The organism is Mycolicibacterium neoaurum ATCC 25795, from assembly GCF_000691525.1.
In the GTDB taxonomy this organism is placed as follows: Bacteria; Actinomycetota; Actinomycetes; order Mycobacteriales; family Mycobacteriaceae; genus Mycobacterium; species Mycobacterium neoaurum.
Genome location: NZ_JMDW01000019.1, coordinates 1 through 55077 on the forward strand (window position 1 = coordinate 1; position 55077 = coordinate 55077).

General features: G+C 67.6%; 62 protein-coding genes (1 of these 62 only partly in view). 39 read left to right on the forward strand and 23 right to left on the reverse strand.

Translation table 11 applies throughout. The features are described 5' to 3' along the window. Positions 1-131 precede the first annotated feature (131 nt). From IC40_RS0123055 to IC40_RS0123070, 4 genes are read right to left on the reverse strand one after another with little or no spacing between them, the layout of a single operon-like run. The gene (locus IC40_RS0123055; RefSeq protein ID WP_030137029.1) at positions 132-872 is read right to left on the reverse strand and encodes an SIMPL domain-containing protein; all 741 of its coding nucleotides are present in this window, start codon (positions 870-872) and stop codon (positions 132-134) included. Between the two features lie 17 nt (positions 873-889). After that, positions 890-1906 carry a zinc-binding dehydrogenase gene (locus IC40_RS0123060; RefSeq protein WP_030137030.1) on the reverse strand — a complete coding sequence of 339 codons (1017 nt, stop codon included), beginning with the start codon at positions 1904-1906 and terminating at the stop codon, positions 890-892. Beyond that, the gene (locus IC40_RS0123065) at positions 1906-3099 is read right to left on the reverse strand and encodes an LLM class flavin-dependent oxidoreductase (RefSeq protein WP_030137031.1); all 1194 of its coding nucleotides are present in this window, start codon (positions 3097-3099) and stop codon (positions 1906-1908) included. The genes IC40_RS0123060 and IC40_RS0123065 overlap by 1 nt, the downstream gene beginning before the upstream one ends. Continuing rightward, a complete protein-coding gene (locus tag IC40_RS0123070) occupies positions 3096-4031 on the reverse strand; it encodes an alpha/beta fold hydrolase (protein WP_030137032.1) in 936 nt (311 codons plus the stop codon). The genes IC40_RS0123065 and IC40_RS0123070 overlap by 4 nt, the downstream gene beginning before the upstream one ends. Positions 4032-4195: 164 nt before the next feature. On the opposite strand from IC40_RS0123070, the gene ftsH reads away from it, so the two are divergent. The 17 genes from ftsH (at position 4196) to IC40_RS0123155 (ending at position 20293) form a co-directional block, all read left to right on the forward strand. Next, a complete protein-coding gene (ftsH, locus tag IC40_RS0123075; RefSeq protein WP_030137033.1) occupies positions 4196-6544 on the forward strand; it encodes an ATP-dependent zinc metalloprotease FtsH in 2349 nt (782 codons plus the stop codon). A 17-nt stretch (positions 6545-6561) separates the two neighbouring features. Beyond that, entirely contained in the window at positions 6562-7179 is a 618-nt protein-coding gene (gene folE / locus IC40_RS0123080) for a GTP cyclohydrolase I FolE (RefSeq protein WP_030137034.1), read from the forward strand. Positions 7180-7199: 20 nt separating this feature from the next. Next, positions 7200-8015 carry a dihydropteroate synthase gene (folP, locus tag IC40_RS0123085; RefSeq protein ID WP_042510089.1) on the forward strand — a complete coding sequence of 272 codons (816 nt, stop codon included), beginning with the start codon at positions 7200-7202 and terminating at the stop codon, positions 8013-8015. Next, positions 8008-8379: a dihydroneopterin aldolase gene (gene folB, locus IC40_RS0123090; protein WP_030137036.1), complete on the forward strand. Its 372-nt coding sequence runs from the start codon at positions 8008-8010 to the stop codon at positions 8377-8379. The genes folP and folB overlap by 8 nt, the downstream gene beginning before the upstream one ends. Beyond that, a complete protein-coding gene (gene folK / locus IC40_RS0123095) occupies positions 8376-8879 on the forward strand; it encodes a 2-amino-4-hydroxy-6-hydroxymethyldihydropteridine diphosphokinase (RefSeq protein ID WP_030137037.1) in 504 nt (167 codons plus the stop codon). The genes folB and folK overlap by 4 nt, the downstream gene beginning before the upstream one ends. Continuing rightward, positions 8879-9364: a DUF3180 domain-containing protein gene (locus tag IC40_RS0123100; protein WP_030137038.1), complete on the forward strand. Its 486-nt coding sequence runs from the start codon at positions 8879-8881 to the stop codon at positions 9362-9364. Before folK ends, IC40_RS0123100 begins: the two co-directional genes overlap by 1 nt. 59 nt (positions 9365-9423) lie before the next feature. Continuing rightward, positions 9424-10620, forward strand: coding sequence for a DUF6779 domain-containing protein (locus tag IC40_RS0123105; RefSeq protein WP_030137039.1), 1197 nt, complete (start codon positions 9424-9426; stop codon positions 10618-10620). A gap of 84 nt (positions 10621-10704) precedes the next feature. Then, positions 10705-11634, forward strand: coding sequence for a Rossmann-like and DUF2520 domain-containing protein (locus IC40_RS0123110; RefSeq protein WP_030137040.1), 930 nt, complete (start codon positions 10705-10707; stop codon positions 11632-11634). Continuing rightward, positions 11631-12566: a pantoate--beta-alanine ligase gene (panC, locus tag IC40_RS0123115; RefSeq protein WP_030137041.1), complete on the forward strand. Its 936-nt coding sequence runs from the start codon at positions 11631-11633 to the stop codon at positions 12564-12566. Before IC40_RS0123110 ends, panC begins: the two co-directional genes overlap by 4 nt. Beyond that, complete coding sequence (panD, locus tag IC40_RS0123120; protein ID WP_030137042.1) at positions 12566-12973, forward strand: aspartate 1-decarboxylase; 408 nt, start codon at positions 12566-12568, stop codon at positions 12971-12973. Before panC ends, panD begins: the two co-directional genes overlap by 1 nt. Positions 12974-12975: 2 nt before the next feature. Then, positions 12976-13779, forward strand: coding sequence for a type III pantothenate kinase (locus IC40_RS0123125; protein ID WP_030137043.1), 804 nt, complete (start codon positions 12976-12978; stop codon positions 13777-13779). A gap of 15 nt (positions 13780-13794) precedes the next feature. After that, positions 13795-15294, forward strand: a complete 1500-nt coding sequence (lysS, locus tag IC40_RS0123130; RefSeq protein ID WP_030137044.1) for a lysine--tRNA ligase — start codon at positions 13795-13797, stop codon at positions 15292-15294. 107 nt (positions 15295-15401) lie between these two features. Continuing rightward, positions 15402-15743 (forward strand): histone-like nucleoid-structuring protein Lsr2, encoded by a 342-nt coding sequence (gene lsr2 / locus IC40_RS0123135; RefSeq protein WP_019512609.1) that lies wholly within the window; start codon positions 15402-15404, stop codon positions 15741-15743. A gap of 231 nt (positions 15744-15974) precedes the next feature. Continuing rightward, a complete protein-coding gene (clpC1, locus tag IC40_RS0123140; protein WP_030137045.1) occupies positions 15975-18500 on the forward strand; it encodes an ATP-dependent protease ATP-binding subunit ClpC in 2526 nt (841 codons plus the stop codon). 207 nt (positions 18501-18707) lie between these two features. After that, positions 18708-18923: a CbtB domain-containing protein gene (locus IC40_RS0123145; RefSeq protein ID WP_030137046.1), complete on the forward strand. Its 216-nt coding sequence runs from the start codon at positions 18708-18710 to the stop codon at positions 18921-18923. Between the two features lie 24 nt (positions 18924-18947). Continuing rightward, a complete protein-coding gene (locus tag IC40_RS0123150) occupies positions 18948-19745 on the forward strand; it encodes a CbtA family protein (protein ID WP_030137047.1) in 798 nt (265 codons plus the stop codon). Then, positions 19742-20293: a histidine phosphatase family protein gene (locus IC40_RS0123155; RefSeq protein ID WP_030137048.1), complete on the forward strand. Its 552-nt coding sequence runs from the start codon at positions 19742-19744 to the stop codon at positions 20291-20293. Before IC40_RS0123150 ends, IC40_RS0123155 begins: the two co-directional genes overlap by 4 nt. A 5-nt stretch (positions 20294-20298) precedes the next feature. Here IC40_RS0123155 and IC40_RS0123160 read toward each other — a convergent pair whose 3' ends face one another. Further along, complete coding sequence (locus tag IC40_RS0123160; RefSeq protein WP_234411713.1) at positions 20299-21645, reverse strand: serine hydrolase; 1347 nt, start codon at positions 21643-21645, stop codon at positions 20299-20301. Continuing rightward, positions 21626-21937, reverse strand: a complete 312-nt coding sequence (mhuD, locus tag IC40_RS0123165; protein ID WP_030137050.1) for a mycobilin-forming heme oxygenase MhuD — start codon at positions 21935-21937, stop codon at positions 21626-21628. Before mhuD ends, IC40_RS0123160 begins: the two co-directional genes overlap by 20 nt. Positions 21938-21978: 41 nt before the next feature. Between mhuD and IC40_RS0123170 the strand changes: the two genes are divergently transcribed. After that, the gene (locus tag IC40_RS0123170; protein ID WP_030137051.1) at positions 21979-22740 is read left to right on the forward strand and encodes an alpha/beta fold hydrolase; all 762 of its coding nucleotides are present in this window, start codon (positions 21979-21981) and stop codon (positions 22738-22740) included. On the opposite strand, the gene IC40_RS0123175 is transcribed toward IC40_RS0123170, so the two are convergent. Continuing rightward, the gene (locus IC40_RS0123175; protein WP_030137052.1) at positions 22723-22977 is read right to left on the reverse strand and encodes a hypothetical protein; all 255 of its coding nucleotides are present in this window, start codon (positions 22975-22977) and stop codon (positions 22723-22725) included. The genes IC40_RS0123170 and IC40_RS0123175 overlap by 18 nt on opposite strands. 71 nt (positions 22978-23048) lie before the next feature. Here IC40_RS0123175 and IC40_RS0123180 point away from each other — a divergent pair, with 71 nt between their 5' ends. Further along, entirely contained in the window at positions 23049-24020 is a 972-nt protein-coding gene (locus IC40_RS0123180) for a GlxA family transcriptional regulator (protein WP_030137053.1), read from the forward strand. 45 nt (positions 24021-24065) lie between these two features. On the opposite strand, the gene IC40_RS0123185 is transcribed toward IC40_RS0123180, so the two are convergent. Further along, positions 24066-24974 carry an iron-sulfur binding domain-containing protein gene (locus IC40_RS0123185; RefSeq protein WP_030137054.1) on the reverse strand — a complete coding sequence of 303 codons (909 nt, stop codon included), beginning with the start codon at positions 24972-24974 and terminating at the stop codon, positions 24066-24068. Between the two features lie 10 nt (positions 24975-24984). On the opposite strand from IC40_RS0123185, the gene IC40_RS0123190 reads away from it, so the two are divergent. Further along, entirely contained in the window at positions 24985-25605 is a 621-nt protein-coding gene (locus tag IC40_RS0123190) for a carbonic anhydrase (protein WP_030137055.1), read from the forward strand. Between the two features lie 112 nt (positions 25606-25717). Continuing rightward, a complete protein-coding gene (locus tag IC40_RS0123195; RefSeq protein WP_030137056.1) occupies positions 25718-26515 on the forward strand; it encodes a hypothetical protein in 798 nt (265 codons plus the stop codon). Position 26516: 1 nt separating this feature from the next. On the opposite strand, the gene disA is transcribed toward IC40_RS0123195, so the two are convergent. From disA to IC40_RS0123210, 3 genes are read right to left on the reverse strand one after another with little or no spacing between them, the layout of a single operon-like run. Then, positions 26517-27629 carry a DNA integrity scanning diadenylate cyclase DisA gene (gene disA, locus IC40_RS0123200; RefSeq protein ID WP_030137057.1) on the reverse strand — a complete coding sequence of 371 codons (1113 nt, stop codon included), beginning with the start codon at positions 27627-27629 and terminating at the stop codon, positions 26517-26519. Beyond that, a complete protein-coding gene (gene radA / locus IC40_RS0123205; RefSeq protein WP_036470683.1) occupies positions 27620-29032 on the reverse strand; it encodes a DNA repair protein RadA in 1413 nt (470 codons plus the stop codon). The genes disA and radA overlap by 10 nt, the downstream gene beginning before the upstream one ends. 39 nt (positions 29033-29071) lie before the next feature. Then, positions 29072-29662 (reverse strand): copper chaperone PCu(A)C domain-containing protein, encoded by a 591-nt coding sequence (locus tag IC40_RS0123210; protein WP_411431674.1) that lies wholly within the window; start codon positions 29660-29662, stop codon positions 29072-29074. 236 nt (positions 29663-29898) lie between these two features. Here IC40_RS0123210 and carD point away from each other — a divergent pair, with 236 nt between their 5' ends. The 4 genes from carD to rlmB are packed head-to-tail and all read left to right on the forward strand — an operon-like array spanning position 29899 to position 33256. After that, positions 29899-30387 carry an RNA polymerase-binding transcription factor CarD gene (gene carD / locus IC40_RS0123215; RefSeq protein ID WP_019512593.1) on the forward strand — a complete coding sequence of 163 codons (489 nt, stop codon included), beginning with the start codon at positions 29899-29901 and terminating at the stop codon, positions 30385-30387. A gap of 2 nt (positions 30388-30389) precedes the next feature. Further along, a complete protein-coding gene (ispF, locus tag IC40_RS0123220) occupies positions 30390-30860 on the forward strand; it encodes a 2-C-methyl-D-erythritol 2,4-cyclodiphosphate synthase (protein WP_030137060.1) in 471 nt (156 codons plus the stop codon). A gap of 55 nt (positions 30861-30915) precedes the next feature. Then, complete coding sequence (cysS, locus tag IC40_RS0123225; RefSeq protein ID WP_030137061.1) at positions 30916-32325, forward strand: cysteine--tRNA ligase; 1410 nt, start codon at positions 30916-30918, stop codon at positions 32323-32325. Further along, on the forward strand, positions 32315-33256 hold the full coding sequence (gene rlmB / locus IC40_RS0123230; protein WP_030137062.1) for a 23S rRNA (guanosine(2251)-2'-O)-methyltransferase RlmB: 942 nt from the start codon (positions 32315-32317) through the stop codon (positions 33254-33256). Before cysS ends, rlmB begins: the two co-directional genes overlap by 11 nt. On the opposite strand, the gene IC40_RS0123235 is transcribed toward rlmB, so the two are convergent. Genes IC40_RS0123235 through mrf form a run of 4 tightly spaced genes read right to left on the reverse strand, consistent with a single transcriptional unit; the run spans position 33253 to position 36853 of the window. Beyond that, positions 33253-34488: an SLC13 family permease gene (locus tag IC40_RS0123235; protein WP_030137063.1), complete on the reverse strand. Its 1236-nt coding sequence runs from the start codon at positions 34486-34488 to the stop codon at positions 33253-33255. The genes rlmB and IC40_RS0123235 overlap by 4 nt on opposite strands. Then, on the reverse strand, positions 34479-35393 hold the full coding sequence (locus IC40_RS0123240) for an MBL fold metallo-hydrolase (protein WP_030137064.1): 915 nt from the start codon (positions 35391-35393) through the stop codon (positions 34479-34481). Before IC40_RS0123240 ends, IC40_RS0123235 begins: the two co-directional genes overlap by 10 nt. A gap of 24 nt (positions 35394-35417) precedes the next feature. Then, positions 35418-35660 carry a type B 50S ribosomal protein L31 gene (locus IC40_RS0123245; RefSeq protein ID WP_019512587.1) on the reverse strand — a complete coding sequence of 81 codons (243 nt, stop codon included), beginning with the start codon at positions 35658-35660 and terminating at the stop codon, positions 35418-35420. After that, positions 35657-36853: a ribosome hibernation factor-recruiting GTPase MRF gene (mrf, locus tag IC40_RS0123250; RefSeq protein ID WP_030137065.1), complete on the reverse strand. Its 1197-nt coding sequence runs from the start codon at positions 36851-36853 to the stop codon at positions 35657-35659. Before mrf ends, IC40_RS0123245 begins: the two co-directional genes overlap by 4 nt. 114 nt (positions 36854-36967) lie before the next feature. On the opposite strand from mrf, the gene rpmB reads away from it, so the two are divergent. From rpmB to rpsR, 4 genes are read left to right on the forward strand one after another with little or no spacing between them, the layout of a single operon-like run. Continuing rightward, positions 36968-37204 (forward strand): 50S ribosomal protein L28, encoded by a 237-nt coding sequence (gene rpmB / locus IC40_RS0123255; RefSeq protein WP_019512585.1) that lies wholly within the window; start codon positions 36968-36970, stop codon positions 37202-37204. Beyond that, positions 37201-37371 (forward strand): 50S ribosomal protein L33, encoded by a 171-nt coding sequence (gene rpmG / locus IC40_RS0123260; RefSeq protein ID WP_187697610.1) that lies wholly within the window; start codon positions 37201-37203, stop codon positions 37369-37371. Before rpmB ends, rpmG begins: the two co-directional genes overlap by 4 nt. Beyond that, the gene (gene rpsN / locus IC40_RS0123265; protein WP_030137066.1) at positions 37371-37676 is read left to right on the forward strand and encodes a 30S ribosomal protein S14; all 306 of its coding nucleotides are present in this window, start codon (positions 37371-37373) and stop codon (positions 37674-37676) included. The genes rpmG and rpsN overlap by 1 nt, the downstream gene beginning before the upstream one ends. Then, positions 37676-37927 (forward strand): 30S ribosomal protein S18, encoded by a 252-nt coding sequence (gene rpsR, locus IC40_RS0123270; protein WP_030137067.1) that lies wholly within the window; start codon positions 37676-37678, stop codon positions 37925-37927. Before rpsN ends, rpsR begins: the two co-directional genes overlap by 1 nt. On the opposite strand, the gene bluB is transcribed toward rpsR, so the two are convergent. Together bluB and IC40_RS0123280 are read right to left on the reverse strand one after the other, a co-directional pair. Then, positions 37924-38589, reverse strand: a complete 666-nt coding sequence (bluB, locus tag IC40_RS0123275) for a 5,6-dimethylbenzimidazole synthase (protein WP_030137068.1) — start codon at positions 38587-38589, stop codon at positions 37924-37926. The genes rpsR and bluB overlap by 4 nt on opposite strands. A gap of 9 nt (positions 38590-38598) precedes the next feature. After that, positions 38599-39804: an MFS transporter gene (locus IC40_RS0123280; protein ID WP_030137069.1), complete on the reverse strand. Its 1206-nt coding sequence runs from the start codon at positions 39802-39804 to the stop codon at positions 38599-38601. 100 nt (positions 39805-39904) lie between these two features. Between IC40_RS0123280 and IC40_RS0123285 the strand changes: the two genes are divergently transcribed. Beyond that, a complete protein-coding gene (locus IC40_RS0123285) occupies positions 39905-40237 on the forward strand; it encodes an ArsR/SmtB family transcription factor (RefSeq protein ID WP_030137070.1) in 333 nt (110 codons plus the stop codon). On the opposite strand, the gene IC40_RS0123290 is transcribed toward IC40_RS0123285, so the two are convergent. Together IC40_RS0123290 and IC40_RS0123295 are read right to left on the reverse strand one after the other, a co-directional pair. Beyond that, complete coding sequence (locus IC40_RS0123290; protein ID WP_030137071.1) at positions 40225-40923, reverse strand: TIGR03943 family putative permease subunit; 699 nt, start codon at positions 40921-40923, stop codon at positions 40225-40227. The genes IC40_RS0123285 and IC40_RS0123290 overlap by 13 nt on opposite strands. Further along, the gene (locus IC40_RS0123295; RefSeq protein WP_030137072.1) at positions 40920-41867 is read right to left on the reverse strand and encodes a permease; all 948 of its coding nucleotides are present in this window, start codon (positions 41865-41867) and stop codon (positions 40920-40922) included. Before IC40_RS0123295 ends, IC40_RS0123290 begins: the two co-directional genes overlap by 4 nt. Positions 41868-41971: 104 nt before the next feature. On the opposite strand from IC40_RS0123295, the gene IC40_RS0123300 reads away from it, so the two are divergent. Together IC40_RS0123300 and IC40_RS0123305 are read left to right on the forward strand one after the other, a co-directional pair. After that, on the forward strand, positions 41972-42256 hold the full coding sequence (locus IC40_RS0123300) for a DUF1490 family protein (RefSeq protein WP_030137073.1): 285 nt from the start codon (positions 41972-41974) through the stop codon (positions 42254-42256). A gap of 19 nt (positions 42257-42275) precedes the next feature. Further along, the gene (locus IC40_RS0123305) at positions 42276-44429 is read left to right on the forward strand and encodes a heavy metal translocating P-type ATPase (protein WP_030137074.1); all 2154 of its coding nucleotides are present in this window, start codon (positions 42276-42278) and stop codon (positions 44427-44429) included. On the opposite strand, the gene IC40_RS0123310 is transcribed toward IC40_RS0123305, so the two are convergent. Then, the gene (locus IC40_RS0123310) at positions 44422-45180 is read right to left on the reverse strand and encodes a LamB/YcsF family protein (RefSeq protein ID WP_030137075.1); all 759 of its coding nucleotides are present in this window, start codon (positions 45178-45180) and stop codon (positions 44422-44424) included. The two genes, IC40_RS0123305 and IC40_RS0123310, sit on opposite strands and share 8 nt — an antisense overlap. Before the next feature lie 11 nt (positions 45181-45191). Then, positions 45192-45854, reverse strand: coding sequence for a zinc ABC transporter ATP-binding protein AztA (gene aztA, locus IC40_RS0123315; RefSeq protein ID WP_030137076.1), 663 nt, complete (start codon positions 45852-45854; stop codon positions 45192-45194). A 20-nt stretch (positions 45855-45874) separates the two neighbouring features. Between aztA and aztB the strand changes: the two genes are divergently transcribed. Genes aztB through aztD form a run of 3 tightly spaced genes read left to right on the forward strand, consistent with a single transcriptional unit; the run spans position 45875 to position 49991 of the window. After that, the gene (gene aztB, locus IC40_RS0123320; RefSeq protein ID WP_030137077.1) at positions 45875-47863 is read left to right on the forward strand and encodes a zinc ABC transporter permease AztB; all 1989 of its coding nucleotides are present in this window, start codon (positions 45875-45877) and stop codon (positions 47861-47863) included. Next, complete coding sequence (aztC, locus tag IC40_RS0123325) at positions 47860-48765, forward strand: zinc ABC transporter substrate-binding protein AztC (protein ID WP_030137078.1); 906 nt, start codon at positions 47860-47862, stop codon at positions 48763-48765. The genes aztB and aztC overlap by 4 nt, the downstream gene beginning before the upstream one ends. 20 nt (positions 48766-48785) lie before the next feature. Then, positions 48786-49991, forward strand: a complete 1206-nt coding sequence (gene aztD, locus IC40_RS0123330) for a zinc metallochaperone AztD (RefSeq protein ID WP_030137079.1) — start codon at positions 48786-48788, stop codon at positions 49989-49991. A gap of 59 nt (positions 49992-50050) precedes the next feature. On the opposite strand, the gene IC40_RS0123335 is transcribed toward aztD, so the two are convergent. Continuing rightward, positions 50051-51187 carry a GTP-binding protein gene (locus tag IC40_RS0123335; protein WP_030137080.1) on the reverse strand — a complete coding sequence of 379 codons (1137 nt, stop codon included), beginning with the start codon at positions 51185-51187 and terminating at the stop codon, positions 50051-50053. 57 nt (positions 51188-51244) lie between these two features. Here IC40_RS0123335 and IC40_RS0123340 point away from each other — a divergent pair, with 57 nt between their 5' ends. The 4 genes from IC40_RS0123340 (at position 51245) to IC40_RS0123355 (ending at position 55035) form a co-directional block, all read left to right on the forward strand. After that, positions 51245-52234 (forward strand): metal ABC transporter solute-binding protein, Zn/Mn family, encoded by a 990-nt coding sequence (locus IC40_RS0123340; protein WP_030137081.1) that lies wholly within the window; start codon positions 51245-51247, stop codon positions 52232-52234. Positions 52235-52248: 14 nt separating this feature from the next. Next, positions 52249-53016, forward strand: coding sequence for a metal ABC transporter ATP-binding protein (locus IC40_RS0123345; protein ID WP_191293596.1), 768 nt, complete (start codon positions 52249-52251; stop codon positions 53014-53016). Continuing rightward, the gene (locus IC40_RS0123350) at positions 53013-53870 is read left to right on the forward strand and encodes a metal ABC transporter permease (protein WP_030137083.1); all 858 of its coding nucleotides are present in this window, start codon (positions 53013-53015) and stop codon (positions 53868-53870) included. Before IC40_RS0123345 ends, IC40_RS0123350 begins: the two co-directional genes overlap by 4 nt. A gap of 64 nt (positions 53871-53934) precedes the next feature. Continuing rightward, positions 53935-55035 (forward strand): Rv3575c family transcriptional regulator, encoded by a 1101-nt coding sequence (locus IC40_RS0123355; RefSeq protein ID WP_030137084.1) that lies wholly within the window; start codon positions 53935-53937, stop codon positions 55033-55035. Here IC40_RS0123355 and IC40_RS0123360 read toward each other — a convergent pair. Beyond that, on the reverse strand, positions 55001-55077 hold the 3' end of the coding sequence (locus tag IC40_RS0123360) for a class I SAM-dependent methyltransferase (protein ID WP_030137085.1). Its footprint extends 580 nt past the window's final position; only the last 77 of its 657 coding nucleotides appear in the window; the start codon falls outside the window, past its right edge; it ends in the stop codon at positions 55001-55003. The genes IC40_RS0123355 and IC40_RS0123360 overlap by 35 nt on opposite strands.

Here is a 55077-nt window from a genome sequence, read left to right on the forward strand (position 1 = left end):
CCCACGCCCGCCGCACCATGACCGACCTACCGGCAGCTGCCTAATACGAAAACCGCAGCGCACCTTGATAACTGAACAGAGAACTAGGCGCCGCCAGGGGTTGAGTTGGCCTCGCCGTCAGACGGCTGGGGTCAGCTCAGTTCCCACACCGCGGTCACGGTGAATCCGACGGTCTGCTGTCCCGGTGACAGCGGGACAGCCTCGGCCATCGCACCGCGCGGCATTGGCATCGGTGGCGGGGGAGTTGACCCGGAGGCCTCCGAGATCGACACCACGTCGCCCAGGTTCAGGCCCGACAATTCGGCGTATTGCTGGGCGCGGGCCTTGGCGTCCTCGAAGGCGCGGGCTCGCGCGTCGCGCACCAACTGGGAGTCGTCGGCAATCGAGTAGCTCACGGAGTTGATCCGTGTCGCATCGCCGCCGGTGTCGACTATCAGCGCCAAAATATCGGAGGCCCGGCCCGCGTCGCGGATCTTCACGTCCACCCCGTTGCTCGCGCGGTAGGAGTCGATACGGCTTCCGTCATTGTTGTACTGCGGCTGCAGCGACACCTGGCTGGTGCTGATATCGCGTTCCTCGATGCCGGCCCCGGTCAACGCGTCGATCACGGCTCGCTGGCGCTGACTGGTCTGGTTCAAGGCGCCGGAGACGTCGGGCGCGATAGCCTCCATCGCCGCCGACACGGTCAACGTGTCCGGGGTGCCCTGCACCTCGCCGGAGCCCACGACGGTGACCTGTCGACCCGTCGCTGCGGCGGGCTGACCCGTCGCGACCGGACCGGAGTTCGAATCGCAGGCGGTCATCCCGATGGCGAGGGCGCCGGCGAGGGCTGCAAGGCTGACACGGACCGGCAATCGTTGCGCGAAGGTCATGTTCGCACCCTAACCGTTCACGGCGTGACGAGGATCTTGCAATGCCGCTCGGGATCGGACAGATCGGCGAAAGCCTCCGCCACACCGTCCAGTCCGACCTCGCCGGTGATCATCGGGGCCACGTCGATCTCCCCCTCGGCGATGGCCCGTAGCGACTCGGCGAACTCTGCCGGGTCATAGCCGAACACGAAATGCAGGCTGAGCTGTTTGGCGCTGGCAAAGAACGGGTGCACCGTATCGGGTTGCATGCACACCCCGGCGATCACCACGCGGGCGCCGGCCGGCGCCCTGCGCATGACATCGTCGAGGATCCCCGGGGCGCCCACCGCTTCGAACACCACTGCCGGTGCGCTGCGGTGAAACGGTGAACCCTGGCTCGGATCGACCGTCACGTGCGCACCCATCCGCGCGGCCAACTCGCGTCGGGTGGGTGAGAAGTCACACGCCACAATGGTTTCCACGCCGCGGTAGCGCAGCGCGGCGATGATCGCGATCCCGATCGGACCGCACCCGATCACCAGCGCGGTCTCCCCGCGCTGGACCTGCGAGGTGTTCACCGCGTGCAGACCGACGGCCATCGGTTCGGTCAGTGCGGCGTGCCGCGGGTCCAGACCGTTGGGAACCGGCAGCAGCAGCGGTGCCGACAGGAGCATCCGTTCGGCGTAACCGCCGACGGTGGAGTTGCTGTAGACGATCATTTCCAGACCGGACGGTGACACCAGTACCGGCACCGATGTGACGATCGTGCCGGCGGCGGGTGCGTCGGTCCCAGGGCCCGCGTCCAGCACCTCGGCGCTGAACTCGTGGCCCATGTAGACATCGGCGGCCAGATCGATGCCTGCCAACGTGTCGGGCATGCCCTCCATCTGCGCGCCGGCCGCCAACATCTCGTCGCCATGGGAGGCGAAATGCAGGTCTGACCCGCAGATCCGGCAGGCCTTGACCGCCACCAGCACCTGACCAGGGCCGGGGATGGGTTCGGGGACGTCGTCGCGGACGACCATCGCGCCATCGCGGAGAACGGCAGCACGCATCAGCTCGTCGCCCTGGCGGCGGAGTCGTCGGTGGCCTCGGTGATCGCGTTGACGATCGCCTGTCCCGCGCGGCCGAGCAACTGATTTCGCATACCCTTCGCCCATTCGTGGGAGGCGTGCGGAGCGGTCAGCTGACCCTTGAAATGCGGGATGACCTCCCTGGCGAACAGCTCGTAGGAGTGGTAGGTCGCCGCCGGCGAGGCCCAGTCGTGTCCCAGCATCAGGAAGGTACCGAATCCGCCCGAGCGATCCAGCAGGTCCTGGATGTAGGTGATGGCCTCCTCGGTGGTGCCGATGCAGCAATTACCCTTGGCCGCATAGTCTTCGACGAATGCGCGGGCATCATCGGCGTCGCCGTCGGTCGCATTGGACAGCGGGACGAAACCCGCCGCACCGAAATAGTTCGCGAAGTCCTGCAGCCCGTAGGTGCAGTCCTCGATGGCCTGTTCCTTGGTGTCGGCGACGTGCACGATGCCCAGCACCCGCCAATCCTTGCGGTCGGGGGCGTCGCGGCCGGACCGCTGGGCCTGGTCGGTGACGATATCCCAGGTGGTCTCGACCGCAGCCGCGCCGCCGGGTACCGACATCGACAGCGACAACAGAGAGGTTCCCAGCTGGCCGGCCAGTCGCGGACCGGACGGGGAAACCATTGCCGCGGTGGATATTTCGGGATATGGCCAGGTGTACGGCCGAACTTGGAGCGCGGCATCGCGCAGCGTGAACCAATCTGTCTGGCGATCGACGCGCTCATCGGGCGCCGCGCGGAAGAGCGCCAGGATCGCCTCGAGGGACTCCTGCATCATCCGGCGCTGGTCGACCGGATCGATGCCCATCATGTAGGCGTCCGAGGGCAGCGCGCCGGGGCCGGTCCCGAACATCACCCGGCCACGGGTCAGATGGTCCAGCAGCACCCAGCGGTCGGCCACCATCAACGGATGGTGATAGGGCAGTGACACCACGCCGGTGCCGAGCCGGATGTGGCGGGTGCGCTCGGCGGCGGCCGCGATGAACACCTCGGGACAGGAGATCAGTTCGTAACCGCCGGAATGGTGTTCACCGAACCAGGCCTCGTCATACCCCAACCGGTCCAGCTCCTCGACCCGGTCCATGTCGTACTGCAGAGCCAGGGTGGGGGACTGGCCGGGCGGATGGAACGGGGTGATGAACACCCCGAAGTTCAGCGGCGCGCTCACGCGAGCCCCCCGAGGAACTCCAGCAGCACCGCGTTGACCTCGGTCGGGCGCTCCTGCTGCAACCAGTGGCCGGCGCCCTCGAGCAGAACCTCGTAGTACTCGCCGGTGGCCACCTCCCGGACATGGTCGCGCGGGGTGAAGCTCAACACCGGGTCGGCGCTGCCGGCCAGGAACAGCACGGGTGCGGTGATGGTGGTGGTGACCACCCGTCCGGCAGCCGGGTCGGTGAGCTCCCAGTTGCGGTCGAAGTTGCGGTACCAGTTCAGCGGGCCGGTGAAGCCGGTCGCCTCGAAAGCCCGGGCGTACTCCTCGAACTCCTCGGCACTCATCCACTCGGGCAGCGGGGGGAGCGGATTGTCGGCCATCTCGTCGACCGGGCCGGTGAAGCCCTCCAGGGCGACCATGCGCTGCAGCGAGGCCCGCGGATCGGCGCCCAGTGCGGCATCGGCGACGCCGGGCTCTTGGAAGTACAGGATGTAGAAGAAGTTGTCGCCGAAGATGCCGCGCCAGATCTGGGTGGGCGGGGCTGATGCCCGCGGGATCGGCGGCACGCTCAGCGCGGCGACCGCGCGGACCCGCTCGGGATGGAACAGCGGGAAGTTGGTCACCACAGGGGAACCCCAGTCGTGGCCGATCAGTACCGCGCGCTCGGCGCCCACATCGTCGAGTAATCCGGCGATATCGTTGGTCAGCTCGATGATGTCGTAGTCCTCGATCGCCTCCGGCCGCGACGAGCCACCGTATCCACGCTGGTCCGGTGCCAAAACGTGGTAGCCGGCGGCGGCCAGCTCAGGGATCTGATGGCGCCAGGAATGCGCGAGCTCGGGGAAGCCGTGAGCCAGCACCACCACCGGGTTGCCGCGCTCACCTGCCTCCGTCACGCGAAGCGTCACGCCGTTGGTATCGACTAACCGTTCGGTTGGTGTGAGCATCGTCTCAGCCAAGCACACGTTCCCGGCCCTGACGAGCACCCCGGCCGGGAACTTCCGATCGTTGTTCAAGCGGTAGCCTTTAGTTTCCCAACTGCGTATATCGGAAGGACCGGGTCGGCCGGCGCACCCGCGCGGCCGCGAATATCGATGAACCGAACTGACGTATGAACCGTAAGAATGTCGTTCGCACGCTCACGGCGATCGCCGTGGTGCTGCTGCTTGGTTGGTCCTTCTTCTACTTCAGTGACGACACCCGCGGCTACAAGCCGGTGGACACCTCGGTGGCGATGGCCCAGATCGAGGCGGGCAACGTCAACAGCGCCCAGATCGACGATCGCGAGCAGCAGCTGCGCCTCGATCTGAAGTCCGGCAACGGTGACACCGAGAACAGCGACAAGATCCTCACCAAGTACCCCACCGGCGTGGGTGTGCAGCTCTTCGACAAGCTCAGTGCCAAGAACGCCAAGATCAACACAGTCGTCAACCAGGGCAGTGTGCTGGGCACCCTGCTCATCTACATGCTCCCGCTGCTGCTGCTGGTCGGGCTGTTCGTCATGTTCTCCCGGATGCAGTCCGGCGGCCGGATGGGCTTCGGCTTCGGCAAGTCCAAGGCCAAGCAGCTCTCCAAGGACATGCCCAAGACCACCTTCGCCGATGTGGCCGGCGCCGACGAGGCCGTCGAGGAGCTCTACGAGATCAAGGACTTCCTGCAGAACCCGAGCCGGTACCAGGCACTCGGCGCGAAGATCCCGCGCGGTGTGCTGCTGTTCGGTCCGCCCGGCACCGGCAAGACCCTGCTGGCGCGCGCCGTCGCCGGTGAGGCCGGGGTGCCCTTCTTCACCATCTCGGGTTCGGACTTCGTCGAGATGTTCGTCGGTGTCGGCGCCTCTCGTGTGCGTGACCTGTTCGAGCAGGCCAAGCAGAACAGCCCCTGCATCATCTTCGTCGATGAGATCGACGCCGTCGGTCGTCAGCGCGGCGCCGGGCTCGGCGGTGGCCATGACGAACGCGAGCAGACGCTGAACCAGCTGCTCGTCGAGATGGACGGATTCGGCGATCGCCAGGGCGTCATCCTGATCGCCGCCACCAACCGCCCCGACATCCTGGATCCCGCGCTGCTGCGTCCCGGCCGCTTCGACCGCCAGATCCCGGTTTCTAACCCGGACCTGGCCGGCCGCCGCGCCGTGCTCAAGGTGCATTCGGCGGGCAAGCCGATCGCACCCGACGCGGACCTGGACGGGCTGGCCAAGCGGACCGTCGGCATGTCCGGCGCCGATCTGGCCAACGTCATCAACGAGGCGGCGCTGCTCACCGCCCGCGAGAACGGGACCGTCATCACCGGGGCCGCGCTCGAAGAGGCCGTCGACCGTGTCGTCGGCGGACCGCGCCGCAAGAGCCGCATCATCAGTGAGCACGAAAAGAAGATCACCGCCTACCACGAGGGCGGGCACACGCTGGCCGCCTGGGCGATGCCCGATATCGAGCCGATCTACAAGGTCACCATCCTGGCCCGCGGCCGCACCGGCGGGCACGCTGTCGCGGTACCCGAGGACGACAAGGGCCTGATGACCCGCTCGGAGATGGTCGCGCGGCTGGTGTTCGCGATGGGCGGCCGAGCCGCCGAGGAGCTCGTGTTCCGCGAGCCCACCACCGGTGCGGTCTCCGATATCGAGCAGGCCACCAAGATCGCCCGCGCCATGGTCACCGAGTACGGCATGAGCGCCAAGCTCGGCGCGGTCCGCTACGGCACCGAACACGGCGATCCGTTCCTGGGACGCTCGATGGGTACCCAAGCGGATTACAGCCATGAGGTCGCGCAGATCATCGACGACGAGGTGCGCAAGCTGATCGAGGCCGCGCACACCGAGGCGTGGGAGATCCTCACCGAGTACCGCGACGTGCTCGACATCCTGGCCGGCGAGTTGCTGGAGAAGGAGACCCTGCACCGCAAGGAGCTCAAAGCAATCTTCGACGGGGTCAAGAAGCGTCCCCGGATCACCATCTTCAATGACTTCGGTGGCCGGATACCGTCGGACAAGCCGCCCATCAAGACCCCGGGTGAGATCGCGATCGAACGTGGTGAGCCGTGGCCGCCGCCGGTGAAGGAGCCCGCCTACAAGGCCGCGATCCTTGAGGCCAGCCGGGCGGCGGAAGCCAACAGGCCCGCCGACGGCGGCAACAATGGTGCCAACGGATCCGGTGCCAACGGATCGGGCGCCAACGGGTCCAACGGCTCCCACGGTGGGCATGCCGCCCCCAACGGTCACGCCCAACCCGACTACGGCGCCCCCGCAGGCTGGCACGCACCGGGCTGGCCGCCGCGCGAGGGCACCCCGCCCCCGCACTACGGTCCGCCGCCGCAGCAGTACGGCCCCCCGCCACAGCAGCAGTACGGTCCGCCGCAGCCGGGGCAACCCGATCCGCAGCACGGGCAGTACGGTGGCCCTCGATACGGTTCGCCGCCGGGCCAGTACGGCCCCCCGCCGGAGAATCCGCCACCTCCACGAGGCTGACCAGAAACGGAGCGTCGATGACGACGTCGGGCAAGAATGGCGAGAGCACGAGCGGATTCGTCCAAGCGGAGTTCGATCAGCCGCGTGCGGAAGCGGCGGTGCGGGAACTCCTGCTCGCCGTCGGCGAGGACCCCGACCGGCACGGTCTGATCGACACCCCCGCACGGGTGGCCAGGGCGTACAAGGAGATCTTCGCGGGGCTCTACACCGATCCCGACGCGGTGCTCAACACCACCTTCGACGAACAGCACGACGAGTTGGTGCTGGTCAAGCAGATCCCGATGTACTCGACCTGTGAACACCACCTGGTGTCCTTCCACGGGGTCGCCCATGTCGGTTACATCCCCGGCCGGGACGGTCGCGTCACCGGGCTGTCCAAGATCGCCCGACTGGTCGACCTGTACGCCAAGCGACCACAGGTGCAGGAACGACTGACCGCACAGGTCGCCGACGCGCTGATGCGCAAGCTCGATCCGCGCGGGGTCATCGTGGTGATGGAGGCCGAGCACCTCTGCATGGCGATGCGGGGTATCCGCAAACCGGGTGCCGTGACGACGACATCAGCGGTGCGTGGTCAGTTCAAGACCGACAAGGCGTCCCGGGCCGAGGCACTGGACCTGATCCTGCGCCGGTGAGCTCCACGCGCACGCGGGTGATGGGTGTCCTCAACGTCACCGATGATTCGTTCTCCGACGGCGGCCTGTTCGTCGATCGGGACCGCGCTCTCGAGCACGCCCACGCCATGGTCGCCGCGGGCGCCAGCATCGTCGATGTCGGCGGTGAGTCCACCCGGCCGGGGGCGGTCCGGGTCGACCCCGCCGTGGAAACCGCCCGTGTCGTGCCGGTCGTGCGTGAACTGGCGGCCGCCGGCGTCACCGTCAGCATCGACACCATGCACGAGGCGGTGGCGCGCGCCGCGCTCGAACACGGCGCCGAGATCGTCAACGACGTCTCCGGAGGAAGAGCCGATCCCAACATGGCCGCCCTGCTGGCCGAGGCCGGGGTGCCCTGGATGCTGATGCACTGGCGGTCGGTGCGGGCCGATGACCCGCACGACGTGCCCGCCTACACCGACGTCGTCGCCGAGGTGCGTGCGGAACTGCTGCGCAGCGTGGATGCCGCCGTGGCGGCGGGGGTGGACCCGGCAAACCTCATCATCGATCCGGGCCTCGGATTCGCCAAGACCGCACAACACAATTGGCAACTGCTGCATGCCCTGCCGGAGTTCGTCGGCACCGGGATACCGGTCCTGGTGGGCGCCTCGCGCAAGCGTTTTCTCGGCGCGCTGCTGGCCGCACCGGACGGGACGGCCCGACCACCGGCCGGACGCGAGACCGCCACCGCAGTGGTGTCGGTACTGGCCGCCCAGCACGGCGCTTGGGGTGTGCGGGTTCACGATGTGCAGGCCTCGGTCGACGCGCTCAAGGTTCTCGCGGCCTGGTCGGGCGCACAGGAGGAGGAGCATGGCTGACCGCATCGAACTGCGGGGTTTGACGGTTCGCGGCCACCACGGCGTGTTCGACCACGAGCGCCGCGACGGCCAGGACTTCATCGTCGACATCACCGTCTGGGTGGACCTGGCCGCGGCCGCGGCCAGTGACGACCTGGCCGACACCGTCGACTACGGCGGGTTGGCCCAGCGGGCCGCCGACATCGTCGGTGGGCCGCCGCGCAACCTGATCGAGACGGTGTCGGCCGAGATCGCCGAGGACGTCATGACCGACGAACGGATCCATGCGGTCGAGGTCGTCGTGCACAAACCGTCGGCGCCTATTCCGCTGGCCTTCGACGATGTCGCCGTGGTGGCGCGGCGGTCCCGGCGCGGTGCCCGGTGAGGACGGTGCTGTCGATCGGCTCCAACCTTGGTGACCGGCTGGCCCATCTGCAATCGGTCGTCGACGACCTGGGGGCGCGCGTCGCCGCGGTCTCGCCGGTTTACGAGACCGATGCCTGGGGCGGGGTCGAACAGGACGCCTTCCTCAACGCCGTGCTGATCGCCGACGACCCCGCACTCGACGGTTACGGCTGGTTGCGGCGTGGGCAGACCCTGGAGGCCGCGGCTCGCCGCGTCCGCGAGGTGCACTGGGGTCCACGCACCCTCGATGTCGACGTCATCTGTTGCCGCGATGACAACGGCGTCGAATTACTGTGCAGCGAACGCGATCTGACGCTGCCGCATCCGCACGCCCACGAACGGGCCTTCGTCTTGATCCCGTGGCTGGCGGCCGATCCGGATGCCGAACTGTCGGGACGGCCGGTCGCCGACCTGCTGGCCGAGCTGGCCGCCGAGGAGCGCGACGGTGTGCGCCGCACCGATCTGAGCCTGGCGCGCTGATGGGACCGACCCGCGTCCGCGATCTGGCAGCGGCCACCGCCGCGACGGCGGTTATCGGCTATCTGCTCGTCATCAGCCTGTACCGGTGGTTCCCGCCGATCACGGCGTGGAGTGGGATCTCGCTGCTGGCCGTTGCCGTCGCGATCGCGGTCTGGGGGCAGTTCGTGCGCCGTCGGATCGCCGACGGCAAGGTCGGCGTGGGGGCGGCACGGTTGCATCCGCTCGCGGTGGCCCGATCGGTGCTCGTCGCGAAGGCATCCGCTTGGGTTGGGGCGCTGGTGTTGGGCTGGTGGACCGGCGTTCTCGGATACCTGCTGCCGCGCCGGGACACCGTCCGGGTCGCCGGCGAGGACACCGGCGGTGCTGTGGTTGCCGCGGTGTGCGCGCTCGTGTTGGTCGCAGCGGGCTTGTGGTTGCAGCACTGCTGCAAATCCCCGGACGACCAGAACGACACCTCCGATCCGCTTCCAGGTGCGGCCGACTAGGGCGAATCGCCGCACCGGTCGACACGCGATGCGACCTGGGACCGGTACAGTCGGAGCCCATGACCGACCCCTCCCGCGGCATGCGCGCTCGGCGCGTCAACCGCAGGCCGGGGTGGGTGCTGCTGACCGTCCTGCTGGTCCTGGCCATCGTCTCGAGCACCGTGCTGGTCTTCACCAATCGTGTCGAGTTGCTCAAACTGGCTGTGGTGCTGGCCCTGTGGGCCGCGGTGGCCGCGGCCTTCGCCTCATTCATCTATCGAAGGCAGAGCGATCTCGATCAGGCCAAGGTGCGCGACCTGAAGTACGTGTACGACCTGCAACTCGACCGCGAGATCTCGGCCCGTCGGGAATACGAACTGGCCGTCGAGACGCAGTTGCGCCGCGAGCTGTCCGCGGAGCTGCGCGCCCAGTCCTCCGATGAGGTCGCCGCGTTGCGTGCCGAACTCGCGGCATTGCGGGCCAACCTTGAGATCCTCTTCGACGCCGATCTCGATGAGCGACCGGCCCTGGAGACCGAGCGTCCGGCGGGTCGGGTCATCGCCAGCCGGATCGATGCCCCCATGCGCAGTGAGGCCGAACCGCGCACCGAGGAGAGTCCGATCATCGACGTGCCGGCCGAACCGCAGCCGCCCGAGTTCGGATGGGCGCCGCCGGCCGAGCCGGCCGGGGGTGCGCATCGGCGGGCATCGGAGAACCCGCAGGGCGAGCAGTCCGCGCCGCCGTGGCAGCGGCGCACCACGACTCCGACCCCCGCTCCGCCCGTGGTGCCCCCGCGTGTGGAACCTGTCGAACCCGCCGAACCGCTGGTGGCACAGTGGAACCCGGCCCCGGCCGATGGCCAGTGGATCCCGGCAGGTGCTCCTGGCAGCAACTGGAGCCCGCCCGTCCCGCCACCGCCGACCTCGCCGCCGACCCCGGCCCCCACGCCAACCCCCACTCCCGATGCCGTGGCCGACCGGGAGGCGCGCCGCGGCCGCCATGCAAACCCCGGTATCGCCCCCGATAGTGCCGAGACGCCACGCCGCTCCCGGCACGCGGTGCCACCCGAAGCCGATCAGGCCCCACCGGTCGCACCGCCCGTCGACCCGATGCCCCCGGCCCCCGCGCCGCGGCATCGCGGACCCGAGGATGCGCCGGCAGCACCCGAGCCCGAGCCCGGCGGCCAGCACAGCGGTGGCCAACCGGTGTCCGAATTGCTGTCCCGGTTGCAGGCCAACCCCACCGGAGGCGGCCGACGCAGGCGCCGCGAGGAGTGAGCTAGGCTCACCGCAGCCCGTGCGGTACCTGCGACGGCAGGACCGCAACGTTTCAGTACCAGCGAATCTGCGAGGTCGTCTGTCATGGTCGACGGACTGCGTCCGGCCCGGCTCAGCGTCGGCATCATCTCGGCAGGCCGGGTCGGCACCGCGCTCGGGGTCGCGCTCGAACGTGCCGAGCATGTCGTCGTCGCCTGTAGCGCCATCTCGGTGCCGTCGCGCGAACGCGCGGCCCGCCGCCTGCCCGACACCGCCATCGTGCCGGTGCACGAGGTCGCCGCTCGCGCCGAACTGCTGCTGCTGGCCGTGCCCGATGCCGAGCTGGCGGCGCTGATCGGCGGTCTGGCCAGCACCGGCTCGGTACGACCGGGCACCATCGTGGTGCACACCTCCGGTGCCAACGGAATCGGCATCCTGGCGCCGCTGACCGAACTGGGATGCCTGCCGCTGGCCATCCATCCGGCCATGACGTTCACCGGTTCCGACGAGGACATCGACCGGTTGTCCGATGCCTGTTTCGGGGTGACCGCGGCCGATGAGATCGGCTACGCCATCGGGCAGTCGCTCGTCCTCGAGATCGGTGGCGAACCGTTCCGGGTCCGTGAGGACGCGCGCACCCTCTATCACGCCGCGCTGGCCCACGCCGGAAACCACCTGATCACCGTGGTGCTCGACGCGATCGAGGCGTTGCGTGACGCGTTGCGCGGACAGGAGCTGCTCGGCCAGGAGCTCATCGGCGACGCCCCGGGCGGGCTGGCCGAACGGATCGTCGCCCCGTTGGCGCGCGCCTCGCTGGAGAACGCGCTGCAGCGCGGGCAGACCGCCCTGACCGGTCCGGTAGCCCGCGGGGACGCGGCCGCGGTGGCACGTCATCTCGGTGCGCTCACCGAGACCGATCCGGCGTTGGCCCAGGCCTATCGGGCCAATTCGCTGCGGACGGCCCAGCGTGCCCACGCGCCTGCGGACGTGTTCGACGTACTGCTCGACAACGGCGCTGCGAAGGAGACATCGTGACTTACGGCCGACCGCCGGCGTTCAAGGCCGGGGAACTCAACATCTATCGACGGCCCGGCGAGATCGCCGAGGTGACCAGGGCGCTGCGCAGCACCGGCAGGCGCGTCATGCTGGTGCCGACGATGGGTGCATTGCACGACGGCCACCTCACCCTGATCCGCCGCGCGCAGCAGGTGCCGGGATCGGTGGTGGTGGTGTCGATCTTCGTCAACCCGACCCAGTTCGGGGCCGGTGAGGATCTCGACGCCTATCCGCGCACCCTCGACGAGGACCTGGCCGCGCTGCGCAACGAGGGCGTGCAGATCGCGTTCACCCCCACCGCGGCCGAGATGTACCCGGCGGGACCGCGTACCTCGGTGCACGCCGGTGAGCTGGGTTCACAGCTGGAGGGCGCGGTCCGACCGACGCATTTCGCGGGCATGCTGACCGTCGTCATGAAGCTGCTCCAGATCGTGCGACCCGACCAGGCCTTCTTCGGCGAGAAGGATTATCAGCAGCTGGTGCTGGTGCGGCAGATGGCCGACGACCTGAACCTGGACACCCGGATCGTCGCCGTACCCACCGTGCGGGAATCCGACGGGTTGGCGATGTCCTCACGCAACCGCTACCTCGACGAACTCGAACGCGAACAGGCACTGGCCATTCCGTCGGCATTGCTGGCCGGGGCCTACGCCGCCGGCGAGGGCGCCGATGCCGCACTGGATGCCGCGCGAGCGGTCCTGGAGGAGGTCCCCGCCATCAGCGTCGACTATCTGGAGATCCGCGACACCTGGTTGGGTCCCGCGCCGCAGACCGGGCGGGCGCGCATGCTGTTGGCCGTCCGACTCGGCCGCACCCGGCTGCTGGACAACATCGCGATCGATCTCGGGGTGCCGTCCGGTCCCGGTCCGGACGTTCCCTTCGACGAGCACGAATTGCCCTGGAGGAACTGATGTTACGCACAATGCTCAAGTCCAAGATCCACCGTGCCACGGTGACCCAGGCCGACCTGCACTATGTGGGTTCGGTCACCATCGACGCCGATCTGATGGAAGCCGCCGACATCCTCGAAGGTGAGCAGGTGACCATCGTCGACATCGACAACGGCAATCGTTTGGTCACCTACGCCATCACCGGGCAGCGCGGCACCGGTGTGATCGGGATCAACGGTGCGGCAGCACATCTGATCCAACCGGGTGATCTGGTCATCCTGATCGCCTATGCCACCGTCGAGGATGCGAAGGCGCGCACATATCAGCCCCGGATCGTCTTCGTCGACGCCGATAACAAACAGATCGATCTCGGTTCCGATCCCGCCTACGTGCCGGCCGACGCCGCCGGCCTGATGTCACCCCGCTAGCCATGCTGCTCGCCATCGACGTCCGCAACACCCACACGGTGGTCGGACTGATCGCCGGTCCGGGGACGCACGGAAAAGTGGTGCAGCACTGGCGCATTCGGACCGAGTCCGAGGTCACCGCCGATGAGTTGGCGCTGACCATCGACGGTCTGATCGGCGACGACTCCGAACGCCTGACCGGGGCCACCGCCCTGTCGACGGTGCCCTCGGTGCTGCACGAGATCCGGTTGATGCTCGACCAGTACTGGCCGTCGATTCCGCAGGTGCTCATCGAACCCGGTGTGCGCACCGGCATCCCGCTGCTGGTCGACAATCCCAAGGAGGTCGGCGCCGACCGGATCGTCAACTGCCTGGCGGCCTACAGCAAGTACAACTCGCCGGCCATCGTCGTCGACTTCGGCTCGTCGATCTGTGTCGACGTGGTCTCGGCCAAGGGGGAGTTCCTCGGCGGGGCCATCGCCCCCGGCGTGCAGGTGTCCTCCGATGCCGCCGCCGCGCGGTCGGCGGCATTGCGCCGGGTCGAGCTCACCCGACCGCGCTCGGTGATCGGCAAGAACACCGTGGAATGCATGCAGTCCGGGGCGGTGTTCGGATTCGCGGCGTTGGTGGACGGTCTCGTCGACCGCATCCGCGCCGATGTCTCCGGTTTCGGCGGAACCGATGTGGCCGTGGTGGCCACCGGAAACTCGGCGCCGCTGGTGCTGCCGGACCTGCGCACCGTCGGTCACTACGACCAGCACCTCACCTTGGAGGGGTTGCGGCTGGTGTTCGAGCGCAACCGCGACAACCAGCGTGGTCGACGCTGATTAAGCTGGCATGTCGTGAGTTCTGATGAAGACGACATCCCCGAGCAGTACCGGATCCGTCAGGCCAAGCGTGAGCGGCTGCTCGCCGAGGGCCGTGACCCCTACCCGGTGCAGGTGGCGCGTACCCACAGCCTGAGCGAGCTGCGGGCCGCGTACCCGGAGCTGGCCGCCGACACCCAGACCGGGGATCTGGTCGGGGTGGCCGCCCGGGTCGTCTTCGCCCGCAATTCGGGCAAGCTGTGCTTCGCCACGCTGCAAGACGGTGACGGCACCCAACTACAGCTCATGATCAGCCTGGCGGAGGTGGGCCAGGAATCGCTGGACGCCTGGAAGGCCGACGTCGACCTCGGTGACATCGTCTTCGCCCACGGCCAGGTCATCAGCTCGCGGCGCGGCGAGTTGTCCGTACTCACCGATTCCTGGCAGATCGTCTCCAAGGCGCTGCGACCGCTGCCGGTCGCGCACAAGGAGATGAGTGAGGAATCCCGGGTCCGGCAGCGTTATGTCGACCTGATCGTGCGTCCCGAGGCGCGCAGCATCGCCAGACAGCGCATTGCGGTGGTGCGCGCGGTCCGTTCGGCACTGGAACGCCGCGGCTTCCTCGAGGTCGAGACGCCGATGTTGCAGACGCTGCCCGGCGGTGCCGCGGCACGGCCGTTCGTCACGCATTCGAATGCCCTCGACACCGACCTCTACCTGCGGATCGCCCCGGAGCTGTTCCTGAAAAGGTGCCTTGTCGGCGGTTTCGAGAAGGTCTTCGAGCTGAATCGGAACTTTCGAAACGAAGGCGCCGATTCCACGCATTCCCCGGAATTCGCGATGTTGGAGACTTATCAGGCTTACGGGACATACGACGATTCCGCGATCGTCACTCGTGAACTAATTCAGGAAGTTGCCGACGAGGCGCTGGGAACTCGCCAGGTGCCACTCGCCGATGGCACTATCTATGATCTTGATGGCGAATGGCAGACGCTGGAAATGTACCCGTCACTGTCGGCCGCTTTGGGGGAAGAGATCACCCCGGACACCGAACTGCAACACCTGTTGTCAATTGCCGACCGCCTCGGGGTCGAGATACCGTCCGATCGCGGTTACGGGCACGGGAAATTGGTCGAGGAACTCTGGGAACACACCGTCGGTGAAACCCTGTGGGAACCGACCTTCGTGCGTGATTTCCCGGTCGAGACCAGCCCACTGACCCGCGCTCACCGCAGCATTCCCGGTGTCACCGAAAAATGGGATCTCTATGTGCGCAAGTTCGAACTGGCGACCGGATACTCCGAACTGATCGATCCCGTGGTCCAGCGCGAGCGCTTTGCCGCCCAGGCCAGGGCCGCGGCCGCCGGTGACGACGAGGCAATGCGCCTGGACGAGGATTTCCTGGCCGCGCTGGAGTACGCGATGCCGCCGACCACCGGCACCGGAATGGGTATTGACCGGCTGTTGATGGCATTGACGGGCCTGACGATTAGGGAGACAGTTTTGTTCCCGATTGTGCGCAGGCACTCAATCTGAGCGTATTAACGGTGCGGTTGTTGAATGACTTCGACACATATGTAAGCATTGCCGCAGGGATTCGGGACAAATCTATGTGTGGCCACAGAAGGGTCAGTGTGAGCTGAATGGCGAAGAAAGTTACCGTCACGCTGGTTGACGATTTCGACGGCGAAGCTGCCGCAGACGAAACCGTCGAATTCGCGTTGGATGGTGTGAGTTACGAGATCGACCTTTCTTCCAAGAACGCCGCAAAACTTCGCGGTGACCTCAAGCAGTGGGTCGAGGCGGGCCGGCGGGTCGGCGGTCGACGCCGCGGTCGCTCGGCGGGTACCGGACGTGGCCGGGCGGCCATCGACCGTGAGCAGAGTGCGGCGATCCGCGACTGGGCTCGCCGCAACGGACACAACGTCTCGACTCGCGGCCGCATCCCGGCGGAGGTCATCGACGCATTCCACGCGGCGACCTGATCTCGACGCAAAGTTCTGATTGCGCCACGGTCAGCCGGGTAATCCGCTTCGCTGACGGCGAACTCTGCGCACCCCTTTTCGGGAAACGTTCTGGCTTCGCCGCGCGTTATGTCTTCAACCGCGGCACCGAGAAAAGCACCCGTGTCGCGTGCCCACTACAGTGGACGCAAGGAGCGGCGAGTAGTTCAGCGCACGTTGCCGACCCACGTGAGGAAGAGCAGGTAACCACGGATGTTCGAAAGATTCACCGACCGTGCCCGTCGGGTCGTCGTCCTGGCCCAAGAAGAGGCCAGGATGCTCAACCACAATTACATCGGCACCGAGCACATCCTGCTGGGTCTCATCCACGAAGGTGAAGGCGTAGCGGCCAAGTCCCTGGAGTCGCTGGGTATCTCCCTTGAGGGGGTGCGCAGCCAGGTCGAGGAGATCATCGGCCAGGGTCAGCAGGCTCCCTCGGGTCACATCCCCTTCACTCCGCGCGCCAAGAAGGTGCTGGAACTATCGCTGCGTGAAGCGCTGCAGCTCGGCCACAACTACATCGGTACCGAGCACATTCTGCTCGGCCTGATCCGTGAGGGCGAGGGCGTGGCCGCCCAGGTGCTGGTCAAGCTCGGCGCCGAGCTGACGCGGGTGCGCCAGCAGGTGATCCAGCTGCTGAGCGGATACCAGGGCAAGGAGGCCGCCGAGGCCGGTACCGGAGGCCGTGGCGGCGAATCCGGCAACCCGTCGACCTCGCTGGTCCTCGACCAGTTCGGCCGCAATCTCACCGCGGCCGCCATGGAGGGCAAGCTCGATCCGGTCATCGGCCGTGAGAAGGAAATCGAGCGGGTCATGCAGGTGCTGAGCCGGCGCACCAAGAACAACCCGGTGCTGATCGGCGAGCCCGGCGTCGGCAAGACCGCCGTCGTGGAGGGCCTGGCCCAGGCCATCGTGCACGGCGAGGTCCCCGAGACGCTGAAGGACAAGCAGCTCTACACCCTGGACCTGGGTTCGCTGGTCGCCGGCAGCCGTTACCGCGGTGACTTCGAGGAGCGCCTGAAGAAGGTGCTCAAGGAGATCAACACCCGCGGCGACATCATCCTGTTCATCGACGAGCTGCACACGCTCGTCGGTGCCGGTGCCGCCGAGGGAGCCATCGACGCCGCCAGCATCCTGAAGCCGAAGCTGGCCCGTGGCGAGCTGCAGACCATCGGTGCGACCACCCTCGACGAGTACCGCAAGTACATCGAGAAGGACGCCGCCCTCGAGCGCCGGTTCCAGCCCGTGCAGGTCGGCGAGCCGACCGTCGAGCACACCATCGAGATCCTCAAGGGTCTGCGCGACCGGTACGAGGCGCACCACCGGGTGTCCATCACCGACGGTGCGTTGGTGGCCGCGGCCACGCTGGCCGACCGCTATATCAACGACCGGTTCCTCCCGGACAAGGCGATCGACCTGATCGACGAGGCCGGTGCCAGGATGCGCATCCGCCGGATGACCGCGCCGCCGGACCTGCGCGAGTTCGACGAGAAGATCGCCGACGCCCGCCGGGAGAAGGAGTCCGCGATCGACGCGCAGGACTTCGAGAAGGCCGCCAGCCTGCGCGACAAGGAGAAGCAGCTGGTCGCGCAGCGCGCCGAGCGTGAGAAGCAGTGGCGCTCCGGTGATCTCGACGTGGTCGCCGAGGTCGACGATGAGCAGATCGCCGAGGTGCTCGGCAACTGGACGGGTATCCCGGTGTTCAAGCTCACCGAGGCCGAGACCACCCGTCTGCTGCGCATGGAGGACGAGCTGCACAAGCGGATCATCGGCCAGGAGGATGCCGTCAAGGCCGTCTCCAAGGCGATCCGCCGCACCCGCGCGGGCCTGAAGGATCCCAAGCGCCCGTCCGGTTCGTTCATCTTCGCCGGCCCGTCCGGCGTCGGTAAGACCGAGCTGTCCAAGGCGCTGGCGAACTTCCTGTTCGGCGACGACGATGCGCTCATCCAGATCGACATGGGCGAGTTCCACGATCGCTTCACCGCGTCGCGGCTGTTCGGTGCCCCTCCGGGCTACGTCGGCTACGAAGAGGGCGGCCAGCTCACCGAGAAGGTGCGCCGCAAGCCGTTCAGCGTGGTCCTGTTCGACGAGATCGAGAAGGCACACCAGGAGATCTACAACACCCTGTTGCAGGTGCTGGAGGACGGCCGTCTCACCGATGGTCAGGGTCGCACGGTCGACTTCAAGAACACCGTGCTGATCTTCACGTCCAACCTGGGCACCTCGGACATCTCCAAGGCGGTGGGTCTCGGCTTCACCCAGGGCGGTGGTGAGAACAACTACGAGCGGATGAAGCTCAAGGTGCACGACGAGCTGAAGAAGCACTTCCGCCCCGAGTTCTTGAACCGTATCGACGACATCATCGTGTTCCACCAGCTGACGCAGAACGAGATCATCCAGATGGTCGATCTGATGATCGGCCGGGTCGGCAACCAGCTGCGTGCCAAGGACATGGAGATGGAGCTGACCGACCAGGCCAAGGCGCTGCTGGCCAAGCGTGGTTTCGATCCGGTGTTGGGTGCGCGGCCGTTGCGTCGCACCATCCAGCGCGAGATCGAGGACCAGCTGTCGGAGAAGATCCTGTTCGAAGAGGTCGGACCGGGTCAGATCGTCACCGTCGACGTCGAGGGCTGGGACGGCGAGGGTGCCGGCGAGAACGCGAAGTTCACGTTCTCGGGGCGGCCCAAGTCGGCCGGTTCCACCGAGGACGCCGATCTGGCGGCCACCGCGGTCGAGTAAGGACACCAGCACCGAGCCCCCGTCCGGAGTCATCCGGACGGGGGTTTCGTGTATCTGCACGCGACCGACCGGCGTAGTATCCGAACTGCTCTCGACGGATGACGGAATCTGGTGCAATCCCAGAACGGTCGCGCCACTGTGAAAGTCAGACCCGGTGTCCGTCTCAACGATATGAATCTGGGACGCGAACTCCCGAAAGGATCGGATATGACTTCTGCTGAAACCCCCAGGGCCGGTGCACGTGCGGTGGACCTGTCCGCCGCGAGCGCGGTGGTCTGGCTGTCGCTGACGGCGTTCTTCGCCCTGCTGGTGCTCTACTTCGTCGGCATGGATCAGGGCGCCACCTCGGTGTTCGGTGCCAACACCGTCATCCACGAGTTCGTGCATGACGCCCGTCATCTGCTCGGCTTCCCCTGCCACTAGACGCCGAAAGCAGAATCACAACCGATGGAAAAGGCAATCATCGGGCGCGGCCTCCTGGCCGGCGCCCTCGGCGGCGTACTCGCATTCGTCTGGTCATGGATCTTCATCGAGCCGGTCATCGACCGCGCGATCGAATTCGAGGACGGTGTCAGCGCCGCGCATCAGGCGATCGAGCACGGCGGTCACGCCCATGAGCACGGCGCCGAAGGCGGCATCGAGATCACCCGGACCGTCCAGTCGACGATCGGGCTGGGCTTCGGGCTGGTCGCATTCAGCGTGGCGATGGGCGCGCTGCTGGCCGTCCTGTTCTGTGTCGCGTACGGACGGATCGCCACGCTGTCGGCCAGGGCCACGGCCGTCCTGTTGGCCGGCGGAATGCTGATCGCACTCTGGATCGTGCCGTCGCTGAAGTATCCGCCGAACCCGCCGGCGGTCAGCCTGGACGAGACGATCCAGCAGCGCACCCTGCTGTACCTCCTGTTGACCGTGCTGTCGGCGGCGCTGCTGGTGGGCGCGGTGCTGGCCGGGCGGCGGCTGGCCGACAAGTTCGGCGCGTGGAATGCCGCTCTCCTCGGCGGTGCCGGTTACCTGGTCGCGATCGCCGTCGTCTTCCTGGTCATGCCGACCATCGCCGAGACACCCGGCCCGATCCGCGATGACGCCGGTGTGATCATCTTCGGGGCGTTCCCCGCCGATGACCTCTACCAGTTCCGGCTCTACTCGCTGGGCACCCAGCTGGTGATGTGGGCGACGATCGGTCTGGTGTTCGCCGCCCTGGTGTCGCGGCTACTGGAGAACAAGCGCGAGTTCGTCGCGGCGTGAGTGAGGTCGTCCGGCTGACCCTCGTCTCGCACGGTATGACCGAGGCGATGGCAGCCGGACGGTTCCCCGCCGACGAACCCCTCGATGCACTGGGTGGCCGCCAGGTCGCCGAGCTCGCAGCAACTCGAACCGGCGTCGACGCCGGCATGCTGTGCTGCGCCCCCGAGCTGCGGGCCGGCCAGACCGCGCAGGCATTGGGCGGCCCGGCGACCACCGAACCCGCCCTGGCCGACCTCGACTGCGGACGGTGGCGGGGAAAGTCACTGCAGGACGTGGACCCGGCCGGGCTGTCGATCTGGCTGACGGATCCGACGGTCGCTCCGCACGGCGGCGAATCGATCGCCACACTGTGCGACCGCGTGCGCAGCTGGCTCGACGGTGTGGCCGAGCGCGGTGGGCGGCACACCGCGGTCACCCATCCTGCCGTCATCCGGGCCGCCATCCTCACCGCGCTGGGCGCGGCACAGACATCCTTCTGGCGCATCGATATCGCCCCGGCGTCCCGTACGACCATGCACTTCCGTGGTGCCTGGACGCTGCGGCTGTGACATGGTCAGTTCAGAATCAACCCGAAAGACTGGGTTGCGATCGACAGCAGCCAGGTGGCCGCGGTCAGGCTGCGGTACTCCGGCCAGTTGAGCTGATAGCTGACCACCCAGCCCTGTCCACTGCGGTCCTCGGCATACCAGCTGAAGCTCAGATCACCAGGCAGGTTTCCGCCCTTGGCTCCGACATAACGCCAGCGCGCCTTGTCCAGTTCGATACCGGGGGTGGCGGAGAGGATGTCACGCACGGGTGCCGCGGCCCCGGAGGCTGCGGACTGAAGTGCGGCGTGCACCCGGCAGATGTCCATCGGCGTGCCGTACCACTCGATGCCGTACGGTGATGCCGGCACTCGGGTCAGCATCGGATCCGGTTCGTAGGGCAGAGTTCCGGTGCGGGCCAGCATGGCGGCGCGCTTCTGCGGTGACGCGGTCTTCCATTCCTCGCGGACATCCGGTTTACCCCAGCCGATCGAGAACAGTTGGTGCGCCGTGGGAAACGGTGTCATCGACGACGGGTCGTGATGTCCGGCCGCGACCAGCGCCCGTTCCACCGCGCCGGGGCCGAGGCGCGCCATCAACATATCGGTGGCCATGTTGTCGCTGGCCGAGATCATCTGCTGCGCAGCGGCTTTGACCGATACCCGGGACCCGGGGTCCAGCTCATTGAAGCCCGCGGAGCCGACGGCCTTGTCCTCCTTGGTGATGGTCAGCTGCTCGTCCCAGGAGATGGTGCCCGCGTTGACGGCCTCGGCCAGCGCCAGCAGGACGTAGAGCTTGAAGATCGAGGCCAGCGGCATGGGCGTGTCGACATCGGTTCCCGCCACCTTGACGCACCTGCCGTCGGACACCTTGGACACCTGGTAGGCGTAGACGGCCCCGGACTTTTGGATCTCGGTGTCGATATCGGACCACTGGGTGATCTTGGGTGGTTCCACGGTGACCTGGAACCGGTCGACCAGACCACCGTCGCCGGTGCGCATCTCGATCTTCTGCTCGACGTTGTAGGAGTTGCGCACATGCAGGGTTGCTTCGCCGGCGCCCAGGGCCATGGCGGTGACCGTGATAGGGCGGTCCGCCCACAATCGATCCATCGCACCGGCGACGAACTCGACCTGCTGCGGGGCGGCGAGTGTGGCCACCGGCACCACACCGATCGGCCAGTCCGAATTGACCATGTCGAGCAGTTGCTTGGCGCGCAGACCCTGCGGAGTATTGGTCTCGATGTGCATGCCGTAGGCGGCCTCGGCCACCGGCGGCCCGGTATGCGTGCAACCGGAACCGATCACGGCCACGGCGGTGGCCAGCGCGGTGAATGCGAGTACGCGCCTCGGCGCGCTACTTGGCTGTCCCCGCAACGTCCAACACAACCTCGAACTCCAGCAGTGACGCGCCGGTGGCGACTGGTTTGGTCTGCTGTCCGGCATGCGCCTCGACGGCCGGGCCGCTGGCCCAGGCCTGGAAGGCCTCTTCGGACTCCCACTGGGTCACCACGAAGTAGCGATCCTCGCCCTTGACCGGGCGCAGCAGCTGGAAGCCGAGGAAGCCGGGCTGATTGTCGACGGCGTGTGCGCGGTGGGCGAACCGCTTCTCCAATTCTGGGCCTGCGTCGGCCGGGACCTCGATGGCGTTGATCTTCACGACGGGCATGGCATGAGGTTACCCGTGCCGGGCACGGGCAGGATGTCGGCATGCGGACCGAACATCTGACTGCGCGCGGTGGGGCCGGGACCCCGCTGGTTCTGGTGCACGGCCTGATGGGCAGGGGCAGCACCTGGTCGCGTCAGCTGCCGTGGCTGACCGAACTGGGCGCGGTCTACACCTATGACGCCCCGTGGCACCGGGGCCGAGACGTCGACGATCCGTACCCGATAAGCACCGAGCGGTTCGTGCAGGATCTCGCCGACGCGGTGGCCGCGCTGGGCACCCCGGTAACGCTGGTCGGCCATTCGATGGGTGGGCTGCACTCGTGGTGTCTGGCCGCCGAACGCCCGGATCTGGTGGCCGCCGTGGTGGTCGAGGACATGGCCCCGGATTTCCGCGGCCGCACGACCGGGCCGTGGGAACCGTGGGTGCAGGCGCTGCCGGTGGAGTTCGAGACCTCCGAGCAGGTCTATCGGGAGTTCGGACCGGTGGCCGGGCGGTACTTCTTGGAGGCGTTCGACCGCACGGCGACGGGCTGGCGGTTGCACGGGCATGTCGAAAATTGGATCGAGATCGCCGGGCAGTGGGGCATGCGCGACTACTGGCAGCAGTGGGAGGCGGTGCGTGCACCGGTGCTGCTGCTGGAGGCCGGCGGCACCGTCGCGCCGCCCGGACAGATGCGACGCATGCACGAAACCGGTTATCGGACAACCTATCTGCAGGTTCCCGGGGCGGGCCATCTGATCCATGACGATGCGCCGGAGATCTATCGGGAAGCCGTCGCGGGGTTCTTAACGGCGCTCGCCTGAGGCGCTGGAGGTCGGCCAGGCAGGCGCGTGCTCCCACCTGCAACGGATCGCGTCGATGTCGTGCTGGGTGCGCAGGCTGTCGCGGTCCTCAGCATGGAAGCTGCCGGTCAGCGGGCCGGCGATGCGGAACTGGTCCGCGGTGAAGCGCAGGTGTCCTTCCCGGTGCGCGGCCCGGATCAGGGCGGCGCCGAGTAGGAAGGGAGCGAGGATTGCGAGGGTGATGAGTGCAGTGGTCATGGCAGTAATGCTCCGTAGATAAAGATCCGGCCAACAGTGGCAGGAACGACACGTTGGGATAAAATGCTGCCATGGCGATATCGAGCGTATCGGTGCTGGTGCTGGACGGTCTAGCGATTTTCGAGTTCGGCGTGATCTGCGAGGTCTTCGGCATCGACCGCTCTGCCGACGGCGTCCCGAACTTCGACTTCAAGGTGTGCGGTCCCCGTGCCGGCGAACCGGTTCGCACCTCGGTGGGCGCCACCCTGACTCCCGATCACGGGCTCGATGATCTGATCGGTGCCGATCTGGTCGCGATCCCGGCAATCTCGGGATCGGACTACCTGCCCGAGGCATTGACTGCGGTGCGACGGGCCGTCGAATCCGGGTCGACCGTCCTGACGGTGTGTTCGGGCGCGTTCCTGGCCGGTGCCGCGGGCTTGCTCGACGGCAGGCCGTGTACCACGCACTGGATGCATGCCGACGACCTGGCCGCCGCCAACCCCACCGCTCGGGTGGACCGAAACGTGTTGTTCGTCGACGACGGGAACCTGATCACCAGCGCGGGCACCGCCGCAGGTATCGACGCCTGCCTGCATCTGGTGCGCCGGGAGCTGGGTGCGGAGGTGACCAACAAGATCGCCCGCCGGATGGTCGTCCCCCCGCAGCGCGACGGCGGGCAACGCCAGTACATCGACCAGCCGATCCCGGTTCGCTACTCGGAAGGTTTTGCTCCGCAGCTGGATTGGATGTTGGCCAACCTCGACAAGCAACACACGGTGGCGGCGCTTGCGGCGCGGGCCAACATGTCGGCGCGCACCTTCGCCCGCCGGTTCGTCGAGGAGACCGGACGCACCCCGATGCAGTGGATCACCGACCAGCGGGTGCTCTACGCCCGGCGTCTGCTCGAGGAGACCGACCTCGACATCGATCGCGTCGCCGACCGATGCGGATTCGGTACCGCGACGCTGTTGCGCCACCACTTCCGCCGCATCATCGGGGTCACGCCATCGGACTATCGGCGCAGCTTCTCCTGCGACGACGCCTGCGAGGAGAGCGCCTGATCGTCCGGAAGGCCTAGTCGCCTTCGTGGTGGGATGCTCGGCTCCTCAGGGCGCTCGTCCCTCGCTCCCATCGTCGCCTTCGCCGGCCAGCGCGAACAGCCCCGCAGCGGTCTGCTCCACGAGACCGTCGGTCAGCAGCGAATCCAGCGCCCGGTCACGCTGGGCGGTATCGGTGAGCCACACGACGTCGAGCTGGGCGCGGGTCACCGGTGTGGTGCTGGCGCGCAGTACGTCGAGCAATTTGCCGCGTACCTGCCGATCGGTCCCGGCGTAGGCCTGCGCCCGCCGGGCCGGTGTCGTCGCCGCCGGGTGACCGGCCGAGCGCCATCGACACGCGCTCAGCGGGCAGATCCCACAGCGGGGGTTGCGTGCCGTGCACACGATCGCCCCGAGTTCCATCAGTGCGGCCGAGAAGCGCGGAGCGGCAGGATCTTCGGGGAGTAGGGCGGCCACTTCGGCGAGGTCGCCCGCGCGGGCTGGGGTCTCGGCGACGCCGTGTACCACCCTGGCCACCACCCGGCGCACGTTGGTGTCGACCACCGGAACCCGTTGCCGGTAGGCGAAGCAGGCGATGGCCCGCGCGGTGTAGGCGCCGACGCCGGGCAGGCCGAGCAGCGTCTCGACATCGGCGGGCACCACGTCACCGTGTTCGGCCGCGACGACCGCCGCGCACTCGTGTAACCGCTTGGCTCGGCGCGGATAGCCCAGCTTGCCCCACGCGCGCAGCACATCGGCGGCGGACGCGGCCGCGGTGGCCGATGGTGTCGGCCACCGCGCAATCCAGTCCAGCCAGATCGGTTCGACCCGGTTCACCGGCGTCTGCTGGAGCATGAATTCGCTGACCAGGATCTGCCAGGCGGTGACCCCCGGCCGACGCCATGGCAGGTCACGCTCGGCGGCGTCGAACCACGCCAGAAGCTCGCCGGGGTCGATGCCGTATTCGGTCTGGGGCATACTTCTGCTCATGCCGAACTCGAATCCGATCTCCGCGTGGAAGGCACTCAAGGAGGGTAACGAGCGCTTCGTCGCGGGTCGGCCCGAGCATCCCAGTCAAGGGATCGAGGATCGGGCGCGTCTGACCGAGGCTCAGACGCCCACCGCGGTGCTGTTCGGGTGCGGTGACAGTCGCGTCGCCGCCGAGCTGATCTTCGATCAGGGCCTCGGCGACATGTTCGTGGTGCGCACCGCGGGCCACGTCATCGACACCGCGGTACTGGGCTCGATCGAGTACGCCGTCGCGGTGCTCAACGTGCCGCTGATCGCGGTGCTCGGCCACGACAGCTGCGGTGCGGTGAAGGCCACCCTCAACGCCCTGGACGCCGGGGAGATCCCGGGTGGCTACATCCGTGACATCGTCGAACGCGTGATGCCCTCGATCCTGGCGGGCCGTCGGGACGGTCTGGGCCGGGTCGACGAGTTCGAGGCGCGCCACGTGGAGGAGACCGCCGCGCAGTTGCTGGCCCGCTCCACCGTGATCGCCGATCGGGTGCGCTCGGGCGACCTGGCCATCGTCGGTCTGACCTATCACCTCTCCGACGGCCGAGTGCAGCTGCGCAACCACCTCGGAGACATCGGCGAGGAGTGAGCGGGCCGCTCGGCGCGGGCCCGGTTGTCACGAAACGATCTTTGTAAGGTCACAGGAGACACGCCGATCCGCCTCGGCCAACCTGACCTGACCCCGGCTTACCGTTGAGGTCGTGCTAGACACCGAACCGCACCGCCCGCTGCCACCGGAGATCTACCGGCGCCGCAGAGCGCTGGCAATAGGGGTTGCGGTCGTCGTCATCGCGATCGTCGCCGGCATCATCGCGATCGTCGCGTCCAACAGCACCAGCACCGAGCCGACCGCCGCCGAGCAGTCGGCCGAGCAGGCTGCCCCCGCGGCGCCGACCCCGTTGCCGGGGGAGGAGCCGGGCGTCAAGACCCCGGTCGTCCCGCCGGCCCAGGCGGCACCGCCCCCGACGCCGACGCCGACCACCGCGGTCGTGCCGCCGCCGGTGCTGCAGGCCGGTGAGGACTGCCCGGACTCGACCCTTGCGGTCAAGGGCATCACCAGCGCGCCCAACTACGTCATGGGCGACCAGCCGAAGTTCACCATGGTGGTCACCAATATCGGTCTGGTCGCCTGCAAGCGCGATGTCGGTGCCGCCGTCCTGGCCGCCTACGTGTATTCATTGGACAACAAGCGGTTGTGGTCCAACCTGGACTGCGCGCCGTCCAACGAGACGTTGGTCAAGGAGTTCGCCCCCGGTGAGCAGGTCACCACCGAGGTCACCTGGACCGGAATGGGCTCGGCGCCGAACTGCCCGCTGCCGCGCGAACCGATCGGACCCGGGACCTACAACCTGGTGGTGCAGCTGGGCAATCTGCGCTCGGCGACGGTGCCGTTCATCCTCGCCGAGGCCGCGCCGCCGGGAGCTCCCGCTCCTCCTGCCGATGCTCCTCCTGCCGATGCGCCGCCGCACGACGGCACCGGCCAGCCCCCGGGCAACTGAGTCAGCTCAGCTGGTCGGCGATCGTCGACTCGGCCAGCTGGGACAGGCCCTCACGGATGTGGCGAGCCCACATCGAACCGATACCGTCCACCGACTGCAGATCGGTGGCGCTGGCGGCCAGCACGCCCTGCAGTGATCCGAACGAGCGCACCAGCAGGTCGACGTGGGCGAACTGCAGGCGCGGTATGCCGGCCATCGCCCGGTAGCCGCGTGAGCTCATCGCCGAGTCTTGGGCTTCCAATGTGGTCGGGTACCCGAAAACCCTTGCCAGCGCCGTGAAGTCGAGCAGTTCGTTGTCCGACAGTGCGTCGAGTTCCTCCAGCGTCGCGCTCACCTGCGCCGCGCTCGGCGGGTCCGGATTGGCGTGATAGTCGCGCACGATGAGCTCGCGGGCGGTGTCGTTGTCGCCGACGAGCTCCTCCAGTTGCAGCTTGAGCTGGCGGCCGTCGGTACCGAGTTCGACGACATCGGCGTCGATCTCCAGGCTGATCCGGCGCACCATCTCCAGGCGTTGGGCCACCGTCATGACATCGCGCAGCGTCACGAAATCCTCGATCTCGGCGGTGGAGAGCTGCCGGTTGACCTCGTCGAGGCGGGACTTGTATCGCTCCAGGGTGGCGACGGTCTGATTGGCCCGCGAGAGGATGGTCGGGGTGTCGGGCACGACGTGCCGCTCACCGGCCGCGTACACCGTCACGATGCTCATCGAGTGGCTCACCGAGATGACCGGGAATCCGGTCTGCACGGCGGTGCGCTCGGCCGACCGGTGCCGGGTGCCCGACTCGTCGGTCGGGATGGAGGCGTCCGGGACGAGCTGGACGTTGGCACGCAGGATGCGGCTTCCGTCGGTGGACAGCACCACCGCGCCGTCCATCTTCGACAGCTCGCGCAATCTGGTCGGTGCATACAGCACGTCGAGGGAGAACCCGCCGTCGCAGATGGCCTCGACGCTGTCGTCGTAGCCGAGCACGATCAGCGCGCCCGTGCGGCCCCGCAGGATGCGTTCCAGACCGTCGCGCAGCGCGGTACCCGGTGCCAACCGACCCAGTGTCTCGCGCATGGTCGGACGGGCCAGATGCACCACGTTGCGGTTGCCCCTGGATGTCACCGCCATCGCTCCTCCTTGGATCGGGGGCCATTGTGGTCGATCGAGCGCAACCGCCGCAATGCCGTCCCGATGTCGTCGGCGACGGTCAACGTCAGACCGGCGGGCACGTCCTTGACCCCCGGCGGCACGACGGCGTGGGTGAAGCCGAGCCGGGCGGCTTCGGCGAGCCTGCGGTCCATCCCGGTCACCCGGCGCAGGTCTCCGGCCAGTCCGACCTCGCCGATGGCGATCGCGGTGGCAGGCATCGCGATATCGGTATAGGCCGATGCGATGGCCATGGCCACCGCCAGATCCGAGGACGGGTCGGTCAGTCGCATGCCGCCGACGGTGGACACGTAGATATCGTGCTGGCCAAGCGGCAGCTTCGAGCGTTTCTCCAGTACGGCGGTGATCATGGCGGCGCGGGCGGAGTCGATACCGCTGACCGCGCGCCGCGGACTGCCGGTCTTCTCGGCGCCGATGAGCGCCTGCACCTCACCGATCAGTGGCCGCTTACCGTCCAGGGTGACCGTCACCGCGGTGCCCGACACCGGCGCCGGACGCTGGTCGCGGAACAACCCGGACGGGTCGGCCACGCATTCGATCCCGTTGTCGTGCATCAGGAAACAGCCGACCTCATCGGCCGCGCCGAACCGGTTCTTCACCCCGCGCACCATCCGCAGCGCGGAGCTGCGGTCACCTTCGAAGTGCAGCACCACATCGACGAGATGTTCCAGTGAACGGGGGCCCGCGATGGCACCCTCCTTGGTGACGTGACCGACCAGAAGCAGCGCGACACCGTCGGGTCCCGCCGATTTGGCGTACGAGGTGAGCGCGGTCGTCACGGCACGGACCTGGGTGACCCCACCGGTGACACCGTCGGACTCGGCACTCGACATCGTCTGTACCGAGTCGACCACGACGAGGGTGGGCCGCACCTGCTCGATATGACCGAGCGCGGTCTGCAGATCGGACTCGGCGGCCAGGTACATCTGGTCGTGGGTGCAGCCGGTGCGCTCGGCACGCAGCCGGATCTGCCCGGCCGATTCCTCGCCGGACAGGTACAACGCGCGCCTGCCGCTGCGGGCCCAGCGATGGGCGACCTCCAGCAGCAGCGTGGACTTCCCGATCCCTGGATCGCCGGCGAGCAGGGATACCGACCCGGGCACCAGACCGCCGCCGAGGACGCGATCCAGCTCGTCGACCCCGGTGGGCAGGTGCCTGGTGACACCGGGATCGATCGAGGTGATGGGCACGGCGGGCGAGGACGGTGCGACGGCGCGGCGGGCGGCGCCGCCGCTCACCGCACTCAGTGCGACGACCTCGTCGACCGTTCCCCAGGTGCCGCAATCAGAGCAGCGCCCCACCCACTTGGGCGTGACGTGATGACACTCCGAACACCGGTATTGCGAACGTACTTTCGAAGCCACGTGACGACGGTAGCCGTCACCGGTGACAGAACGTCAGATTCAGTGGCCCTCGCCGTGTCCGCTGATCGGTCCCATGCCTTCGTTGGGCTCGCCGTCGCGGCGGGGCACCTCACCGGCGGAGATGGGCACCGCGAACGTGGTGGCGCCGGCCTTCTCGAAGTTGAAGGTGAAGTCGTAGGTCAGTCCGTTGGAGATCGGCTCGGTCAAGGTGACCTCGGCCTGTGTCTCGTCGGCGCGTTCCACCATGGCCAGTTCCATCGGATCGTCGGGCTTGCCCGCCACGAGGATTCCACCGGCCGGGACCGTGGTCGGCCCGCTGAGGGTGACGGTGCCGATATCGGAGGTGATGGACACCAGCTTGTCGGTGACATCGCTGGAGTTGTTGGCGGCGGCGAAGAGCAGCTCGACAGGGGTGCCCGGGCGGACGTAGTCGGTGGTCTGTGGCGCGCGCAGGAACACGTTGCGCAGCGCGATCGTGCCGACGTTGTGCACCGTGCCGTTGACGGCGGGTTGCTGGTTCGCGCTCTGCGAGATCTGGCCCGCACTGCAGCCGGTGAGCGCCAGGCCGGCGATCAGGGCGCCGGCGGCCAGGCGGGACGCACGCATGTTGGAGCGGTTCACTGCGACCACTTGAGCCTCCTGCTAACCGGACGGATTCGACTATGCACTGTAGTAGGTCGCGATTCGCCGCGGTAGCCGAGGGCTTCCGATGGCGTCCGCGGCGCACCTGGACAGCAGTCCAACTGCATGTATCCCGCGCTGTGTCAACCCCTAGTATTCGGCTGCGGTGCCCCTGACCTGCATTGTTGATCCGCGCCCCGGCTGGGCCCGTGATAAGATCGACTGGTGAAAGGGGCTCGAAACTGATGATTTTCAAGGTCGGAGACACCGTCGTCTATCCACACCACGGTGCTGCGTTGATCGAGGCTATCGAAACCCGCACCATCAAGGGTGAGCAGAAGGAATACCTCGTCCTCAAGGTTTCGCAGGGGGATCTGACGGTTCGCGTTCCGGCGGACAACGCCGAGTACGTAGGGGTTCGTGACGTCGTCGGCCAGGAAGGCCTCGACAAGGTTTTCCAGGTGCTGCGCGCGCCGCACACCGAGGAGCCGACCAACTGGTCGCGCCGGTACAAGGCAAATCTGGAGAAGCTGGCTTCCGGTGACGTGAACAAGGTCGCCGAGGTGGTTCGCGACCTGTGGCGTCGTGACCAGGAGCGCGGTCTGTCCGCTGGTGAGAAGCGCATGCTGGCCAAGGCCCGCCAGATTCTGGTCGGTGAATTGGCGCTGGCCGAGAACACCGATGACGAGAAGGCCACCATCATTCTCGACGAGGCGTTGGCCGCCGCGTCCTGAATGTGACGGATCTGCGCGTCGGTCTCGGTACCGACGTTCATCCCATCGAGGCGGGGCGACCCTGTTGGTTGCTGTGCCTGATGTTCACCGAAGCGGACGGCTGCGCGGGCCATTCCGATGGGGATGTCGCCGCGCACGCGCTGTGCGATGCGCTGCTCAGTGCCGCCGGCCTCGGTGATCTCGGTGCCGTCTTCGGTACCGATCAACCCCAGTGGCACGGCGTCAGCGGCGCCGACATGCTGCGCCACGTCCGGGAGCTCCTCGCTGCCGAGGGTTTCCGGGTGTCCAATGCCGCCGTTCAGGTCATCGGCAACCGGCCCAAGGTCGGTCCGCGCCGGGTCGAGGCGCAGGGGGTGCTGTCCGATCTGATCGGGGCCCCGGTATCGGTGTCGGCGACCACCACCGACGGGCTCGGGCTCACCGGCCGCGGCGAGGGCCTGGCGGCCGTCGCCACGGCCCTTGTGGTCAGATAGCCCGCCGCAGGCCGGTAAGCTGGCCCGTCGTGAGCGAAGCGAACGGTTGGCCGGGATGACTGGTCTACGGCTGTACGACACCCTTGCTGGTGCCGTTCGTGAATTCGAGCCGCTGCGTCCGGGCCATGTGTCGATCTACCTGTGCGGTGCCACAGTTCAGGGACTGCCCCATATCGGTCATGTGCGCAGCGGCGTGGCATTCGACGTGCTGCGACGGTGGCTGACCGCCAAGGGCCTCGATGTCGCCTTCATCCGCAACGTCACCGATATCGACGACAAGATCCTCAACAAGGCCGCCGATGCCGGCCGGCCGTGGTGGGAGTGGGCGGCGACCTACGAGCGCGCGTTCACCGCGGCCTACGAGGCACTGGGGGTGCTGCCGCCCTCGGCGGAACCGCGCGCCACCGGGCACATCACCCAGATGGTCGAACTCATCGAGCGTCTCATCGACCGCGGCCACGCCTATGTCGGTGATGGCGATGTGTACTTCGACGTCGCGAGCCTGCCCGATTACGGCAAGCTCTCCGGCCACAAGGTCGACGATGTCCACCAGGGCGAGGGTGTCGCCACCGGTAAACGGGATCAGCGTGATTTCACCCTGTGGAAGGGCGCCAAGCCGGGGGAGCCGTCCTGGCCGACCCCGTGGGGGCGCGGACGGCCGGGCTGGCACACCGAATGTGTGGCCATGTGCCAGGAGTATCTCGGGGCGCAGTTCGACATCCACGCCGGCGGGATGGATCTGGTGTTCCCGCACCACGAGAACGAGATCGCCCAGGCCGAGGCGGCCGGCGACGGGTTCGCCCGATTCTGGCTGCACAATGGCTGGGTCACCATGGGCGGCGAGAAGATGAGCAAGTCGCTCGGTAACGTGCTCGCGATTCCCGCTGTGCTGCAACGTGTTCGGGCTGCCGAACTGCGTTACTACCTGGGTAGCGCGCACTACCGCTCGATGCTCGAGTTCTCCGAGAACGCGCTGCAGGACGCGGCCAAGGCCTATACCGGTATCGAGGATTTCCTGCACCGGGTGCGCCACCGCGTCGGCGCGATCGAACCGAGCACCTGGACCGACAGGTTCGAAGCCGCGCTCGACGATGATCTTTCGGTGCCGATCGCGCTGGCCGAGGTCCACAGCGCCCGCGCCGAGGGCAACCGTGCGCTGGACTCCGGCGATCATCAGGGCGCGATGGCCGCCGCCCGGTCGATCCGGGCGATGATGGCGATCCTGGGCTGCGATCCGCTCGACGAACGCTGGGAGACCCGCGATGAGACGTCAGCGGCGCTGGCCGCCGTCGACGTCCTGGTGCACTGGGCGCTCGCCGGGCGTGCGGAGGCTCGCGAGAAACGTGACTGGGCGGCCGCAGACGCCATCCGCGACCGGCTCAAGGAAGCCGGTATCGAGGTCACCGACACCGCAGACGGCCCGCAGTGGTCGCTGCTGGAAGGGGACACCACCCATGGCGGGTAATTCACAGCGTCGCGGCGCGGTGCGCAAAGAAGGCACCAAGAAGGGCCCGACCGTCGGCTCCGGCGGCGTCCGCAGGCGCGGGCTCGAGGGCAAGGGGGCCACCCCCGCGGCCAAGGATCGGCCACACCATCCGGCCGGTAAGCGGGCCGCCAAGGCCGCGCGTGCGCAACAGGGCCGCCATCGCAAGACAGACGAGACCGAATACGTCCTGGGCCGTAACCCGGTGGTGGAGTGCCTGCGCGCCGGGGTGCCCGCCACGGCGCTCTACGTGATGCTCGGTGTCGACGCCGACGAGCGCATCACCGAATCAGTGCAGCGGGCCGCCGACTCCGGCATCGCCATCCTGGAGGTGCAGAAGCACGATCTGGACCGGATGTCTAGCAACGGGTTGCACCAGGGGCTGGCCCTGCAGGTGCCGCCGTACGTGTACACCCATCCCGACGACCTGTTGAAGTCGGCACAGCGTGACAGCCAGTCCGCGCTGCTGGTGGCACTGGACAACATCTCCGATCCCCGCAACCTGGGCGCCATCGTGCGGTCGACGGCGGCCTTCGGCGGGCACGGTGTGCTGATCCCGCAGCGGCGGTCGGCGTCGGTGACGGCGGTGGCCTGGCGCACCAGCGCCGGTGCGGCCGCCCGACTTCCGGTATCGCGGGCGACAAACCTCAATCGCACCCTCAAGAGCTGGGCCGACGCCGGCCTGCAGATCGTGGGCCTGGATGCCGAGGGTGACACCACGCTCGACGAGCTGGATGCCTCGGGCCCGACCGTGGTGGTGGTCGGTTCGGAGGGCAAGGGTCTGTCGAGACTGGTGCGCGAGAACTGTGATGCCATCGTCTCGATCCCGATGGCCGGACCCACCGAATCGCTGAATGCCTCAGTGGCCGCCGGTGTCGTGCTGGCCGAAATCGCGCGCCAGCGGCGGGGTTAGAGCCCGAAGAGCTGGATCCAGCCCCACAGGCCCAGTACCGCGGCAATCAGGACCGCGGGTGTGGTCACCAGCCCGATGCGGCTGAACTCCCCGAACCCGGCCTTCATATCGCGGCGGACCACGCTGCGCCACAACAGGTTCGCCAATGAGCCGACATAGGTGAGATTGGGTCCGACATTCACCCCGATCAGCACCGCCAGCACCGCGGCCGGTCCGACCGGGGCGGCCAATGGCAGCATCACCAGCACGGCGGGCAGGTTGTTGACGATATTGGACAACACCGCTGCCACCGCGGCGATGGCGAGTAGCGCAGGCAGTCCCTGCCCGCTGGGCATGACGCGATGCATCGCGGATTCCAGCCCGTTGTGCATGACGGCGGCGACCACGATGCCCAGGCACAGCACGAATACCAGGAACGGAATGTCCAGCGCCACCACGATCTTGCGCACGGTGGTGCGGTGGGTGAGGAGCGCCCGCGCACCGAGGACCACAGCGCCGGCCAGTGCCGCCCATGCGGGCGACAATCCGACCAGGGAGGTGACCGCGAACCCAGCGAGGGTCAGTCCCACCACAATGATGGCGAAGATCGGCACCTGGAGCGGTTCGTCGGGGGCGTCGTGTTGCGGGACGACGCGCAGATCCTTGACGAAAAGCCAACGAAGAAGCACGAACTCGACGGCGATCGCGGCTATCCACGGCAGTGTCATCGCGGCCGCGAAGTGCAGAAAGGTCAGGCCTGCGGCACTGAACGCCAACAGATTCGTCAGGTTGGAGACGGGTAACAGCAGCGACGCGCTGTTGGCCAGGTGCGCGGTGGCGTACGCGTGCGGCCGGGCGGGCACCGTGAGCGCCCGTGCGGTGGCCAGGACCACCGGGGTCAGCAGCACAACGGTGGCGTCCAGACTCAGGACCGCGGTCACCAGCGCCGATATCCCGAAAACCGATGCCAGCAGGCGGTTCTGACCACTTGCGGTCGCTCGCGCCATCATCACCCCTGCGGCGTGGAACAACCCGACGTCATCGCAGAGCCGGGCCAGCACCAGTACCGCGGCCAGGAATCCGACCACCGGCGCAAGTTCGGTCACCTCTTCGGTCGCCCCAGCCCAGGACACCGCGCCGGTACCGACGACCATTCCGGCGGCGGCCAGCGCGACGGGCGCCTGCCACCGTGGCGCGAACAGGGCGACGCCCAGCACCGCGGCCAGCGCGGCGATCGACAGCGTCAGCGCCATGGGTCCGTCGGCTGCCACAGGGACGGCAGGTGCAGGTCCACGTTGTCGTCGGCGGCCAGTCGCGACAGCACCCGCATCGAGACATCGAGGTCGTCGGCGGCGTAGGGCAGGGCGCGCAACGGTTGGTCCAGCGGCCGGAAGAAATCATCCCAGTGGATCAGCACCACGCGGCGGGCACCGACGGTGCGTACCGTCTCGTTCCAGTAGTCCACCAGATAAGGCTCCGGCTGTAGGCCCAGCTGCCCGACCCCGAGGTAGACGACCTCGGCGCGATGGCCGGCCAGCGCACCCGCGACGAAACCCGCGCTGCCCACCACCAGCAGGCTGCGCCCGCTGGGGCGGTGGGCGATCAGCGTCGACCAGGCCTCACCGCAGCGATACGCCGAGGCCCGCACCGGTGGTGTCACCGGGGCGCTGATCGCGCCAGGGAAACGATCGGGCGGGCAGTGGTCCCCGACGACGAGGGTGATGTCGAACGGCCCGGCTGCCACCGGCTCACCGGGGGTGACGACGGCGACCTGAGCTGCCGGCAGTCGATGGCCGATATGGGCGACCGAAGCGCCTCCGATCAGCCGTGCACCGGTGCGTTGTGCCACGACGGCCGAATCCATGGCGTGGTCGAAGTGGGTGTGCACGGGTAGGACGGCGTCCAGCCGGCGGACCCCGAGCCGACCGAGACAGCCGTCGATCCGGGGCTGCGATGGCGCGATCCTGCCCAGCCCCACCCGCAGCAGCGACGGACGGCTGAAGAAGCCGTCGGTCAGCACCGCGCCGGCGCCGTCGTCGACCAACAACGTGGTGACGCCGGCCCAGGTGACGGTCAGCGGCGCATCCGGCGGCGCGGCCGGTAGGTCGACGTACCGGTCGTAGGCGTCCAGATCGGGCCTGCCGGCTTTGAGGCGCATGGCCCAAAGCCTAGAGCGCCCGTACTACCGGGTTCCGTAGCGGCGGCGGAACTTCTCCACCTGGCCCGCGGTGTCGAGGTGCCGGTTCGTCCCGGTCCAGAACGGGTGCGAGTCGGCGGTCACGTCGACCACCACCAGTGGATAGGTGGCGCCCTGGTAGTCGATGGTGCGGTCACTGGTGATAGTCGAACGGATGAGGAACTGCTTGCCGGTGCCGGCGTCCTGGAACACCACGGGGTGATAGTCGGGATGGATATCGGGTTTCATGCTTCGCCCTTTCGGCTGCGGTGTTCGTCGCTGACCGACACCTCGTCGGTCAGCTCGGTGCACGGGTCGGAATGCCATTCACCGAACGGATCGGGGTAGGCCGCCCAGGAGGCAGGATCGGCCATCTCGGCATCGGTGAGCAGGGCTCGATTGAGCGCGCCGGTGATCACCTCGGGTGGGGCGCCGCACACCAGTGCCGTCAGCGCGATGTGCCGGTCACCGAATTTTTCGTCCCAGCCGGGGGCGGCCAGGGCGATCCGCTCGGGGTCGACGTAGGCACGTTCGCTCTCGGACATCGCCGCCAGCCAGCGACCGGCATCACCGACGCCCAGTCCGCCGCCTGCGGATTCGATCCACACCACGGCGTCGGGTTGGCTGGCCAACCACGCGCGGCCGCGCACGCGTATCACCCCGTCGAGTAGATCGTCGATGGCCTGGTGCAACCGATCTGGGTGAAAAGGCCTGCGCGCGTTGAACTCGACGAGCGTGACCTCACCGGCGGGTTGTAGCGGCGGTTGGCCGGCCAGCAGCGAATCGTGCGGGTCATCGCCGAATCCGCGGCGGGCCTGCGGATCCAGGTTGGCCAGCGCGGTCTCGACTTGGTCCATGCCCACCGTGATGCGGCTGCGCGGTGTGAGCCGGCGCAGTACCGCGCACGTGGTGCTCTCCGGTTCGGTGAGCACCAGCACGTCGGCGAAGGCGGCCTGACCGACGACGACCTGTGCCACGGTGCGCGAACCGTCGAGGTCCTCATCGCCGAGCGCCTGGGTCAACCAGTGCGAGCAGTCGATCGTCGTGAGGACCGCTGAGATCACGACGTCGCGACTGGCCGGACCATCGATGTAACCCGGGCCGACGGCTACCGGGACCTCGTTGATGGCGGTGCAGATCGGTTCGGGGTCAATCCAATCCATCAGTTCGACGACGATGCGCGCAACATCCTCGCGGCGGTGTAACCGGCGCAGCAGGATCAACAGATCGTTGCGGATGGTGCAGGTGACGCAGCCGCCGGCCAACTCGATCGGCCACTGCGAGATGATCCGCCGCTCGCCGCGCATCTCGGTGACGTTCCTGATCACGACGTGGCCATCGGTGGCGTAACCGACGGCCAGGGTTCCCGGTGTTCGGATCAGCAGATCCACCACGTCGTTTCGTGCGCCTTGCCCGGCAACAAGCAACACCGGCGTCCGCATGTCATCACACCCTTATTGGTAACGATTGTCATTAACTCGGACCGTACGCTACCGTGTCGATGTCCACTTGTCGAAAATCGTTTTCATTAACGATGATGCATGAAAAGGTGTCCGATGTCCCAGACCTGCCAGGTCACCGGTCGCGCACCGGGTTTCGGTAACCGGGTGTCGCACTCGAACCGTCGTACCCGTCGCCGCTGGAATCCCAACATCCAGAACAAGACCTACTATCTGCCGTCGGAAGGTCGACGAATCACGTTGCGGGTCAGTGCCAAAGGCATCAAGGTCATCGACCGCGACGGTATCGAGGCCGTCGTGGGCAGGCTGCGGGCAGCAGGGCAGAAACTCTGATGGCCAAGAGCACCGATATCCGGCCGGTCATCCGGCTGAAGTCCACCGCGGGTACCGGCTACACCTATGTGACCCGCAAGAACCGGCGTAACGATCCCGATCGCATCGTGCTGCGCAAGTACGACCCGGTGATCCGCAAGCATGTCGATTTCCGCGAGGAGCGTTGATGGCCAAGGCATCCAAGATCGTCGCCAACGAGCGGCGCAAGCAGACCGTCGCGCGGTATGCCGAGCGCCGCGCCGAACTCAAGGAAATCATCCGCAGGCCCGCCAGCACGCCCGAGCAGCGGGCCGCGGCACAGATCGCGCTACAGCGGCTGCCGCGGGATTCCAGTCCGGTGCGGTTGCGCAATCGGGATTCGGTGGACGGCAGGCCTCGCGGGCATCTGCGCAAGTTCGGCCTGTCCCGAGTGAAGGTTCGGGAGTTGGCGCACCGCGGTGAACTGCCCGGTGTGCGGAAGGCGAGTTGGTGATGGCGGGAAGCCCGGCCAGGAAGCGGCGACCGGCGCCGGTGGAGATCAAACGACCCCGGGTGAACAAGTTCAAGGCCCTGGGGATCACCGATGTCGACTATAAGGATGTCGCGGTGTTGCGCACGTTCATCTCCGACCGCGGCAAGATCCGGTCCCGCCGGGTCACCGGCCTGACCCCGCAGCAGCAGCGCCGCGTCGCGACCGCGATCAAGAACGCACGCGAGATGGCGCTATTGCCCTACGGGTCCTAGGGTCGCGCCGAACCAGCGGTGTGCCAGCCGTTCTCCGACACGAAATCCGACAGCGGGCGACCGTAGGTCCACTGGTCGATCTCCAGCGCAGGCCGATCCGGGAACTCCGGCACCGGTCCCAGGCACAGGATGGCCACCGGCTCGGCCTCGTCGGGCATGCCGAGCAGGGTGGCCAGTGTGGCGGGCTCGAATATCGACACCCAGCCCATGCCGAGCCCCTCGGCACGGGCGGCCAGCCACAGGTTCTGGATGGCGCACGACACCGAGGCCAGGTCCATCTGCGGCATGGTGCGACGACCGAAGATGTGCCGTCGTCTGCCCTCGCCGAGGGCGACTACGAGCAGTTCGGCGCAGTCCCGGATGCCCTCGACCTTGAGGGCGAGGAACTCGTCACCGCGCGCACCCAGGGCATCGGCGGTGCGCAGCCGTTCCTGGTCGACCAGTGCGTGCATCGCCTCGCGCAGCGCGGCATCGGTGATCCGGATGAAGCGCCAGGGTTGCATCAGACCGACGCTCGGGGCGGCGTGCGCTGCTTGCAGCAATCGGGCCAGCACCTCGGGCTCGATGGTGGCGCCTGCGACAAAGCGGCGCATATCGCGACGCTCGGCGATGGCGCGGTAGACGGCCTGGCGTTCCTGCGTGCTGAACGCGTGCTCGGTCACACCGGCAGCCTAGGCGATGGCGGCCCGGCGACGACGGGTGGAGAGCAGACCGGCCACCGCGGCACCGAGGCAGGCCGCCGCCACCGCGCCGGCGAACCAGGGGAACACCGCAGCCAGGTTCCAACGGGTGGCCGCCCATCCGGCGACCAGCGTCGGGACCGCCATCGCGGTGTAGGCCAGTAGGTAGAACGCCGACATGGTCTCGCCCCTGCGGTCGGCGGGTACCACATCGGACAGATGGCGCAACGAGCCGCCGAACCCGAGGCCGAAGGTGGCACCCAACAGCACCGCGGCGACGAACACCAATTCCCAGCGATGCGTCAGCAGTACCGGAATGGTCAGCAGCAGCGACACGGCCATGCCGATGTCACCGATAATGGCCGAGTACTTGGCCGGTAGCCGGGTGGCGGCCAGCTGGGCCGACGCGGCGGCGAAGGCGGTGGTGCCGACGACTGCACCGCCGAAGACCAGATTGTCGATGTGGGTCTGTTGTGCGGCCAGTGACGGGTAGAGCGAGAGCAGCACACCCAGAACCGACCACGAGGCCATGGCACCCAGCGCGGAGAACCAGAAGTCCGATCGGATCTGTTCGGGCACCGCCGGTTTGGCGATCCGGATGGGCCCGCTGGCGCGGGCGGTGTGCGGCTCCCGCAGCGCCAATACACCGACCCCGACGACCAGGCAGACCACGGCGACGACGGCGTACGGGGTGCGCAGCGGATGCGGCGCATACTGTGCCAACAGTGCCGAACCGAGGATGGCGATCGTCATACCGATGTTGAAGGCAACCCCGCTGAGCTGCCCGGACCGCACACCGTGATCGGGTTTGAGGTCGAGCAGGGCTGCCGCGCCGGCCACCACGATCGAACCGACTGCAGCTCCGTGGATGCTGCGCGCCAGCAGCAGCATGGCCATGTTGTCGGCGACGAGGAACACCGCGAGACCGACGAGCAGGGCGATCAGGGCCCCGATCAGCACCGGTTTGCGCCCCACGACATCGGAGATCCGGCCGGACACCAGCACCGCACCGAGGGCGGCGACGGCGTAGACCGCGAACACGATGGTGGTGGCCAGCGGGGACAGGTGCCAGTTCGCCTCGTAGATGCCGTACAGCGGGGCCGGGATCCCCGAGACGCCGAGCGCGACACCGCTGAGGATCAGCAACAGCGGGTACGCCCAGCGCTGCGTCTGAACTGTGTGATCGATGGCGACCATTTCGCGCTGACACCTCCGGTCCGACGAGTATGATGAATATCGAACCCTGTCGAGAGTACGCTCGGTTCGATAGATTCCAAACCCGCATCAGGACGGATTTATGCCCGAGCGAACCGCGGAAGTACCCCGGGTGGGGACCGTGCAGCAGGTACTTGGTGCCATCCACGATCCGATACGCCTGGAAGTGGTCCGGCGTTTGTACAACGCGGGCGTGCCGATTCAGTGCGGTGCGCTCTACGAGGGCATCAACAAGTCGACGGCCACCCACCACTTCAAGATTCTGCGTGAGGCCGGTGTCACCGAGCGGCTGGTGATCGACGGCCTCACCTATCAACGCCTGCGCAGGTCCGACGTGGACGAAGCGCTACCGGGGTTGCTGAGCAGCGTCGTCAACGGCGCCAACCGCGACGCGCTGGAACATCAGAAAGCGTAAGTGTTCTCCGGCTGCGCAATCGACTCCACGTCGTCGATGCTCAACTCCGGCACAGCGGCATGCTGGGACAGATCCTTCACCTCGCCGCGGACTCGGACCCAGGAGCCGTCCGGCAGTTCGGCCGCGACACGCGCCGCGGGTCCGGTCAGTCTGGCGCGCGCCAACTGCGCATCGGCCGCACAGCACAGGATCACGATGCGGCCGAGATAGATTCGCTCGCCGTCACCCATGGTGAACCCGGTGACGGTGATCTCTCGATCCCGCAGGGTCTGCGCGGAGTCCTGCGCTATTCGGGTGAGCAGGGCGGGCAGGGACAGCTCCGGCGCCGCGTCGTCCGGTAGCGGCGGGAACGGCCGTCGCGGAGCGGACGCCACGGTGTCGACCGCCGCCGGGCGAGCCGACTGCGGGCTCAGTGCAGGCGGAACCACGAACGCCAGCAGTGCAATCGGGATTATCAGCAGCCATCCGATGCCGGTGCGGTGCACGTGATCGGCATGCCGGCGGGGTCCGCGGCGGATATCACCGATGATGGCGGCCAGCGCCAAGACGATCAGCACCACGGCGGTGATCCACAGCCACGGCAGCAGCGTGGGTTTCACGTACCGCATGAAGGAACCGGTGGCCGCGATGATCGCGGTACTCAGTCCGACGAGCAGCAGCAGCGTGTTCTCGGTCTCGCGGCTCATCGATCACCCAGCAGCAGCAGGCCGACGCCCGTGCCGGCCAGCACGGCCACGACGAAGCTGAGCGGCGCGAACCGAATGGCGAAGGCCCGCCCGAACATTCCGGCCTGCATGGCGAACAGTTTGACGTCTACAGCCGGGCCGACCACGAGGAATACCAGCCGTGGCAGCAATGGGAGCATCGACAGACTGGCGGCCACGAACGCGTCGGCCTCCGAACACAGGGACAACACCACGGCCAGTACGGCCATCACCACGATGCCCAGCACCAGCTGTCCGGCCAGGTGTTCGTACACCCACCCCGGCACCACCACGTGCAACACCGCTGCCGCGGCAGCACCGAGCACCAGAAACGATGCCGCCTGCAGGAAGTCGTGCCGGGCGGCCTCGGTGAACACCGTCCAGCGGGAATCGGAGGCGGGCGCGGACGTGGGCAACACCCTCGTGATCCACTCAGGTTTACCGAAGCGTGTCCACAGCAAGCCCATCACCACCGCGGTGAGCAGCGATGCCACGCATCGCGCCAGCACGAGCAGCGGCTCCCCGGGAAACGCAACGGCCGTGGCCACCAGGACCACCGGGTTGATGGCGGGTGCGGCCAGCATGAAGGTCAGCGCCGCGGCCCCGACGGTCCCGTCGCCGAAGAGCCGCCGGGCGATGGGAACCGAGCCGCATTCACAGCCGGGCAGCGCCGCGGCACCCACACCCGCGGTCAGAATCGCCGCCGTGGGGCGGCGGGGCAGCAGGCGCGCCAACTTCTGCGGTGTCACCGTGGCGGCGATCACCCCGCTGACCAGCACTCCCAATGCCAGAAAAGGCAACGCCTGCACGAAGATTCCGCAGAACACGGTGGCCGCGGTCGCGACCGCGGGATGGCCGGCCACGGCGTCGCGCGCCGTCGTCCCGACCAGTGCCAGGCCGAGGATGACCACCACCAGGATCGGCATCGAGCCGATCCGGCGCCCGGCCGGGGTACCCACCGTCACGGTCGGCCATTCTGCCAGCACAACTTGGACGCCGGCCGCAGTCGAATTGCGGTTAAGATCGTTGAATGGTCTTCTCTGCGTTTCTGGTCAAGGCGGCTTCCACGGTGGTGACGGGCGCCGTCGGCGTTGCCGCCTACGAGGGCGTGAAAAAGGCGGTTGCCAAGGCACCGATCCGGGAGGCCTCCGTGACGGCCACCACCTGGGCGCTGCGCGGGGTGCGCAAGGCCGAGGAGGGTGCCGAGTCCGCGCGTCTGACGGTCTCCGATGTGGTGGCCGAGGCCCGTGAACGCATCGGTGAGGAGGTGCCGCCGCCGGCGGTCTCCGACCACCAGCACGATCACGAACACTGATAGCGAGCTGCTGACCGATATGGCGGCATTGACCGTCGTCTCCGATGCCGCCGGACGAATCCGGTTGCGCGCAGACTGGTTTCGCGGTGACACCCGACGTGCGGTGGCCATCGAGGACGCGGTGGAGCAGGTGCCCGGTGTCCGGGCCGTGCATGCCTACCCGCGGACGGCGTCGATCGTCGTCTGGTACTCGCCGAAGCGGTGTGACAAGGCGTCCGTATTCGCCGCCATCGACGCCGCCAGCGCGGCCGCAACGGATCTGCTACCCGCCCGGTTGCCCCGCTCGGCCGATGTCACCAATGCCGATGTGCTGCGCATGACGGTCGGCGGTGCCGCACTCGTGCTGCTGGGGATACGGCGCTACGTCTTCGCCCGCCCGCCGTTGCTCGGCCCGACAAGCAGGCTGGCGGCCACCGGTGTCACCATCTTCACCGGCTACCCGTTCCTGCGCGGTGCGCTGCGGACGCTGCGCGGTGGACGCACTGCGGGCACCGACGTATTGGTCAGTGCGGCAACCTTGGCAAGTCTGGTGCTCCGGGAGAACGTCGTCGCCCTCACCGTGCTGTGGCTGTTGAACATCGGTGAGTACCTGCAGGACCTGACCCTGCGCCGGACCCGGCGCGCGATCGCCAACCTGCTACAGGGCAACCAGGACACCGCATGGGTGCGCTTGGACGACGGTACCGAGGTCGAGATCGCCACCGCCGAGCTGCGGATCGGCGACGAGGTCGTGATCCACGACCAGGTGGCGCTGCCGATCGACGGTGTGGTGGTCGACGGGGAGGCCATCATCGACCAGTCGGCGATCACGGGGGAGAACCTTCCGGTGGCGGTCACCGCCCCGGCGCGTGTCTTTGCCGGATCGGTCGTGGTGCGCGGACGGCTGGTGGTCCGCGCCGAGGCAGTGGGTAACGAGACCACCATCGGGCGGATCATCGCCAGGGTCGAGGAAGCCCACCAGCACCGCGCCCCCATCCAGACCGTCGGCGAGAGCTTCTCGCGCCGTTTCGTGCCGGCGTCCTTCCTGCTGTCCGCGCTCACCCTGGTGGTGACCAGGGATGTGCGCCGGGCCATGACGATGCTGCTGGTGGCCTGCCCGTGTGCGGTGGGATTGTCGACCCCGACGGCGATCAGCGCGGCTATCGGCAACGGCGCACGGCGCGGGATCCTGATCAAGGGTGGTTCGCACCTCGAGGAGGCCGGCCGGGTCGACGCGGTGGTGTTCGACAAGACCGGAACGTTGACGGTGGGCCGTCCGGTGGTCACCAACCTCGTTGCCTTCCATGAGGATTGGCGACCCGAACAGGTGCTGGCCTACGCGGCGAGCTCCGAGATCCACTCCAGGCATCCGTTGGCCGAGGCGGTTATCCGGTCCACCCAGGAACGGCATATCGAGATCCCGCCGCACGAGGAGTGCGAGGTGCTCGTCGGGCTGGGCATGCGGACCATCGCCGACGGTCGCACGCTGTTGCTCGGCAGCCCGTCACTGTTGCGCCGCGAACAGGTCGAGGTGAGTGCGAAGGCCGCCGAGTGGGTGGACACCCTGCGAAAGCAGTCCGAGACACCGCTGCTGTTGGCCGTCGACGGGCAGTTGGTCGGTTTGATCAGCCTGCGCGACGAGATCCGCCCGGAGTCGGCCGAGGTGCTGCAGCGGCTGCGCGCCAACGGTGTCAGCCGCATCGTCATGCTCACCGGCGACCATCCCGACACCGCCGCCGTCGTGGCCGCGGAGCTGGGTATCGACGAGTGGCAGGCCGAGGTGTTGCCCGAGGACAAGCTCGCCGTCGTGCGCCGGCTGCGCGAGGAGGGCTACACGGTGGCCATGGTCGGTGACGGCGTCAACGATGCTCCGGCGTTGGCCGAGGCCGATATCGGCATCGCGATGGGTCTCGGTGGCACCGATGTGGCGGTCGAGACCGCCGATGTGGCGCTGGCCAGTGACGATCTGAACCGGCTGCTCGATGTGCGTAACCTCGGGGGTCGCGCAGTGGGCGTCATCCGGCAGAACTACGCGATGTCGATTGCGGTCAACGCCATCGGGTTGCTGATCGGTGCCGGCGGCGCCCTGTCGCCGGTACTTGCCGCCGTTCTGCACAACGCCTCGTCGGTTGCGGTGGTGGCCAACAGCTCTCGGCTGATCCGTTACGAGTTGGAACGCGAGTCGGCTAGCTGAAAGGTGCCGGCTGCACGCCGGCGTCGACCAGGCGGTCATGTACCGCGGTGGCTATGTGCACCGCGCCGGGTGAATCACCGTGTACGCATACCGATTCCGCGGCGATGGGGATGTCGGTACCGTCGACCGCCCGCACCGTCCCCGCAACGACGATGGTGTGCACTCGCTCGGCGATCGCGGCGGCATCGTGCAGAACGGCACCCGGTTCCCGCCGGGACACCAACCGGCCGTCGGGCTGATAGGCACGGTCGGCGAATGCCTCCGCGACGGTGCGCAGACCCAGCTTCCCGGCGGCGTCGAAGAACACCGAACCCGCCAGTCCGAGCACCGGCAGCGCAGGGTTCACCGCATGGACGGCCTGGGCGACCGCGTCCGCCTGCGCTTCGTGGTGGACGATCGAGTTGTACAACGCCCCATGGGGTTTGACATAGGAGACCGTGCTCCCCGCCGTGGCGGCCAGTGCGGACAATGCGCCGATCTGATAGATGATCTCGGCGGTCAGCTCGGCGGGATCGACATCGATGAAGCGCCGCCCGAACCCGGCCAGATCTCGATAGCCGACCTGGGCGCCGATGCGGACTCCGCGATCGGCGGCAGCTCGGCACACTCTCAGCAGCCCGGCCGGATCACCGGCATGGAAGCCGCACGCCACATTGGCCGAGGTCACGATATCGAGCATGGTGTCGTCGTCGCCGAGCGTCCATACCCCGAATCCCTCGCCGAGGTCGGCATTGAGATCGACATGTGCCACGGTCACGGCCTTCAGCCTAATGCGCGCCGATGCTCGTCGAGGTCGATGCGGTGATGCGCCGCCGCGATCACCACCGGGTCGTGGGTAGCCGCGATGATCGTCGAGCCCGCCGCGGCGAGCTGGGCGAGGTGCCCGACCACCGCGGCGGCGGATTCCTCGTCGAGCCCGGTGGTCGGTTCGTCGAGTAACACCAGGGGCGCCTGCTGTGCGAAGGCTTGGGCGAGTAGGACGCGCTGGCGCTGCCCGCCCGACAATTCGCCCAGCGTGCGGCTGCGCTGGTCGGCCAGACCGAGCTCGGTAAGGCAGTGCTCGACGATTGCCCGGTCGGCCGCACGAGGCCTGCCCAACAGCCCGAGGCGGCGCCAGCGGCCCATCATCACGGCTTCGGCCGCGGTGAGCGGGAACGAGTCGGTGACCGCGCTGCGTTGGACCGCGAACGCGATATCGGTGGCCGCGACGTCGACCTTGCCGGTGTCAGGGAGGTGGATGCCGGCGAGCAACGCGAGCAGCGTCGACTTGCCGGACCCGTTGGAGCCGATGACGGCGGTGACCGTCGCGGGCGTGATGGACAACGTGAGATCTCGGAAAACCGTTGTGCCCGAATAACTGAAGCCCACCGCGGACACGGTGATGGGCGAGGCGACCGGAGCCGCCTTATTGAAAATGATACTCATTACTGATAGTAGTTTACGGCATGACGTCCTGGCTCACAGAACCCTTCCAGGCGGAGATGGTATTGCGGGCGCTGGTCGCCGGAGTCATCGCCGCATGGTTGTGTTCGCTGGTCGGATGCTGGGTCCTGTTGCGGCGCAGTGTCTTCTTGGGAGAGGCCATGACGCACGGCATGCTGCCGGGGGTGGCCATCGCGGCATTGCTCGGTGTCAGTCTGCTGGTCGGCGGATTGGTCGCCGCCCTGATCATGGCCTTCGGAGTGGCCGCGATCGGCCGCTCCGCGAAGCTTTCCTCGGACACCGGCATCGGACTGCTCCTGGTCGGCATGCTCGCACTCGGCGTGATCGTGGTGTCACGATCACAGAGCTTCGCCGTCGACCTCACCGGATTCCTGTTCGGCGATGTCTTTGCCGTCCGGGCAACGGATCTGCTGATCCTGGGGGCGGCGCTGGGGTTGACGCTCGTCGCGGTGATCATCGGACACCGCGCGTTCGTGGCGGTCACCTTCGATCCGCGTAAAGCCGCGACGCTGGGGCTGCGCCCGAACCTGGCTATTCCCGTGCTGACCGTGCTGATGGCGGTGGCGATGGTGGCGTCCTTCCACATCGTGGGCACATTGCTGGTGCTCGGACTACTGGTGGCACCGCCGGCCGCGGCTCTGCTGTGGGCGAGTTCGATCCCGCGCATCATGGCGCTCTCTGCCGTGCTCGGCACGGTTGCGGTCTACCTCGGCCTGCTCATCTCCTGGCATGCCGGCACCGCGGGCGGTGCCACCATTGCCGGTGTCGCGGTCGTGCTGTTCTTCGCCTCGGCACTGCTCACCCGGTTGCGCGCCCGCTGGATGACGGCCGCGGCGGTGGTGGCGATCGGTTGCGTCGTTGCCGGTTGTGCCACGGACACAACGACGTCGGAGCCGCCGCCGTCGGCCGTCACGACGGATGGAGTCACCGTCGAGGACGGTGCCAGGGAGGCCGACGGACCGCTCACCAAACTGGTCCTCGTCGACCCGCCGACCGGCGAGGTGTCGGTCTACGATGCCGTCGACGAAACCGAGACGCGTATCGGCACCTACGGGCCCGTCGACACGGTGGCCGGGGACGGGCGCTTCGCCTATCTGCGCACCGGTGCGCGTACCACGGTGATCGATTCCGGTGCATGGACTTTCGATCACGGCGATCACTACCACTACTTCACGAGCTCGCCGGCGCAGGTGGCGACGCTGGACCTGCCGGTGGCCTCCGTCACGTCGAGCAACTCGACCGTCGCTGTCCGGTCCGAAACCGGTGCGACAGAACTGTTGATGCGGGAGCGGCTCGGCCAGAAGTCGGTACAGCGATCACCGCTGACACCGCCGGCCGATGCCGCTTTGGTGGCGCCGTACGGCAGTCGGGTGGTCACCGTCACCGCCGACGGTCGGATTTGGGTCACCGATGCGGCCGGCAGCGCCGTGGTCCCGGGTGAGTGCCGACAGGCCTCCTGGGCGGTGCCGACCCGGCGGGCCGTGCTGTTCGGGTGTGACACCGGCGCCATCCGGGTCACCGGTGGCGAGAAGAACCTGACCGTGACTGCCGCCCCGTATCCCGCTGACGCGCCGGCGCGACGACCCACGCGCATGCACCATCGGGCCCGCGCAGATGTCGTCGCCGGCGTCGCCGATGGGACGGTCTGGATGCTCGACAGCAGGCAGCGCTCGTGGACGGTGCTGCCAATTGCCGACGCGGTGGCCGCCAACACCGCCGGTGACGGCACCATCCTGGTGTTGCACCGCGACGGCGCACTCAGTGCGCATGATGCGCTGACCCGCACCGAGACGGCCCGGACGGCGTTGTTCGGCAACCCTGTTCCCCCCTCGGGGTTCCAACCCGTGATCGAGATCGATTCCGACCGCGCGTATGTCAACGATGCTGCTGCCCGTGCGGTTTACGAGATCGACTATGCCGACGGGTTGCGGATCGCACGCACCTTGCGGACCGACGTCAGCCCGGGGCTGATGGTGGAGGCCGGTCGGTGAGGCGGCTCCTTGCGCTGCTGTCGACGCTCGTCATGGCGGTGATGACAGGATGCGGCAGCGACACCGACCACGATGGTGACATCGTGGTCACCACGAATATCTTGGGCGATGTCGTACGCCATATCGTCGGCGACGCCGCACCCGTCCGGGTGCTCATGCAGGCGGGCGCCGACCCGCACTCCTTCGGGATCTCCGCCAAGGACGCCGCCGCCATGAACGATGCCGCGCTGATCGTCCACAACGGTCTCGGCTTGGAAGAGAACCTTGTCCGCAATGTCGAAAGCGCGGCCACCCAGGGTGTTCCGACGTTGGCGGTCGGTGAGCACATCGACCCGATCCGCTACACCGACGGAGAGAGCGCAGGCTCGCCGGACCCGCACTTCTGGACGGATCCGCAACGCGTGCTGGCCGCAGTCGACGCCATCGAGTCGTCCCTGTTACGAGATGTTGCCGGTATCGACCGAACGGCATTGTCCCGCAACGCCGATGCCTATCGCGAGCAGCTGCGTGCACTCGACCGGCACATGCTGGACGGGTTCGCGGTGCTGCCTGCCGAGCGCCGCAAGCTGGTCACCAACCACCATGTGCTCGGATATCTGGCACAGCGGTTCGATTTCGAGGTGATCGGCGCAGTGGTGCCCAGCGGAACCACCCTGGCCGCCCCCAGTCCGTCGGATCTGCAGTCGCTGGTGGGTGCGATCGAGGACGCTCGGGTGCCTGCGATCTTCGTCGACTCGTCTCAGCCGGACAAACTCGCTCGCGTGCTGGCCGAGGATGCCGGCGTGCGAGTACGCATCATCGGCCTCTACAGCGAATCCCTCTCTGCACCAGGAACTCCGGGTGCGACCTATCTGGACATGATGCGCGCCAACACCGACGCCATCGTCACCGGCCTGCGATAGCGGCCAGAAAAGGAGCGAAAATGTCCCACTCGCGGTGGATGTACCGCGTCGGAGCCGTGACGTGCGCGGCGGCTGCACTGACCGCGTGCTCATCAGGCGGTGACAATGCAGGAAGCCCCGGCACGTCCACCGGCGCATCGGATTCGGCTGCTGCCGGTGCGCCGATCGTCGAGCCGTTGGTCACAACGTATGACGGCGGGCTCTATGTGCTCGATGGGCGCACACTGGAAGTCGAACAGGATATTCCGCTCGACGGATTCCTGCGCGTCAACCCGGCCGGCGACAGCGCTCATGTCCTGGTCACCACGAGTGCGGGATTCCGAATCCTCGACGCTGCGAGCGGCCGGCTGACCGAGGACACCTTCCCCGCCGTCGATGCCGGTCATGTCACGCCCCACGGGGAGAACACCGTCCTGTTCGACGACGGTACCGGTGAGATCACCGCGTTCGACCCCCACGATCTGGAAAAGGGCGGCCTGCCGCCGACGCGCACCTTCAAGACTCCGGAGCCGCACCATGGCGTCGCGGTGATCCTCTCGGACGGAACACTTCTGGAGACCAGGGGCAACCCGGACACCAGGACAGGTGCCGTTGCGCTGCAGGGGGATCGGGAGATCGCAAGCAATCAGGACTGCCCGGGCGTGCATGGTGAGGCCGTGGCCGCCGACGAGGTGGTGATCCTGGGCTGCGAGAACGGCGTGATCACGTTCGCCGACGGCCGATTCACCAAGATCGCCAGCCCGACACCCTACGGCCGGGTCGGCAACACCCGTGGTCACGAGGATTCGCCGGTGGTGTTGGGAGACATGAAGATCGACGCCGATGCCGAACACGAGCGCCCCGAAAGGTTCGCGCTCATCGATACCGTCACCGATCAGATGAAGATCGTCCGGCTGCCGGCCGGCGTCAGCTACTGGTTCCGGTCACTCGGGCGCGGCCCGCAGGCCGAGGCACTGATCATGGGGACCGACGGCAAGCTGCACGTCTTCGACCCCGTCACCGGTGACCTGGTGAAATCGATCGCGGTGAGTGCACCCTGGATTGAGCCCGACGACTGGCAGCAGCCCGGTCCGGCCGTGTTCACCCGTGGGGACGCCGTGTACGTCTCCGATCCGGCGACAAAGCAGATCCACCTCGTGGATCTCGCGGGTGGCACCGTCACCGAATCGGTGACCCTGGAGCAGACGCCCAACGAGCTGAGCGGGGCAGTCGGGCACGACCACTGATCCCCTGCGCACGCAGAACGGCCCGGCGGATGTTTTCCGCCGGGCCGTTCGTCTGTCGTTCAGTGTGAATGCTGTTGTGCCACGGCCCAGGCCGGTAACGGATCGGGGTAGTTCCGCCAGGCTTCCGGCCCGTCGGCCAATTCGGCATCGGTCAGCAGTGCCGCGTCGAGCAGCTCGGCGACCTTGTCCCGGTCGAGCTTGATGCCGATGAACACGATCTCCTGGCCCGCTGCGATCTCGGTGCCCGACCAGTACTGGGCGGGTTCGATCACCAGGTTCGGACCGGCCTGCGACCAGATGGCGGCGATGGTGGGCCGGCTCGCGATCCAACAGAAACCCTTGCTGCGCAACACTCGGGTGACCTGACCCAGCGCTTGGGAAAGACGTAGCGGATGGAACGGCCGGTCCGACCGGAAGGTCATCGAGCTGATGCCGTACTCCTCGGTCTCCGGGGTGTGACCGTCGGCGATCTCCTCGTCCCAGCCCGGGGTCGACGCGGCGGCTTCCGGATCGAACAGCCCGGTGCCCAGCACTTCGGAGGTGTCCACCACGCCGTGATCGGTCCTGATCAGTTTGGCGCTCGGATTGAGCCTGCGCAGCAGGGTCTCGAGCGTGTCGAGGGTGGCCGCGGATACCAGATCGGTCTTGTTGAGCAGGATGACATCGGCGAACTCGACCTGGTCGGTCAGCAGGTCGGCGATGCTGCGCGCGTCACCCTCTCCCGCGGCCAGGTCACGCTCGGCCAGCCCCTCACCGCGCACCACCTCGGTGAGGAAGGTCGAGGCGTCCACCACCGTCACCAGGGTGTCGAGCTTGGCCAACCGCCCGAGCTGGAAGCCGTCCTCGAACTCCCACTCGAAGGTGGCCGCGACCGGCATGGGTTCGGAGATCCCGGTCGATTCGATGACCAGGTGGTCGAAGCGGTTCTGCCGGGCGAGCGCACCGACGGCCTCGACCAGGTCCTCGCGCAGGGTGCAGCAGATGCAGCCGTTGGTCAGTTCGACGAGTTTCTCCTCGGATCGTTCCAGGTGACCTTGTCCGGCGATCAGGGCGGCATCGATGTTGACCTCGCTCATGTCGTTGACGATGACCGCCACGCGGAGTCCGTCACGGTTGGCCAGGATGTGGTTGAGCAGGGTCGTCTTGCCTGCGCCGAGGAAGCCGGACAGGACGGTGACGGGTAACGGGGCTGGCATATCACTCCTTAATGAAAATGATTATCAATAAAACATCCTCCGATTCGACGCCGATTAATGCAAACGGTTATCGTTATCGCCGTGACGCACACGCCCCGCATGCTTGCCGCCATCGCGCTGGCACTCCCGTTCGCCCTGGCCGCCTGTGGCTCCGGTGACCAGACCCCGGCGGCATCGCCGGTGGCGACCGGGGATTGCCCGACCACCCCGGTCCGGGTGGTCGTCAGCGTTGATCAATGGGGCCAGATCGTCTCGGCCCTCGGCGGCGCCTGTGCCGAGGTCACCACCGTGCTGGCCGGCTCGTCGGTGGATCCGCACGACTTCGAGCCGGCGCCCTCGGACGCCGCGGATTTCCAGGGCGCGCAACTGGTCGTCGTCAACGGCGGGCATTACGACGAATGGGCCACCAAGCTCGCGCAGAGCACGGCGCCCGACGCCCCCGTGGTGAATGCGATCGACATTCTCGGCGGTGAGCACGAGGGGCACGATCACGAGGGTCACGACCATGCCGGCGAAACCAATCCGCACGCCTGGTACAGCCCCGTCGCGGTGACCGATGTCGCGGAAGCGGTCACCGCCAAACTCACCGAGCTGGCGCCGGCCGCCGGTGACTACTTCGCCGGTAAGCAGACCGAGTTCACCCGATCGATGCAGCCCTACCGGTCCCTCATCGACAAGATCAAGGACGGTGCCGCGGGGAAGAGTTACGCGGCCACCGAAAGCCTCTTCGACGATATGGCCGCTGCTCTCGAGCTGCAGAATCGCACCCCTGCGGGCTATCAGGTGGCCTCGTCGAACGAGACAGATCCGTCCCCTGCCGACCTGGATGCCTTCCTGCGGCTGCTCGGCGACCGGGGTGTCGATGTGCTGATCTACAACACCCAGACCGAGGGGTCGGTGCCCGAACAGGTGCGCGCCGCCGCAGAGGCGGCCGGTGTGCCGGTCGTGAATGTCACCGAAACGATTGCGCCGGGCGCCGAGACGTTCGAGGCTTGGCAGGTGAATCAACTCACCGCCCTGGCCGAGGCCCTCGGCATCTCGACCTAGTGTCCGAACCCGCGGTGTCCGAACCCGCGCTCGTCTTCGATGATGTGAGCGTCGTCCGCGGCGGGCGACTCATCTGGTCGGAGGGCAGCTTCGCCATCCCGGCCGGCGGCATCGTGGCCCTCATCGGGCCCAACGGTTCCGGCAAGTCGACGATGCTGTCGGCGATCCTCGGGTTGCTGCCCGTGGCATCGGGCACGATCCGCGTGCTGGGCGCCAAGCCGGGTGCGAACAATGACGTGATCGGTTATGTACCGCAGGATTACGTGGCAGGCGCCGGGGAGGCCATCCGCGCGCGCGACGCCGTGACGCTGGGCCTGACCGGCAGGCGCTGGGGTGTGCACCGGACCACGCGGGCGGACCGGGCTGCGGTCCAGCAAGCACTGACCGCCGTGGAGGCCGACGATTTCGCCGACCGCCGGGTGTCACAGCTCTCCGGAGGGCAGCGCCAGCGCATAGCGCTGGCCAACGCCTTGGTGTCCCGGCCGCGATTGCTGATCCTCGACGAACCGCTGGCCGCCCTCGACCTGCGCAATCAGCATGAGATCGTCGCCCTGCTCGCCCGGCTCAACGCCGAATTCGCGGTGACAATTCTTGTTGTCGCGCACGATCTGAATCCCCTGCTCTCGGTGCTCAGCAGTGCGATCTACCTGCTCGACGGGCACGCCCACCATGCCCCGATCGACGAAGTCATCGACGCCGACCTGCTCACCCATCTGTACGGCACCCGGATCCAGGTGGCCAACACCCTGCAGGGCCGGATGTACATGAGGAGCGGGGAATGACGACGAGCGTCATCGCGCTGGGCTATCAGCAGAACTGGTGGGACATCCTGTCTTCGGCGTTCATGCGCAACGCGTTGATCGGTGGCACCCTCGTCGCACTGGCTGCCGGCCTGATCGGCTACTTCATCATCGTGCGCAATACGGCCTTCGCCGCGCACGCACTGGCCCATATCGGTCTGCCCGGTGCCACCGGTGCCGTCCTGCTCGGGCTTCCCGCGGGCCTCGGTCTCGGTGTCTTCTGTGTCGGCGGCGCGCTGGTCATCGGAGCGATGGGTAAACGCGCGGGAGACCGTGAGGTGACCACCGGCACCGTGCTGGCACTGGCCACCGCCTTCGGGTTGTTCTTCAACTCGCTGGCGACCAAGAACTCCTCGACGTTGACCAATGTGCTGTTCGGCAATCTGCTGGCCATCACCCACCAGCAACTGCTCACCTTCGCCGCCCTGTTGGCCGCGATCGCGGTGGCGGTGGTCGTCATCTACCGGCCGCTGTTGTTCGCCTCGGTCAATCCACAGGTGGCCGAGGCGAAGGGGGTGCCGGTACGGATGTTGTCGGTGCTCTTCATGGCGCTGTTGGGGGTTGCGGTGACGATGGCAGTGCAGGCCGTCGGCACGCTGTTGCTCTTCGCGCTCATCGTGACACCGGCGGCCACCGCGATCATGTTGACGGCACAGCCGTTGGCGGCCATGGCGATCTCGACGGGCATCAGCCTGAGCTCGGTGTGGCTCGGGCTCGGCATCTCGGCGGTGTTCAACCTGCCGCCCAGTTTCGTCATCGTGACCATCGCCTGTCTGGTCTGGCTGGTGGTCTGGGCCGGTAGCCGGATAACGAACCGAGAACCGTCGCACCGTTGACAGATGGCGCGGTGGAGCATCTCTCGGCGGTCACGGTGCGGACCATCCGCTAGCCTCATGAGGCATGTCCCGAAGTCCGGGTCCGCGGAGGCGGGCGACGCTGGCTTCGCTGGCCGCCGAACTCAATGTCTCGCGCACGACCGTCTCCAACGCCTACAACCGGCCCGATCAATTATCGGCCGATCTGCGTGAACGGGTGCTGGCCGCGGCCAAGGAACTCGGCTACCCGGGCCCCGATCCGGTGGCGCGGTCGCTGCGCACCCGGCGCGCCGGGGCGGTGGGTCTGATGATCACCGAGCCGTTGAACTACTCGTTCAGCGATCCTGCTGCACTCGATTTCGTTGCCGGGCTTGCCGAATCGTGCGAGGTGGCCGGCCAGGGCCTGCTGCTGATCGCGGTCGGGCCCAACCGCAGTGTCGAGGACGGTACCGCGGCGGTGTTATCGGCCGGGGTCGACGGATTCGTGGTGTACTCGGCATCCGATGACGATCCGTATCTGCCGGTGTTGTTGCAGCGTCAGCTGCCCATCGTCATCGTCGATCAACCGATCGACATCCCTGGCGCATCACGGGTGGGCATCGACGACCGTGCCGCGATGCGGCAGCTGGCCGAGTATGTGATCGGGCTGGGACACCGGGAGATCGGCCTGCTCACAATGCGACTCGGGCGGGAATGGCCGCTGGAGACCACCGCACCGATGGTCGCGGACCCGGAACGGCTGAATTCGCCGCACTTCCACGTGCAGTGCGAGCGCGTGCACGGCGTGTACGACGCGATGACGGCTGCCGGTCTGGATCCGGCGAACCTCACCGTTGTCGAGAGCTACGAGCATCTTCCCGGCTCCGGCGGGGCTGCCGCCGAAGTGGTGTTGACCGCGAATCCGCGCATCACCGCGCTGATGTGCACCGCGGACGTGCTTGCCCTCTCTGCGATGGATCATCTGCGCGCGCGAGGAATCTTCGTGCCGGGCCAGCTGACCGTGACCGGTTTCGACGGGGTCCCCGAGGCGCTGGCCCGCGGGCTGACGACGGTCTCGCAGCCGGGTATGGAGAAGGGCCGCCGCGCCGGGGAACTGCTGCATCACCCGCCGCGCTCCGGCCTGCCGGTCGTCGAGTTGCTCGATACCGAGGTCATCCGCGGTCGGACATCCGGCCCTCCGGGCTGAGCAATTGCGCCACGATGATGTCGTCATGGGTGTGCTGGCCGT

Bases quoted from the DNA above. Each gene is read 5' to 3' on its own strand.
- IC40_RS0123055 (WP_030137029.1), bottom strand. From the start codon at position 872: ATGACCTTCGCGCAACGATTGCCGGTCCGTGTCAGCCTTGCAGCCCTC.
- IC40_RS0123060 (WP_030137030.1), bottom strand. From the start codon at position 1,906: ATGCGTGCTGCCGTTCTCCGCGATGGCGCGATGGTCGTCCGCGACGAC.
- IC40_RS0123070 (WP_030137032.1), bottom strand. From the start codon at position 4,031: ATGCTCACACCAACCGAACGGTTAGTCGATACCAACGGCGTGACGCTT.
- ftsH (WP_030137033.1), top strand. From the start codon at position 4,196: ATGAACCGTAAGAATGTCGTTCGCACGCTCACGGCGATCGCCGTGGTG.
- folE (WP_030137034.1), top strand. From the start codon at position 6,562: ATGACGACGTCGGGCAAGAATGGCGAGAGCACGAGCGGATTCGTCCAA.
- folP (WP_042510089.1), top strand. From the start codon at position 7,200: ATGGGTGTCCTCAACGTCACCGATGATTCGTTCTCCGACGGCGGCCTG.
- folB (WP_030137036.1), top strand. From the start codon at position 8,008: ATGGCTGACCGCATCGAACTGCGGGGTTTGACGGTTCGCGGCCACCAC.
- IC40_RS0123100 (WP_030137038.1), top strand. From the start codon at position 8,879: ATGGGACCGACCCGCGTCCGCGATCTGGCAGCGGCCACCGCCGCGACG.
- IC40_RS0123105 (WP_030137039.1), top strand. From the start codon at position 9,424: ATGACCGACCCCTCCCGCGGCATGCGCGCTCGGCGCGTCAACCGCAGG.
- IC40_RS0123110 (WP_030137040.1), top strand. From the start codon at position 10,705: ATGGTCGACGGACTGCGTCCGGCCCGGCTCAGCGTCGGCATCATCTCG.
- panD (WP_030137042.1), top strand. From the start codon at position 12,566: ATGTTACGCACAATGCTCAAGTCCAAGATCCACCGTGCCACGGTGACC.
- IC40_RS0123125 (WP_030137043.1), top strand. From the start codon at position 12,976: ATGCTGCTCGCCATCGACGTCCGCAACACCCACACGGTGGTCGGACTG.
- lsr2 (WP_019512609.1), top strand. From the start codon at position 15,402: ATGGCGAAGAAAGTTACCGTCACGCTGGTTGACGATTTCGACGGCGAA.
- clpC1 (WP_030137045.1), top strand. From the start codon at position 15,975: ATGTTCGAAAGATTCACCGACCGTGCCCGTCGGGTCGTCGTCCTGGCC.
- IC40_RS0123145 (WP_030137046.1), top strand. From the start codon at position 18,708: ATGACTTCTGCTGAAACCCCCAGGGCCGGTGCACGTGCGGTGGACCTG.
- IC40_RS0123150 (WP_030137047.1), top strand. From the start codon at position 18,948: ATGGAAAAGGCAATCATCGGGCGCGGCCTCCTGGCCGGCGCCCTCGGC.
- mhuD (WP_030137050.1), bottom strand. From the start codon at position 21,937: ATGCCCGTCGTGAAGATCAACGCCATCGAGGTCCCGGCCGACGCAGGC.
- IC40_RS0123170 (WP_030137051.1), top strand. From the start codon at position 21,979: ATGCGGACCGAACATCTGACTGCGCGCGGTGGGGCCGGGACCCCGCTG.
- IC40_RS0123175 (WP_030137052.1), bottom strand. From the start codon at position 22,977: ATGACCACTGCACTCATCACCCTCGCAATCCTCGCTCCCTTCCTACTC.
- IC40_RS0123180 (WP_030137053.1), top strand. From the start codon at position 23,049: ATGGCGATATCGAGCGTATCGGTGCTGGTGCTGGACGGTCTAGCGATT.
- IC40_RS0123185 (WP_030137054.1), bottom strand. From the start codon at position 24,974: ATGCCCCAGACCGAATACGGCATCGACCCCGGCGAGCTTCTGGCGTGG.
- IC40_RS0123190 (WP_030137055.1), top strand. From the start codon at position 24,985: ATGCCGAACTCGAATCCGATCTCCGCGTGGAAGGCACTCAAGGAGGGT.
- disA (WP_030137057.1), bottom strand. From the start codon at position 27,629: ATGGCGGTGACATCCAGGGGCAACCGCAACGTGGTGCATCTGGCCCGT.
- carD (WP_019512593.1), top strand. From the start codon at position 29,899: ATGATTTTCAAGGTCGGAGACACCGTCGTCTATCCACACCACGGTGCT.
- cysS (WP_030137061.1), top strand. From the start codon at position 30,916: ATGACTGGTCTACGGCTGTACGACACCCTTGCTGGTGCCGTTCGTGAA.
- rlmB (WP_030137062.1), top strand. From the start codon at position 32,315: ATGGCGGGTAATTCACAGCGTCGCGGCGCGGTGCGCAAAGAAGGCACC.
- IC40_RS0123235 (WP_030137063.1), bottom strand. From the start codon at position 34,488: ATGGCGCTGACGCTGTCGATCGCCGCGCTGGCCGCGGTGCTGGGCGTC.
- IC40_RS0123240 (WP_030137064.1), bottom strand. From the start codon at position 35,393: ATGCGCCTCAAAGCCGGCAGGCCCGATCTGGACGCCTACGACCGGTAC.
- IC40_RS0123245 (WP_019512587.1), bottom strand. From the start codon at position 35,660: ATGAAACCCGATATCCATCCCGACTATCACCCCGTGGTGTTCCAGGAC.
- mrf (WP_030137065.1), bottom strand. From the start codon at position 36,853: ATGCGGACGCCGGTGTTGCTTGTTGCCGGGCAAGGCGCACGAAACGAC.
- rpmB (WP_019512585.1), top strand. From the start codon at position 36,968: ATGTCCCAGACCTGCCAGGTCACCGGTCGCGCACCGGGTTTCGGTAAC.
- rpsN (WP_030137066.1), top strand. From the start codon at position 37,371: ATGGCCAAGGCATCCAAGATCGTCGCCAACGAGCGGCGCAAGCAGACC.
- rpsR (WP_030137067.1), top strand. From the start codon at position 37,676: ATGGCGGGAAGCCCGGCCAGGAAGCGGCGACCGGCGCCGGTGGAGATC.
- IC40_RS0123280 (WP_030137069.1), bottom strand. From the start codon at position 39,804: ATGGTCGCCATCGATCACACAGTTCAGACGCAGCGCTGGGCGTACCCG.
- IC40_RS0123285 (WP_030137070.1), top strand. From the start codon at position 39,905: ATGCCCGAGCGAACCGCGGAAGTACCCCGGGTGGGGACCGTGCAGCAG.
- IC40_RS0123290 (WP_030137071.1), bottom strand. From the start codon at position 40,923: ATGAGCCGCGAGACCGAGAACACGCTGCTGCTGCTCGTCGGACTGAGT.
- IC40_RS0123295 (WP_030137072.1), bottom strand. From the start codon at position 41,867: ATGCCGATCCTGGTGGTGGTCATCCTCGGCCTGGCACTGGTCGGGACG.
- IC40_RS0123300 (WP_030137073.1), top strand. From the start codon at position 41,972: ATGGTCTTCTCTGCGTTTCTGGTCAAGGCGGCTTCCACGGTGGTGACG.
- IC40_RS0123305 (WP_030137074.1), top strand. From the start codon at position 42,276: ATGGCGGCATTGACCGTCGTCTCCGATGCCGCCGGACGAATCCGGTTG.
- aztA (WP_030137076.1), bottom strand. From the start codon at position 45,854: ATGAGTATCATTTTCAATAAGGCGGCTCCGGTCGCCTCGCCCATCACC.
- aztB (WP_030137077.1), top strand. From the start codon at position 45,875: ATGACGTCCTGGCTCACAGAACCCTTCCAGGCGGAGATGGTATTGCGG.
- aztD (WP_030137079.1), top strand. From the start codon at position 48,786: ATGTCCCACTCGCGGTGGATGTACCGCGTCGGAGCCGTGACGTGCGCG.
- IC40_RS0123335 (WP_030137080.1), bottom strand. From the start codon at position 51,187: ATGCCAGCCCCGTTACCCGTCACCGTCCTGTCCGGCTTCCTCGGCGCA.
- IC40_RS0123340 (WP_030137081.1), top strand. From the start codon at position 51,245: ATGCAAACGGTTATCGTTATCGCCGTGACGCACACGCCCCGCATGCTT.
- IC40_RS0123350 (WP_030137083.1), top strand. From the start codon at position 53,013: ATGACGACGAGCGTCATCGCGCTGGGCTATCAGCAGAACTGGTGGGAC.
- IC40_RS0123355 (WP_030137084.1), top strand. From the start codon at position 53,935: ATGTCCCGAAGTCCGGGTCCGCGGAGGCGGGCGACGCTGGCTTCGCTG.